Raw genomic sequence first — 57,671 nt, forward strand, 5'->3', positions numbered from 1 at the left:
TAAATTTACATTTTCTACTTTACTGGTATTCATTATAACCCCAGCAACTCCACCTGCATAAATTATTTTATCATCATTTTTTGCAATAATGCTTCCTTGATTATAATCCACATTAAGATTTTTTAATGTAGCATTATCTATAACTCCAAAAATTCCTACATAACTATTATTAGTTGTATCTATATTAATATTTTTTAAAGTATAGCCTTGTCCATCAAAGGTCTTGGTAAAACCATTATAAGCATCATAGCCAACTATCATAGAAGTACAACCTAAACCATCTATACAATAATTAGCATAGTTTTTATTGTTATTACCACCAAAATCTATATCTTTAGTAAGTCTATATTCACTAGCACTAGTTCTAAATCCTGCTTTGTTTTCATTCCACCCTTTAGCAAAATGCCACCAATCTACATCAGAACCTATACCTACATATGCATCTTTTTTAAAGTTATTATTTCCACTAATCTTTGAAAACACACTAAAAGAATATGGATTATAATAATATCCATTAGCATTTAAATATGCATTACCTTTTGTTTTTGCATCAACATTTAGACCTTGTAAAGTATTGCCATCTATACTAGCTACATCTACATAAACTTCATTACCTTCTAGTTTTATATTTTTAGCCATAACTTTATTTATGTTGTTATAGTTTTCAGAGCCTAATACTACCTTGTTACCTTGTAGGGTAATATTATCTGCTTTAATATTACCCATATTAACCACATTACCTAATTTATTAGGTTTAAATACAGGTGAAAAGCTTAAACCATCATTGAAATTATTCATATTAGCAAAGTTTTGCATAGCTGCACTATCCATAGATGAAGTAGAAGCCACAAAGCGATTAGCATTGATAGTTCCTGTTTTAGTAATGATTACTCCATTAGGATTGATTAAAAATACATTATTACCATTAGCATTTAATAAACCAGCTATAGTAGATTTACTTGTTCCATGAGCAATGTTTAGATAGTTTTTATTAGATCCATTAAAATTTACACTCTCACCTTGATTAATACTAAATCCACCACCCCATTGAATGACAGAACTAACTTTATGACCATTAATATTCATAGTATTACCATTAATGTTTATAGTTCCTGTTGTTCCATGAGTAAATTTACCTCCACTAGGTAAAGCCATAAGTGGAGAAAAAAGTAAAGATACTGTTATACCTGAAAGTATAATATGATGAGTTAGTTTTGTTGTTTTCATATTTGCTCCTTTTGTAGTTTTAATTTAAATTTACTATGATGCTTTTAGCATCATCACTAATACTTAAAGTATAAGTAGCTCTTTGAACCTTTTCTTTAATGTTTTTATCTAAGGCTTTTTGATTTTTATGTATTTGATTTAATAGTTTTTGTAAATCTTTTTTATCTAAGTGTTTATTGTTTTCATCTACAAAGCCTTTTTCACTTTGCATTAGAATAAAACTTTTATTTTTTAAAGTATTATTGGTATAAACATTAATAGAAGTTTTTTCACTTAGATAAATAGCTTCTTTAGTATTTAAATAATTTTTAGTATTATCTTTTAGTATAAAGCTATAATGATCAAAGTAATTTACTAATTTAGCATTAATATTAGTATTTAAATAAAGATGATTATTAGTTCCACTTTTATGAGTAAGTGCTTTTGAGATATAAGTATTATCATTGGTTTTTTCTCTTAAAAAGCTACCTGCTAATACATCTATATTAGTATTTTTATAAATATTAGTAGTTCCACTTAAGTATAAGCTATTATTATAACTTTTATCATCTTGATTATATATACCAGAAGCAGTTATAAAAATAGTAGAATTGTTTTTATACTCATCTATATTTAAATTAGTTATATGAGTATAATTATCATGAGTATTTTTAGCAATACCAGCACTAATTAATATATCTCCTTCTCTTGTATCAGAAGCTGTTCCTAGTGCAATATTTGTAAAAATGATTTTATTATTAGCACTTTCGTTATAAGCTCTAATAATATATACATTATCATGAGCTGCACTAGAATAATCTTTTATATTAAAAATATTTTCATTAGCATTTTCATTAGCTCTTAAAATGATTTTAGAGCCTTTATCTATACTTGAAGCATTAGATAAAGATTGGACTAAATTATAATGTATAGTATTTTTTTCTAAATTATCAGCTTCTATAATAGTAGTTAGATTTCTACCTGATTTTACATTATCTAAAGTTATACTATTAGCATTAGCACTATTTGCATAATAGTCTTTATTGTCTAAAGTAGTTTTAGCTACTCCATATAAATATAAAGGCATAGAGATATTAGAAGAGCTTAGAGTAATTTTATTATTATTTGCTTTACCACTAGCTGTAGTAGCTGCTGTGATTTGAATTTTATCTTGGTAGTTTTCTACTACACTTTCTTGAGTTAAATCTCCTTTTATATTAATACTATTTCTATTAGCACCTTTAGTAGCTACTCCACCATAAAAATTAAATTCATTCTTACCTGTAAAATTAGCATTAATTTCAAAAGGTTTTTTAAGATGAACATTAATGCTATTATCATTAGCATAACCATTTTTAGTAATACCTGCATAAAAGTCTAAGAGTGCTTTTACTTCTACATTGGTATTAAGAGCAAGTAAGGTTTGTAAGTCTTTAATCTCTATAGTATTTTTATTAGAGCTACCTTGAACTATCTTACCACCATAAACTTCTCCATTTAATACAGCATTATAAGCTAATGGAGTATTTTTAGTATCTACTCTTAAATCTAGTTTTAAATCATTAATGAATACATTATTATTACTTACTTCATAGTTTTGGTTATTATTTACATCTACAAAGGCTCCTGCTAAATGAGTAGCAGCTGATGTTGAATAAGATCCACTTGGTCCATGGATAATTAAAGTAGCTCCATCTAATACAACTTTATTATTTTTAGCATTCCCATTATAAGTCATAGCACCTACTATATGAGTCATTCTCTCATCAAATACATTATCACCTAAGATGTTTTGCTTATAGGGGGTAGCATGAAAGTCTAGTTTTGCTCCTTTATTGAGTATAACACTATTATAATTTACATTAGCATCAATACCAAAAGCACCTACTACATAAGGAGCACCATTTAAAGGAAGAGTATAGGTGTTTTCAACACCCATATTAACATAGGTATCTTTGGAGTAAATTAAAGTATTATTATTAGCTTCACCCTTTCTAGCTATAGCTGGAGTGATTAAGAAATTATATTTATTATCATATCCACTAGCTTTAGGATTCATTATATCTTTATTGCTAGGTTTTAAATAATATACTGAAGAAAGCTCTCCTGTTTTTAACATTAAAGTATTATTATTAGCTTTAGCATTAAATACATAAGCAGAAACTAAAAAAGGTATATAGCTTACTTGACTAATAATATCATTAATAGAATATGCTCCATGAAAGCCATTAACTACAAATATATCTTCTTTAATACTTGGAGTAAGGATTTCTTGTTTTAATATCATATCACTTATATTATTGTTTTTTGCAGATTTAGGATTATCATAAATTAAAGTAATATTAGAAAGGTTTTTATTAGTAGCCATTTGACCATAATAATTTATACCATTTAAAAATTTATAAGTATTATTAGTATAATCATATACACTTTCATTATTAAAACTATGTTTTTTAATTACATAAGCATTTAAAGTTTTATCATAATTTGCTTGGGTAGCTGCATATAAAGAATTGATTGAAAGAATGGTTAATAAAGAAAGTTTTAAAAGATTGGATTTTTTATAATGTAAAGAAGTTAGGCTAAAACGAAAACTATCGTCCCCCCCCCCCATAGAGTATTTTTTAGATAAATTTGTATTCATTGAAAAAGTCCTTTCAAAAAATATTTATTGTTGTGTGTTTATGTTTGTAATTATATAAAATTATTAATAGTATTAATAATAATAACTAATTAATAGTTTATATTAGGAAATGTTAATATTATGTTTATAAATTTAAGCTTAAATATAAATAATAATAAAATATTATAATAATCAAAAAATATTATAAAAGAGAACAATATATTATAATATAGACTTTCAAGATAGTTATTTGAATGTTTTATATGAAAATATTTTTACAAATTTATTTAAAGACTATCTGTGATAAATCTACTTTAAAAATAACTTTAAATTCTAGGTATTGAAGTGGTGCGGATGAAAGGACTTGAACCTTCACGCATTGCTGCACCAGATCCTAAGTCTGGCGTGTCTGCCAATTTCACCACATCCGCTAAAAGTGGTACGCTCAAGAGGATTCGAACCTCTGACCTACGGCTTAGAAGGCCGTTGCTCTATCCAGCTGAGCTATGAGCGCATAATATATAGCATATCAGGCAAATGGTGCGCCCGATAGGAATCGAACCCATAACCTACAGATCCGAAGTCTGTCGCTCTATCCAGTTGAGCTACGAGCGCTGATGGGGTGAGTGATGGGAATCGAACCCACGACCCTCAGGACCACAATCTGATGCTCTAACCGACTGAGCTACACTCACCATTTATAAAAAATGGTCGGGGTGAAAGGATTCGAACCTTCGGCCCCTTGGTCCCAAACCAAGTGCGCTAACCAGACTGCGCTACACCCCGATATACAAAACAAAGCGTTATTCTACATAAAAAAAAACTAAAAGTCAAGAAAAAGTAAAACATTTGGTGCAAAAGCACACCAAATGTTTTATGAATTAAATTTTTCTTTTTTTTGCGAAATAATATTTAAAATTTCTACAACTAAAGAAAAAGCCATTGCCACATAAATATATGCTTTATCTATATGTATATCAATGCTTTCACACACTAAAACAACACCTATCATCACTAAAAATGCTAAAGCTAGAATTTTAATACTTGGATATTTTTCTACAAAATCTGCAATTGGTTTAGAAGCAAACAGCATTACCAACACCGCAACAATAACTGCAATAATCATAATTTCTATATCTTGAGCTATCCCAACAGCTGTTATAACACTATCTAATGAAAATACTATATCTATAACAGCTATTTCAGCCACCACTATCCAAAGTTTATTGCTTATTTTTATACTATTTTGGCTTTCTTCTTTGTGATTTATACTTTCTTTGATTTCTTTAATAGATTTAACGATTAAAAATAATCCTCCCAATAAAAGCACCAAATCTCTTCCAGAAATTTCATTACCTAAAATACTAAATAAAGGCGTAACAAGCTTCATAACCCAAAAGAGTGAAAGTAATAATAAAATCCTAGTAATCATTGCAAAAGCAAGGCCTAAAATTCTACCTTTATCTCTATGTTCAGGAGGCAACTTACTAACTAAAATAGCTAAAAAGATTATATTATCAATCCCTAAAACAATTTCTAAAGCTGTTAAAGTAAATAATACTACCCAAGCATCAACACTAAAAACCCATTCAAACATTCAGCTCCCTTAAAAATAAAAAGTGTAATTATAATGATGAAAAATTAATCATTCTCAAAAATTTTAACAATAGTTGCTGGTAAAATCTCATGCTCTATTTTATGAATCTTAGTTTCAAATTCTTCAAAACTTAACTTTTCTTTTTCGAAAGCTTTTTGAGCTATGATTTTACCACCATCTAACTCTTCATTTACCCAATGCACACTCACTCCAGCCACTTTCATATCACTTTCATAACTTTCTTTGATAGCATGAGCACCTTTAAATAAAGGTAATAAAGAAGGATGTAAATTAATAGCTTTTATATTTTGTGTAAAAATAGGACTTAAAATTCTCATAAATCCTGCTAAAATAGTTAAATCTACTTGATTTTCTTTAATCAAACTCACAAGCTCTGCATCAAATTCTTCTCTTGAAGTAAATTTTTCATGCTCTATGATTTTGGTATCAAGGCCATATTTTAAAGCTCTTTGTATGCCATAAGCTTCTTTTTTATTGCATATGCATAAAACCACTTCAAAGGTATTTTTACCAAAAGTCTTTTTATGTAATTTTTCTAAAATATTTTCCAAATTACTTCCATTGCCACTAAATAAAACTGCTAATTTTATAAACATTTTAAACCCTTTATCAGTTTTAAAGCATCAAAACTATTTTTATTTTTTTTATAATTTTTAGCCGTTAAAGCATGAGCTAATACTGCATTTTTTGCAGCTTCTAAGGCGTTAAATCTCGCTCCAAGTAAAGCTACTATCATACCGCTTAATACATCACCGCTTCCACCTTTTGCTAAGGCTTCGTTGCCACAATTTACCACGAAAAGCTTTTCATTTTGCGTGATGATTGGATTAGCTCCTTTTAACACTAAAACACATTTAAATTTAGAACTAAACTTTCTTGCATAAAAAAAGCGTTTATTTTGAATTTCTTCTACGCTTATATCCTCATCAAAACAAAACTTTAAAAGCATAGAAAATTCTTTAGGATGAGGAGTTAAAACAACATCTTCTCTATCAAGATATGAAAGTAAATTTTCACTTTGAAAGCAATTTGCATCTAAGACTAAAGGAATATTTTTCAATCTTTCATCTTTTAAAATACTTAAATCATCAAGCCCCATACCTATAGCAGCTGCATTTATTTTACCTTCAATATCGTCTTTTAGCATAATCAAAGGCGAAAAACTTTCTTTAGCCACTAAAGATACAAGCCCTGCTCCAAACTCTAAAGCACCAAGTCCAGCTAGGGTTCCTGCACTTTTACTAGCAAAGATATAAACATGGCCAAAATCGCCTTTATTTGAGTTAGCCTTTTTTGTAATGAGTTTTAAATCTTTTTTTTCTAATAAAAAAGATTGTGAATTTTTAGTTTTTAGTTTTAAACCTAAATTTGCGTATTTTATTTTTCCTACAAACTCTTTTGAAAAATCTTCTAGTAAAATTTCTTTTAAAACACCCATACAAAGTGTATAATCGGCTTTAAAACATACTTTTTGTCCAAGCCCACTAGGTATATCACAAGCTATTTTTAAGGCTTTGCTTTTGGCAATTTTTTTAAAAATTCTTTGTAAATTTTCATCTAAGGTTTTATTTAAACCGCTACCAAAAACACAATCAACAATAATATCAAAGTCTTTAAATCTAGGTTCTTTTTTAAAAAAGTTAAAATCCATATTTTTTAAAATTTGCTCTTGCTTGATAAACATTGTGCTTTTTTTATATGGCACAATACAAGCGTATGCTTTTTTAAGGTGTCTAAGAGCTACCAAACCATCAGCACCATTTCCACCACCACCAAGCAAAAATAAAATCTTAGTATTTTTAAATTTTTTACTTTTTTTCTTAATGAAATTTGCAAGTTCTATCCCTGCATTTTCCATCATCAAAAACTCATCTAAACCTTTTTCGATTAATTGTTTTTCATGGCAAGAGTTATCTTTAAATATTGCTTTCATCATTCATCTCACATTTTATAAGCTTTTGAGTTTTAGCACCAAGTTCTTTAAGCTTTATTACCCTTGAAGCAATATTTCCACTTCCATGGGTAAGTTTTTTTTGCATGTCTTCTATGTTTGAATTCAAACCATTTAGATTTTTTTTAATTTTCTCAAAATCTTCTAAAACTCCTGCAAATTTATCATGAAATTTACCAAGTTCATCAAAAGCTTTTAGTATGTTTTCATTGCTTTGAATATTTTTCCATGAAATATTTATAGTATTTAATGCCATAAAAAGAGTATTTGGTGTGGTTAAATAAACCTTTTTTTTATAAGCATATTGATAAATTTCAAGATCTACATTTAAAATTAAATCTAAAATATTTTGATAAGGTATGAAAAGCAAAACAAATTCGTAAGTATGTTTATCATACTGCATATAAGGTTTTTTAGCTAGTTCATCTATTCTTGATTTTAGATTATAGGCTAAATCAAGACAAGTATTTTTGCTAATATCTTCAAAAGCAAAATCACTTGGCAGAGAAAATTTCGCATCTATAATTATACTTTTTTGCTTATCTAAAAATACTACAGCATCAGGAATATAAGTTCTACCCTCATCTTGAAATCTATCTTGTAATTTATACTGACTACCTTCTACTAAACCGCTATTTTCCAAAACAGATTTTAATTGTAATTCTGCGAAATTACCACGAATTTTTTTATCACCCTTTAAAATTTTTGCTAGTTTATCTGCGTTTTCTGTCATATTTTGGCTAAATTTAAACATATTATCAATATGAGTTTTAAGACTAATTTCATTTGAATTTAATCTTTCATTGTATTCTTTTACGCTTTTTTTAACAGGTATAAAAATTTCTTCTAGAATTTTCTTTGTATCCTCATTAAGCATAAGTTTATTTTGATTTAAGATATTAGTATTTTGTTTTTGAAAATTTTGCTCTAATTCCTGCTTTAATTGTGCCAAATTTTGTTTGTATTTTTCTTCTAATTTAATCAAAGTCTGAGTGTATTCTTCTTTTAAATTTGCACGCTCTTTTAAGTGTATGTTTAAAAGTTCTTGCTGATTTTTTTCATATTGAGCCAAAGTAGCTTCTAAAGCTTCATTTTTTGATAAATATATTATTTTTTCTTCTAAAAGCTTATTATTTTTATCTAAAAGTGAAGCATTTTCTGATTTTAAAGATAAAAGTTGATTTTGCAAAGAAGTATTAGTTTGAGTTAAAAATTCAAATTTTACCTTTTCTTTTTGACTTTTAAATATAAACCATATAAAAGCAAAAATAACAACAACTAAAAAAGCTATTAAAAAATTTTCCATTTTCAACCTTTTGCTTTTTCAAGAAAATAAATATTTTTTTCATTTGCCTCTTTAAACTGCTTCATTTTCGGTAAGAATTCTTTTACTAAGGCTCTAAAATTTTTAAAACCAAAATTTTGAGGGATAAAATTTGCGTGTTTTCTGCTCATATTAATACGAATTTGAGCATATTCTGCTCGCCCTTTTTCTTCTATTAAAGCTTCTGTGATATTGATTAAATCTTTTATATATTCTTTGGTACTTAATATTTTTTCCTTAGAATCTTCTTGATCTAAATAAAAAAACTCACTAAAAGAATTTACATAAGATTTTACAGCTTGTTTTAAACCCATACCTATAACTTGTTTTTTACTTTCTTTAAGTCTTTGAATTAAACTAGTATAGTCACTATCGCTTGAAACAATTATAAAAATATCAATATCTTTCTCATAAAAAATACTCATAATTTCAGTGATTAAATACATATCGCTTGAATTTTTATTGGCAGTAAAATTAAATTGTTGCATAGCTATAATAGAATATTGTCCGATTTGTTCTTTCCAATTTTGTATATTTTTTTGCGTCCAATCTCCATAGATACGTTTTATAACGATTTCTCCATAGTCAGAAGCAATATCAAAAATAGACTTTGCATATTTTGATGGAATATTTTCTGCGTCAATGAAAATCGCTATGCTTTTATTTTCCATTTTCACTCCTACATGGTTTTCATTCTAAAACTTAATGCTTTTAAAATATGAGTTTTTAAAATCAACTCACTTTGTTCTAAATCCGCTATAGTTCTTGCTACTTTTATGGTTTTATTTACTCCTCTTTGGGAAAGATAATATGAATTTATAGCTTTTTGCAAGATTTCATTTGCACTAGAATCTAAAACACAAAATTGCTTCATCTGTTCATCGTTTAATTTAGCATTAAATTCTTCTTGTTTTCTTTGTTTTTGAAATAAAAAGCCTTTAAATACCATCTCACTCATTTGTTCTGAATTTAAACTTGTTTTATCTTCAGGCGAAATTTCATCCATAGCTACATAAAGATCAATTCTATCTAGAATTGGCGAGGAAATTTTATTTTTATATTTTTTTATCTCTATTTCTTGGCAACGACAAGTTTGGTTTTTAGAAAATAAATTTCCACAAGGACAGGGATTTTGCGCACAAACAAATAAAAATTTAGTTTCATAAATAACTTTAGTATTAACCCTTGAAATAAGAATTTTAAAATCTTCTAGTGGCTCTCTTAAACTTTCTATGATTTGCTTTGAAAAATGCGGAAACTCATCAAAAAACAACACTCCTCCATTTGCTAAAGCTAATTCGCCTATTTTTGCATTTTTAGCACCTCCACCAAAAATACTAGCTCTTGTACTTGTGTGATGAGGACTTCTAAAAACTCTGCTAGCACTAAAATCATCATCTAAAGAATTTAAAGACTTATAGGCATTTTGAGCTAAAATTTCTTTTAAACTTTGTGGTGGCATAATAAAAGGAAGTCTTTTAGCACACATACTTTTACCACTTCCTGGGCTACCTTCAAACAAAATATTGTGCATTCCTAAAGCTGCTATTATACAAGCATATTTAGCATTTTCTTGACCCTTAACTTCTTTAAAATCATAAGGATAAATAGTATTTTTAATATATTTTTGATGATTAATCTCTATAGCATTTTCAAATAAAGGATGGCCGTTAATGATTTTATAGTTTTCATAATTTTTTTCTTTAAAAAATTCAATAGCTTCATTTAAATTTTCTAAAGCATAAATTTCTAAATTCGGAATCATAGAAGCTTTTTGTGCTATAGCTTTTGGCACCACAACTTTCGCATTTTGAATTTTTGTGCTTAAAAAAAGTAAGATAGAAAATAAGCTGGTAGTACTTTTAATACTCCCATCTAATCCAAGCTCTCCAAATACAAAAAAATCATCTAAAGTTTCTTTTTGAAATAAAATTAAAATAGCAATAGCCAAATCAAAATGAGAACCATTTTTAGGAATATCAGAAGGGCTAAGATTGATAGTGATTTTTTGGGCTGGAAAAGTAAAATTTTGGCTTAACAAAGTCGCCTTGATTCTTTCAGTGCTTTCTTTAATGGTAGAATTTGCAAGACCTACTATACTAAATCCTGGCAAACCTCTTGTAAAAGTTGATTCTACATCAATTATATCTAGTTCTGTAGAAAAACTCGCACATTTTAGTTTTTTCATTTTTTCTTTTTATGTTTTTTCTTATAATCTTTATCAAATTTTTGACGCTTTAGAAAAGAAAGTTTTTCTATAAATAAATGTCCATCGAGATGATCTACTTCGTGTTGAATAGCGACTGCTAAAAAATCATGTGCTTGTAAAATTTGTGAGTTGCCAAATCTATCTTGATAATCAAGTTGTATATTTTTATAACGCATTACATCTTCGTAAAATCCTGGAATACTCAAACAACCTTCATTACAAGAAATTTTTTCATCATCTAAAGGTGTAATGATGGGATTAATTATTTCCAAAAGTGTTTGTTTGTCTTCTTTTTGCTCACCTTCTTCATCACCAATATCTACAAGCAAAGCCCTTATTGGCGCATCAATTTGAATAGCTGCTAAACCTATGCCTTTATTAGCTATCATTGTTTCATACATATCATCTAAAAGCGTATGCAAATCTGCATCGAAATTTTCTATTTTTTTTGATTCTAAAAATAATCTTGGATTAGGATAGGTAATTATTTCTCTTATCATTTTTCTTTTTCCACTACTATAAAAGGCTCCAAATTCTTACCAGACTCCTTTAAAGCTTCAATGCATCTTTCGGTTAATTCTTTACTCTTGCTATCTTGATTTATTGCACTTACAACAATTTCAACATCAACTTCTATTTCTTTATCAGCTAAAAAGAAATTTGAATTTTCTAAAGACTCTAAAATTTTACTACAAATTTCTTGTGCTTTTTCTAGATTAGTATGCGAAATCATCATAGCAAATACATTGTTTCCAAAATGTGCTACTATGTCACTTGATGATATATTTTTACTAAAAATTTTACAAATACTTTTCAAAAATGCATTTTTTTCTCTTTGAGTATAAGTTTGCTCTAAAATTTCTTCCTTTACTCTAAAAAATATCAAAGAAGTACGATAATTATATTTTGCATTGCTCTCAATACTTTTTTCCAAATTTTCTAAAAAATATTTTTTGTTATAAATTCCAAATTTAGAATCAAAATCACTTTGTTCTTCAATATGCTTATATGTTTGTCTTACTTCATTAAAACTTTCTTTAATCTCATCTGAATATTTATCTAAAATATTAGAAAACCTAGAAAGATCTGCTTCTAAAGTATGAACAACATTAGATACTGCTAAATTCCCTGTACTTACTGCTAGTTCTGAATTACGTCTTCGTAGTACATCTTTTACAGTTTCAAGATGCCTATAAATCATAGCAATATATTGAAGCATTGCTGAAGTTGAATTAAAGCTTTTTTTAATCTCTTGTTCTATATTTGCACGCTTAACACCATCATCGTTTTGCTCAAATTCCATAATTTCATTAATTTTCTTTTTGAAGGCAACTGGACGCTCTTCAAGCATTTTTTGAAAGTAAACTCCATAATTTGTAGGAGTTGGAGGAACATTATCTTTTACAAGTTCGCTTAAAATAAATTTTGCAAATCTTTCAAACTCTCCTCCACTGATCTTTTGAATTTTTGGGTTCTCTTTAGCGGGGGTTGGATCATCATTCAAGCTTAAATCAGCAAACAAATCATCTTCTAGCATTGCTATATTTTTCCTTATTTAAAACTTTTTTCCAAAACCTTATCAATCAAACCATATTCTTTAGCTTCAAGTGCACTCATAAAAAAATCTCTATCCGTATCTTTTTCAATTTTGGAAAGTTTTTGCTTGGTATTTTTAGCTAAGATATTGTTTAAAATAACTTTTAATCTTAAGATTTCTTTTGCTTGAATTTCAATATCAGTCGCTTGACCTCTTGCACCACCTAATGGCTGGTGTATCATAATTCTTGAATTTGGCAAAGCAAATCTTTTTCCTGGAGTGCCACAACTAAGCAAAAATGCCCCCATTGAAGCAGCTTGACCAATACAAATAGTGCTAACATCAGCTTTAATATAATTCATTGTATCATAAATACTAAATCCGCTTGTTACAACCCCACCTGGTGAATTTATATAAAGATAAATATCTTTTTGAGAATCTTCTGCTTCTAAAAACAGAAGCTGAGCCACAATAGAAGCAGCAAGATCATCATTAATTTCACCGCTTAGCATAACAATTCTATCTTTTAATAGTCTTGAATATATATCATAACTTCTTTCGCCCCTGCTAGTTTTTTCGACTACATAAGGAATATAAGAACTCATATTTTATTTTTCACTTTCTTTTTCATTTTTCTTTTTTTCATTTTTCTTAAAAATATCAGCAAAAAGTTTTTCTTCAATCAAAGACATTTTAATTGCTGCTAATGCACCTTGCTTCTTATAGTTTTCTAAATGCTCTTGTGGATTAAAACCGTATCTATAAGCTTCAAAATAAATAGCTTGAATCAATTCTTGATCACTCACTTGAATATTTCTAAGTTTTGCTAATTCATCTATAATAAAAGTTAGTTTAACACTTTTTTGTGCATCTTCTTTAAAACTTTCTCTTTTTTCTTTATATTTTGCTTCATCTTTAAATTCTCTTAATTCTTCTTCGCTTAAATTTCTCAAGGAGCTTCTAAATTGTATATCTGTTTCTTGTTCTACTATATTTTTTGGTAAAACAAAGTCAAATTTAGCTACCAATGCTTCTGCGAATTGATTTTTAAGTTCATCATTAATTAATTTAAAGATTTTTTCATTTTTAAGTTGCTCTTTTAGTTTTGTATCTAATTTTTCAACACTTGGTTCTTTTTCTTCAGGAAGTAAACTTTTTAAAAGTTCTTTATTTAATTCTGGCATTTTAAGTTTTTGAATTTCATGAATTTTTACTTTGAATATTGCATCCTTCCCTGCTAAATGTGCAGCACCATATTCTTTTGGAAAAGTTACTTTAATGTCTTTTTCTTCTCCTGCTTTTAAACCAATCATACCTTCTTCAAATCCTGGTATAAATTGTTTTGAACCAATTTCTAAAACATAATTTTGAGCTTTGCCACCATCAAAAGCTTTGCCACCAACAAAACCTTCAAAATCAAATTTAACAAAATCTCCTTCTTTTATTGCTCTGGTTTCTTTAATTACTTCAGTAGTTGCATATCTTTTTAACAATTCTTCTTTTTTTGCATCAATTTCTTTTTGAGTTACCTTTGGTGTATTGTAGGTTGGTACTAGTTTTTCATATCCATCTAACTTTACCTCTGGTTTAAAAGACAATACCATTTGAGCTTCAATATTACCATCTTTTCTATCAAATTTTTCAAAATATGGCTCACCTACTAAATCTTTAGCTTCTTTTTTAACTTCCTTTAAAGCACCATCTACAGCATTTCTTAAAAGATCTTGCTCCGCATCTCTTGTAAGCTCTTTTTCATATCTTTTAAGTATAGCAGCAACAGGAACTTTTCCTGCCCTAAAACCATCCATCTTCATAGTTTTAGATGCTTTTTTAGCTAATTTTTCAACTTCTGCCTTAATCGCTTCATGAGCAATTTTAACAGTAGCATTTGCATTTGCAAAATCAATTAGTTTTGCTGTAACTTCCATAATATCTTCCCTTTTTAAATAAAATTTCCTAATAATATACCAAAATTTTCCTTATCACTTTATATAAAAATAAAAATATGTTAGAATTTTAATTTTTATGGAGAAAAAATGCAAGAAAAATTTGAACAATCAATAAAAAATATGTTAGAAATCATTGGTGAAAATCCTCAAAGAGAAGGACTTTTAAAAACACCTACTAGAGTTTTTAAAGCTTTTGAATTTTTTAGTAGTGGCTACAAACAAGATCCAAAACAAATACTTAGCAATGCTTTATTTGAAAGTTCAAACAACGAAATGGTTTTGGTTAGAGATATTGAATTTTACAGTCTTTGCGAACATCATCTTTTGCCATTTTTTGGAAGAGCACATGTAGCTTATATTCCTGATAAAAAAGTTGTAGGACTTAGTAAAATTCCGCGTCTTGTAGAAGTTTTTGCAAGACGTTTACAAATTCAAGAACAACTTACAGAGCAAATTGCAGAATCTCTAATGGAGCATGTAGGAGCAAAAGGAGTTGGAGTTGTGATAGAAGCAAGACATATGTGCGTTGAAATGCGTGGGGTTCAAAAAGCAAATTCTACCACTAGCACTTCAGCTTTAAGAGGAAGTTTTTTAAAAAGTGAAAAAACTAGAAAAGAATTTTTTACTCTTATAAATTCAGCTAAACAGGTTAGATTTTAATGGGTTTGGAAAAGTTAAGAAGTAAAATTTCTTCACAAAATCTTACGAGTGTCTTTGGACAAATTACAAAAATTTCAAGTACCAGTATAGAAATTTGTGGTTTAAAAACTAGCATAGGTGATATCATAAAAATAGTTTCTAGTGAAGATGAAAGCAAAGAAGCTATGGCTATGGTGGTAGAAGTTGATGAGAATTTAAGCTACCTAAGTCCATTTGGTTTTGTAGAAGGTTTTAAAATAGGTGATCGTGCATTTATAAATGATGCAGGTATGCAAATTGGCGTTAGCGATGAATTATTAGGAAGAGTTGTCGATCCTTTTATGCGACCAAAAGATGGCAAAGGTCCTATTGAGGCTAGTAAATTTATGCCTATTATGCGTGCACCTATTGATGCGATGAAAAGAGGTTTAATAGAAGAAGTCTTTCCAGTTGGAGTTAAAACTATCGATGCACTTCTAACTTGTGGTGTAGGACAAAAGCTTGGAATTTTTGCAGGAAGTGGGGTTGGTAAATCAACTCTTATGGGTATGATAGTAAAAAATTCCAAAGCTCCTATAAAAGTTATAGCTTTAATAGGCGAACGCGGTAGAGAAATTCCTGAATTTATACAAAAAAATTTAGGCGGAAAATTGGATGATACTGTTATCATTGTTGCCACAAGCGATGATAGTGCTTTGATGCGAAAATATGGTGCTTTTTGTGCAATGAGCGTAGCTGAATATTTTAAAGAACAAGGAAAAGATGTGCTTTTTATAATGGATAGTGTAACACGTTTTGCTATGGCTCAAAGAGAAATAGGACTTGCATTAGGTGAACCTCCGACCACAAAAGGTTATCCACCTAGTGTTTTAAGCCTTTTGCCTCAACTCATGGAAAGAGCAGGAAAAGAAGAAGGTAAAGGAACTATAACAGCCTTTTTTACTGTCCTTGTTGATGGAGATGATATGAGTGATCCAATAGCAGATCAAAGTAGGTCTATACTTGATGGACATATAGTTCTTAGTCGCGAATTGACTGATTTTGGAATTTATCCGCCTATTAATATACAGAATTCAGCTTCAAGAGTTATGGGAGATATTATTAGTAATGAACACAAGTTAGCAGCTAGAAATTTTAAACGTCTAAATTCTTTACTTAAAGAAAATGAAGTTTTATTACGCATTGGAGCTTACCAAAAAGGAACAGACAAAGAACTAGATCAAGCTATTGCGAAAAAAGATTTTATGCAACAGTTTTTAAGTCAAAATCCTGAAGAAAGCTTTGAATTTGAAGAAATTATAAATACTCTAAAAATGATTGATACATAACAATTGGAATACTTTTTGCTTTTTTGACCAATAATAAAGTCATGAAAAAAGGATGGGTCATGTCAAATATAGTATTTTCAGATCATCAAAAAAATTTAGGTTTAAAATATATAGATATTTGCCAAAATATTTTTGAAAGAGAACTTTTTACACAGATGTTTTTAGAATGTATATGTTTTGAACTTTTAGAGAAAAAATCAAAGCTAAAATATTTAAAAATTATAAATTCTCAGGAAGAATTTATAATTGAATTTAAGATAAACAATCAAAAAAAGTCATTTGTTATTAATAATAAAAAAAATCTCAATCAAGAATATAATATAAATAAAATAGCTCAAGATGAATATGAAAGAGAAATTGCTAGAATTTACCAAATAGAAAGGTTCTTAAAATCGCAAAATAATCTTGAAAATTTTTCTAATGAGATTTGTGCAACAATGAAAAATCTTTTTAAAAATATAAATGAGTTTAAAAATTATATTGACATGCTTGAGTCAAAAGAAAACAATTATAATTATTATATTTCAAAAATTTATAATATAGCTTAATATTTATAAAACTTTGCCGATAGTATTTTAGAATCCAAACAAAAAAGGAGTATGTTATGGGTGAAGTTACTAACAATCAAGCAAATTTAATGCTTAACATTGCAACTACTATGATGAAAAAAACCATAGAGACCAATGAAAATGCGGTAATGCAAATACTTGAAGGTGTAAATGCAAATTCTACTCCTAGTATTACTCCTATTACTAGTTCAGGATTACTTGACATTTACGCTTAATTTTTCTCTTCGATTCAAAAATTTTGGCATAGCTTTTGCTTGAGTAAAATTATGCAATATTTTTGAAGAGAAGAGTTATGTTTATAAATTCTAATATCAATCCATATCAGAATTTTGCAAATTATCCTTTTGTTAAAAATGAAAATATGGAGCAAAAAAAAGAAAATATAAGTGTTAAAAGTAATTTGTTTGAAACCAAAAATTCAAATATAGATTATAAAGTAACTTATGCAAGTGAATTTGGATTTAGAATCGACGAACAAGGTTTTTTTGAAAAAGATCTTAATAAAACCGCAAAAATTCCACTTGATTATGATATTAATATCAAAAGCATAAGAGAAATTTCGAAACAACTTATTAAACTAGATGAAAGTTTAAATTATAATAAAATAGATCTACCTAGACTTTTGAATACTTATCATAATACATTAAGAACAATTAATCCGCAATTTCAAGATAATGATAATGCATTTTTAAATAAATCTCAAATTTTAGAATTAAACCAAGGGTATAGTTATACTCATGAAGGAAAGATTTTAAAAATTTATGAAAATATAAATATTTTACAAGATGCAAAAAAACTTAATATAAATTTAAACACTCTAATGCTTGACAATAAAGTAGGAGACTTTGCATTTAATGCAAGTATAGAAAATACAGCTGATAACCCTATTTTAAGGCCTTATTTAAACAAACAAGCAGAAGTTTCAAAAAGTGGGTTGTTGCTAAATTATATTTATCATGATTTAAAAGAACAAAATAATATGAAATCTAATTTCTTTTTATCTCCCATTGAAATCAATATTGTATCTAATATTAATTTCCAAAAAATTATGAGTGGAGAAATTGACATTCAAGATTTTATCAATGAAAATAATAAAGAAAAAATGAGTTTTGATTTATATTTACATATTAATGGTGTAGATAAAAACAATACTTCAGAAGATAAGCTTTCTATATTTTTTCAACAATATGTTAATTATCAACATAATATCAATATGGATGAATTTGTTAATTCAAGCTCTATTTATGCTTTGTATAGTAAAAAAATTGCAAAAGACTTTGAAAAAATAAGGGATGATTTTAATCAAAATAATTCTAATATAGATCTTCAAAAAATTAATATTCAAAAAGAAATTTTAGATACTCAATTTTTGGAAAACCGTAAAAAGCAAGCTAGTATTAACAAAATTTTACACTCTTATTTGAATGCTATGGCTTAATGTGCTAAAATACTATATATTTTTATACAAGTAAAAAATTAAAAATTTAAAGTTAAATTTAATAATTTAGTGTATATTAACAAAAAAAGATAAAAAATATCCTAATTAAAGGAAAACAAAGTGGAAGTATATTTAGACAATAATGCGACAACTCAAATGGATCCATTAGCTTATGAGTTAATGTTGCCTTATTTTAAAGAATTTTATGGCAATCCAAATAGTTTGCATAAATGGGGAAGTAAAACTCATCCTGCTTTAAGAGAAGCTATGGATAAAATTTATACAGGTCTTGGAGCAAGTGATTTTGATGATGTAGTTATAACTTCATGTGCTACTGAAAGTGTAAATTGGGTTTTAAAAGGCGTTTATTTTGATCGTATTTTAAATAAAGAAAGAAATGAAATTATCATTTCTAGCGTTGAGCATCCAGCTGTTGGAGCTTGTGCTATGTTTTTAAAAAGTCTTGGCGTAAATGTTATAGAATTAAAAGTTAATAAAGAAGGTGTTTGCTCAGTTGATGATTTAAAAAAAGCTATATCTCCAAAAACTGCTTTAGTAAGCATAATGTGGGCAAATAATGAAACTGGTATGATTTTTCCTATAGAAGAAATGGTTCAAGTTGCTCATGAATATGGAGCATTATTTCATACTGATGCTACTCAAGCAGTAGGAAAAATAAAAGTAAATTTAACAAAAGTGGGTGTTGATTTTGCATCTTTTTCTGCTCATAAATTCCATGGACCAAAAGGCATTGGTGGGTTATTTATAAAAAAAGGATTAAAATTAACTCCATTGTTGCATGGTGGAGAACATATGGGTGGAAGAAGAAGTGGAACTTTAAATGTTCCTTATATAGTAGCAATGGGAGAAGCTTTAAAAATTGCTGATAAAATGTTAGATTTTGAATACTCTCATGTAAGAAGATTAAGAGATAAATTAGAAGATGAAATTTTAAGCATTAGTCATACTTCAGTCGTTGGAAGTAGAGAACATAGAGTTCCAAATACTATTTTAGCTAGTATAAAAGGCGTAGAAGGTGAAGCTATGCTTTGGGATTTAAATAAAAATGGTATAGCAGCAAGTACTGGATCAGCTTGTGCTAGTGAAGCACTTGAAAGCAATCCCATAATGGAAGCAATTGGTGCAGAAGATGATTTAGCACATACTGCTTTAAGACTTTCTTTATCAAGGTTTAATACAGAAGATGAAATTGATTATGCTGCAGAACAAATAAAAAAAGCTACGCAAAGACTTAGAACTATATCAAGTACTTATGCGTATAAAGGATAAATGATGGGGAAAAATAGTTTAATAGGTGGTTCTATTTGGGATGAGTATTCTCAAAAAGTTCAAGATAGAATGAATAATCCAAAATTCATGGGTGAATTAACACAAGATGATGCAAAAAAAGCTAATGCAAAATTGATTATTGCTGATTTTGGAGCTGAAAGCTGTGGTGATGCTGTTAGGCTTTATTGGCTAGTAGATGAAAAAACAGATAAAATAATAGATGCTAAATTTAAAAGTTTTGGCTGCGGTACTGCTATTGCAAGTAGTGATACTATGGTAGAGCTTTGTATAGGAAAAACGGTAGATGAAGCTGTTAAAATAACAAATTTAGATGTTGAATTTGCTATGAGAGATAATCCTCAAACTCCTGCTGTTCCACCTCAAAAAATGCATTGTTCTGTTATGGCTTATGACGTTATAAAACAAGCTGCAGCACAATATAAAGGTGTAGATGCTGATAGTTTTGAAGATCAAATTATAGTTTGTGAGTGTGCTAGAGTTAGTCTTGGAACTATAAAAGAAGTTATAAGACTAAATGATTTAAAAAGTGTAGAAGAAATAACTCAATATACAAAAGCTGGTGCTTTTTGTAAATCCTGTATAAAAGCTGGAGGCCATGAAAAAAGAGATTATTATCTTGTGGATATTTTAGCTCAAACAAGAGCGGAAATGGAAAAAGAAAGATTAAAAAATCAAAACAAAATCGATATTGCTTTTGATGATATGACTATGGTTAAACAACTAAAAGCAGTAGAAGCTGTTTTAGATAATGATGTACGTCCTATGCTACACGGTGATGGTGGAGATTTAGAAGTAATTGATATACAAAAAAGTGAAAAAAACAATATTGATGTGTATATTCGTTACCTTGGTGCTTGCAGTGGATGCTCAAGTGGAAGTGGTGCAACTTTATATGCTATAGAAAATATTTTACAAGAAGAACTTAGTCCAAATATACGCGTTATACCTGTATAAATGGTTTTTTGTATCCAAACCTTATAAAATATAGCCTTTTTATGTTAAAATATTGTTTTAAATCAAAATAAAAAAAGGCTATATATGCGTAGAATTCACGCTCTTGTTAAAAGTGAAACTTTCCCTGGTGTTTTATTAATATTTTTTACTACACTTGCACTTATTTTACAAAATAGTTCCTTAACAGACCAATACACAAATTTTTTAAATATTCCTTTTGGTTTTCAAGCAGGAAATTTAGAAATTTTCAAACCTTTACTTTTATGGATTAATGATGGGCTTATTGCAATTTTTTTCTTTGCTATAGGACTTGAATTAAAATACGAAATCACAAGAGGTCAATTAAACAGTATAAAAGCTATGTCTTTACCTGTATTTGCTGCACTTGGAGGTATGATAGTACCCGCTTTAATCTTTGTTTTTTTTAATTATAAAGATGCTTTTACCTTGCAAGGTTGGGCTATACCGACAGCCACCGATATTGCCTTTGCAGTGGGTATTTTAATGCTTTTAGGAAAAAAAGTTCCAACATCTTTGAAACTATTTTTACTCTCATTAGCTATTTTTGATGACTTAGGTGCTATTATAGTGATAGCTTTATTTTATACAAGTGAGCTTTCAGTGTTTGCTATGATTGCTGCATTAATTTGTATGTTAGCACTTTATTTATTAAATCATTTTCACATAACTAAAAAATCATTTTATATTATAATTGCAATAATATTTTGGATTAGTATGTTAAAGAGTGGAGTACATGCGACTTTAGCAGGAGTAATAACAGCTTTATTTATACCTTTAGAAACAAAAAATGGTAAATCGTTTTTAAAAGAAATTGAACATGATTTAACTCCTTGGGTAAGTTATTTTATTTTACCTATCTTTGCTTTTGCAAATGCTGGTGTGGATTTAAAGGATATGGATCCGAGTTTTATGTTTTCATCGGTAAGCATAGGAATAATTTTAGGCTTATTTTTAGGAAAACAAATTGGAGTATTTTTATTTTCTTTTATAAGTATCAAACTAGGCCTAGCAAAACTTCCTCAAAATGTTAATTTTAAACAACTCTATGGAGTTTGTATTTTAACTGGTATTGGTTTTACAATGAGTTTTTTTATAGATGGACTTGCTTATCAAAATAGTGATATTTTCGCATATTCAGATAAACTTGCCATACTAATTGCATCTTTATTAAGTGCTATAGTTGGGTATTTTTATTTGAAAATTATCTATAGTTTTACAAAATGAAATTAAAAAAAATCCAAAATTTTATATCTATTGAAATTTTAGGAGGAATACTTCTTCTAAGTGCGACTATTCTTGCTCTCGTATTAAAAAACAGCCCATATGGGGAACACTATATGGATTTTCTTAGCGTAGAAATGGGTTTTAAAATTGGTACTTGGGAACTTTTTAAACCTTCTTTGCTATGGATTAATGATGGACTTATTGCAATTTTTTTCTTTGCTATAGGACTTGAATTAAAGAAAGAATTTATTCAAGGAGAATTTAAAACTCTTAGCAACATCACTTTACCTTTAATAGCTGCTATAGGTGGTATAATTGTACCTGCTTTAATCTTTTGCTTGATTAATTTTAGTGATCCATATGTTTTAAGGGGTTGGGCTATACCAACAGCCACTGATACCGCTTTTGCTTTAGTAATACTTGCTATGTTAAAACAGCGCGTCCCAAACTCTTTAAAAATATTTCTAGTATCATTAGCAATTTTTGATGATATAGGTGCAATTTTAATCATTGCTATTTTCTACACTAGTGAGCTTTCTACCCTAGCTTTTTTTGTTGCTTTTTGTTGTATTTTTGGTTTATTTATTTTAAATAGATTAAGCAACAAAAGAAAATCATTTTATTATATTCTTGGTGTATTACTTTGGCTTAGTGTTTTAAAGAGCGGAGTGCATGCAACTTTAGCAGGTATTATAACCGCTTTATTTATACCAGTAAACACAAAAGATAATCATCCTCTACTAGAAGAAATAGAACATGGTCTTAAATTTTGGATTGCTTTTATAATATTGCCACTTTTTGCTTTTGCAAATGCTGGAGTAGATCTTTCTAGAATTCAACCTCATATGCTTTTTAGCGGAGTAAGTATAGGAATATTTTTAGGACTTTTTTTAGGAAAACAATTTGGTGTATTTACTTTTGCATATTTGGCAATAAAATTAAATCTTACATCTTTACCAAAAAATGCAAATTTTAAACAACTCTATGGGGTTTGCATTTTAACTGGTATTGGTTTTACAATGAGTTTTTTTATAGATGGACTTGCTTATGAGGTAAGTGATGTTTTTAATTTTGTAGATAATTTTGCTATTTTGTTAGCATCATTGGCATCTGGTATTTTTGGTTATCTTTATCTGCGATTTATCAAATAATTAAGCTATTTTTAAAGTAATTAAGATAGAATTTCATTTTTAAAAATATTTGGCCCATTCGTCTAGCGGTTAGGACATCGCCCTTTCACGGCGGTAACACGAGTTCGAGTCTCGTATGGGTCACCACTCTTTTAATGTGTAAATACAAAAGTATTATAAATTTAACCCCATAAAGAGACTTCATTTATGTATATAATCAATATATCAGATAAAAAAGACCTATCAATAAAATCTTCTAATGGTTTTCTGAAAAATGGGGTATAGATGAATAAATTTATTTTATAGTATAAAAAGTAGTTTTAACAACCAAACTATTCCTAGTGGTATTAGTTTTAGATAAAAACACTATTATAGCTGGAGCTGGGGTCATACAAAATAACTTTCATAACAGAAAATATTTGGAGCCAAATTTATGTGCTTTATATATTGAAGAAAATTACAGAGGAAACAAAATATCTAACCAATTATTAAAAAATTTATAAAAAATGATTTGAAAACAAAAAATATAAATAAATTTTACCTACTGACAGAGTTTGCAGGATTTTATGAAAAGCATAGTGGAATTTTTATTGAAAATATTATATATAATGAAGCTTACTCTTTAAGAGTTTATAAGATAGATTTTAACTTTCTTTATTTTCCTCATCTTTAAAAGAAAATATGGGTAAAGATAAACCATAATATATTGCCAAAAGTCTTGCTATGGTTCCTACAATCAATGAAACAAGAATTACCCACAACTCATCTACGCCCAAAATATACAATATGTAATATAAAGCTCCTGTTAATATAGCTACACCTGCATAAATTTCTTTTTGAAATACAAGTGGTATCCTAGCACATAATATATCTCTTAATATCCCGCCAAATACACCTGTAATTACAGCTGAACTCACAGCCACTATAAAACCATACCCCATTTCTATTGCAATTTGTGCTCCCAAAACACTAAAAACAACTAAACCTATAGCATCTAAAATCAGAAAAAGTTTTTCAAGTTTTATAACATATTTAGCAATTTTTGTTGTAATCATAGCTGCAACACAAATTAAAATCACATATTCAGGAGTTTTAATCCAAGTTAGTGGATGATGATCAAGCAAAATATCTCTAATTGATCCTCCACCAATCGCTGTCACTAAAGCTATAAATATCACTCCAAAAAGATCCATTTTATGGCGTCCTGCAGCAATGGCTCCTGTCATAGCATCAACAGTAATTCCGATGATATAAAGTATGGTTAAAAGCATAGCGAGTTAAACTAATCCTTGTTTTAACAAGGATTAGTTTTTGCTTACAATATTGATAATATTTTGAGCTACTTTTTTAGCAATAGGCTCAACAAATTCAGCAGGAGAAGTAAATCCTACACAAGAGCAATTAATCTCACCTAATACATATTTATCTTTGCCATTTTCATCTGTATCTAAGATAAAATCAGCAGTCCAAATCAAAGGAATATCATAATTTCCAAGTTTTGAGCGAATCTCAGGTAAAGTTGCTAAAAACCAATTTATCAATTCTTGCCAATCTTTTGGTTCATCATATCTATATTTTGCACCTGAAAAAAGTGTCGCAGAAAAAGCATCACCACCTTCTGCTGGTTTTTTATGTACTACATAAATTGGAGTATGATAAAGCATTAAAATTCTAATTTCACCTTCCTTAATACGCGGTAAAAAAGTCATATCTACAAGCATGCCATTATCGCCTATTATATATTGCTCACAAAAATCCATAAACTCACCAAGTTCTCTTTCTTCTGTATGATTATCTTTAGCTTCTGTGCATTTGATTTTTGCATTCAATGGCACATTTGTAACGTCTGCTGACAATTCATCAATCAATCTTACACGCCAAATTCCCTCACCTGTTGAGCCACGATTTTGTTTTAAAACTCTTTCTCCTTTTGCTAGAGTTTTTGGAAAACTTTCTTTAAAAGTTTTAATATCATAATATGCATAAGTATCTTCAGGCACTAAAGCAGTTTTATTGAGTTTAGTTAATGCATCTTTAGCACCATATCCTATCATTGCATCAGGATGAGGCATACCTATAACACCATTTGCACAAAGTTTTCTTAACATATCAAAATATTCATTTTCTTCTTTTAAATTTCCTGGATTAATTCTAGAAACATAGGCATCTGCATTGTTTTTTACATATTCATAAATTTCATCTTTTTTACTTATTTCGAAAAATATAACCTCAGCATTCCATCCTTGCTCTTTTAATGCATTTACCATAGGCATAGTATCTTTTCTATGTCCATCTTCACCTTTATCACTTCCACCTCTTACTTCAAAAAAAACAATATTTTTTTTCATGTACTCTTCCTTTTTTATTAATACGACAAAATAATAACTAAGTAAGTATTAAAATTTATTTATAAATTTTCATCAAATTTGATAATCTTGAACTTGCATTTAAAAGCAAACTATCAGCTATACATATAGCTACCATGGCATTTACCACCACACTACCTCTTATCCCCACACAAGGATCATGTCTTCCTTTTAATTTATAAATAATATTTTTTCCTTGTATGTTTTGGGTTTGTTGAGGCAAAAATATAGAAGGTGTTGGTTTAAAATAAGTTTTTATATCAATAAAATCTCCATTAGAAATCCCCCCTAATATTCCTCCGCTATGATTGCTTAAAAACACCCCATCTTTCAACTCATCGTTATTTTGACTTCCATACATATAACTGCTTTGGATACCACTTCCTATTTCTATTGCTTTAACTGCATTTATCCCCATAATCGCATGAGCAAGTTTAGAATCAAGCTTATCATATAAAGGATCACCCAAGCCTTTAATGGGATTTTTAACCCTCGTAAAAATTCTAGCTCCTATGCTATTTTTATTTTTTTTAGCCTTTAAAATTTCATCTTTAAAACTTTGTTCTAAATTATTATCTAAAGCGTAAATTTCACTATTTTCAGCATAATCAAAATCAAACTCATCATTACTAAGTTTACTATCAATATTTCCTACCCCAAAAACCCCGCTCATTATTTCTATACCAAACTCTTTTAAAAGCATACAAGCTACAGCTCCTGCTATTACCCTAGCAACACTTTCTCTAGCACTAGCTCTTCCGCCTCCTTTATAATCCCTAATGCCATATTTGTAATAATAAGTAAAATCAGCATGAGCTGGACGAAACACATCTTTTTCGTAATCTTTTGAGCGTGTATTTTCATTAAATACTACTATACTTATAGGAGTTCCTGTTGTATATCCCTCAAAAACCCCACTTAAAATCTGAGCTTTATCCTCTTCTTTCCTAGGGGTACTAAATTTATTTTGACCTGGTTTTCTTTTATCAAGCATATCTTGTAAAAAAACCTTATCAAATTTAATACCTGCTGGCATACCATCTATCACGCAACCTATGGCTACACCATGAGATTCCCCAAAACTTGTAAATTTAAATCTTGTTCCAAAACTATTCATAATTTTCCTAATTTTTCCAATGCAATTTTAGCACATTGTTGCTGAGCTTCTTTTTTGCTACCTGCAATTGATCTTGATATTTCTATACCTTGAATTTTTACTGCAATTTCAAATTGTTTTTTATGATCAGGTCCAAAAGCTTTTATAACAATATATTCTGGAGTTCCTGCCATATTTGCTTGGGTAATTTCTTGCAATCTCGTTTTATAGTCTTTAAATAAACTCTTCGTATCAATGTGCGGATAAACTTCTTTAAGTAAATCTAGCGCTATAATTTTAGTCTTTTCAAAACCTATTTCTAAATATAAAGCACCCATTAATGCTTCAAAAGCGTCAGACAGTATAGAAGGCTTGTTGCGACCATCGTTGTTTTCTTCTGCAATTGACATGAAAATATACATCCCAAGGTCAAGTTTTTGAGCTAAAGTTGCAAAAGATTTTTCATTTACTAATGCTGCTCTCAATTTAGAAAGATTGCCTTCTGAATCTTTTTGAAATTTAAAAAATAAAAATTCTCCAACAACTAAATCCATTACCGCATCACCTAAAAATTCTAGTCTTTCATTATTATAAGGTTTTTTATAGCTTTTATGTGTTAATGCTTCAATAAGTAACTGTTCATCTTTAAAATGATAATTTAGTTTTTTTTGGAGTTTTTTAAGCATTTTTAGACCTTTCCTCTTGTAATTTTAAAGCTGCATTTTTCGCCAAAATATCACAACGCTCGTTTAATTCATGGCCATTATGTGCTTTAATCCAAAAAGCAGTGATTGTATGTTCCTTAGCTACACTTAAGTATTCTTTCCAAAGATCAGCATTTTTTCTTCCCTTAAAATTTTTTTTTACCCAACTATCAAGCCATTCATTAATACTTTGAACCATTAAATTTGAATCTGTATATAATTTAATCTCACAAGGTTCTTTTAAAGCCTTTAAAGCTTGTATAATAGCCATTAATTCCATACGATTATTCGTTGTATTCTCACATGCCCCACTTTGTTCTTTTTGATGATTTTTATAAATCAAAATATAAGCCCATCCTCCAAAACCTGGATTATTTAAACAAGAACCATCAGTGTAAATTTCAATATTTTTCAAACTTTTACCTCATAATAAATCTCACATGTTCCAAATTCATGGCAAAATGGGCAATAATAGAAAAATAAGTGGTTTTGATTTTTACAATTATTGCATACATAAGTAAAACTAAGATTTGCATTAATTTTATTATCATTTAAAATTTTTAAAATTTTCAATTTCTGATTTTTAATCACAATAGACTTATAGCTTAAATTTTTAGCATAAAAAAATTCTTGATATTTTTCATCTTCTAAATTTAAAGGGGTTTTACATTCGTTTAATAAATCAATTACATTTTCAAATTTTGGCATTTGCGTGATTTTATCTTTATAATATAAAAAACAAAGTCTTAAAATATATTCATTATCTTTACTTAGTGCTAATATTTCTTTGATTTTTTCTTTTTCATCTTTAGGACTAGATTGAATTTTTAAAGCCTTGATTAATGCTTTTTCTGTATATATATTTTCTCCAAGTTCAAACAAGCACTCCAAAACTTCTAAAACTTTATTAAAATCCTTAAGTTTTAAGTATACAATCTTTAAAAGTTTTAAACTTTCTTTATTACGTGCTTTGATTTTTAAAGCATTTAGCAAAGCTTCTACACTACGCTCTAAAAATCCTGCTTTTAAATAAACTTGAGCTAAAGAAAAAAATATAAATTCTTTTTGGCTAGGTTCATTTGTTTTTTTTAAAGCAATAAGATAAATCCCTACAGCTTTCTCAAATTCCCCACTTTTTGTAAAAATTTGGGCTAAAAAATTTAAATTTTCTATACTTAGATTTGCATTTTTTAAAATTTGCTGATGAGTAGAATTGATTTCAAATTTTTTTACAAAACGATCAAGTTTGCTTTTTTGATCTTTATTTGCAAAAATTCTCCATACATAATGTGAACTAGCCATAATAAAAACTAAAGCCGCTAAAACAATAAGACCGAACAAAGGATCGCGATATTCTACAAAGAAAAAATCCATAATCTTACAACTTTACTTCCAAATTTATAACAATTATAGCTAATTGCTTATATAATTTTCTTTAAGGTTTAAATATGATAGAACAAACAAGTATAGAACAACTTTTGCAAAAAACAGATATAGTTGATGTTATAGCACATTATGTTGAAGTAAAAAAACAAGGTTCAGGCTACGTGTGTGTGTGTCCTTTTCATGATGATAAAAATCCTAGTATGCATATTAATTCCATTAAAGGATTTTATCATTGTTTTGCATGCAAGGCTGGAGGTAATGTTTTTAAATTTGTAATGGATTATGAGAAATTAAACTTTGTTGAAGCAGTGGAAAAAGTGGCATCTTGGAGTAATTTTTCACTTACTTATACCTCGCAAAAACAAGACAATAAAAAGTCTATTACACATATTTTACCTACCCTTAATGCTTTTTATAAACAAAATTTAGCTAAAAACAAAGAAGCTCTAGCTTATCTTTATAAAAGAGGTTTAAATGATGAGGATATTAGAACCTTTGAACTAGGCTTTGCACCAAGTTCTAATGAAACACTAAGACTTTTACAAAATGAACAAATCGTTCAAGAAGAAGCTCTAGAGGTAGGTGCAATAAAACAAAATGAAAATGGTGCTTATGCAAGTTTTATCAACCGCATTACTTTTAGCATTTATGATCATAAAAATTTACTCATAGGCTTTGGCGGTAGAACCTTAGATGAAAATAATATGGCAAAATACGTTAATTCACCTCAAAGCAAACTTTTTGATAAATCACGCGTTTTTTATGCACTCAATTTAGCTAAAGATGCTATTTATAAACAAAAAGAAATGATCATTTGCGAGGGTTATATGGACGCTATAGCCTTTCATAAAACAGGTTTTAAAAATGCTGTTGCAGTTTTAGGAACAGCTTTGGGAGAAAATCACATACCTTTGATAAAAAGATTAGAAGCAAGAGTGATTTTGTGTTTTGATAATGATAATGCAGGGGTTAATGCTGCTGTGCGTTCAGCACATTTATTAAGTTTAGCAAAAATTGATGGAAAAGTGGTTTTAATAGAAGGTGGGAAAGATCCGGCTGAACTTGTAGCAAGCCATCAAGAAAAATTACTTTTTAATATTTTAGAAAAAGGTATAGAATTTGGAGAATTTTATATAAGAAGCTTAATTACAAGTTTTGATTTAAATTCAGCACTTAGTAAGCAAAAAGCCTTAGAAGAGGTGCAAAAATATACTTTCGGCCTTGAACCCTTAATAGCAAATTCTTACACTATTTTAGTAGCAAATCTTTTGGGTGTTAATGTTGATGATATTAAACTTTCTAAAAACACAAGAAAAAACATAAATATTTCCAATCCTATAAAGCAAATTAAAATCAACAATATCAGCGAATTAGAACTTTTAAAATTTTTATATGAAAATCCAAAAGCCATAGGATTATTTAAACTTTTAAGCACAAAAGAATATTTTTTACATCAAGACACTATAAAAGCTATCTTAGAGCAAAAAAACTTTGAAGATCCTAGCATAAGAGAGCTTTATGAATTTGAAAATATCAAAAATTTAAGCAATTTAGAAGAATTTTTATATGCCATTTGTAAGATCAACCTTGCTTATTTTAATAAATTAAAAAGTTTAAATTTAAAACAAGCCTTTAAAAAGCAAATTTACAATCTACTCAATCAAAATTTAGAAAAAATCAAAAAAAGCTATCAAAATGATGAAATTTTTTTTAACCACTTAATAGAAGTTTTAAAAAATGTGCATTTTTTAGATGATGAGGAAAGTTTAGAATTATTTTTAAATAGACTACAAAAAAATATAAAAAATAAAAAAGCAATTCATTACAACTTTGAAAAAGAAGTTTTTTAAATAAAAACTTGTATAAAAATTAAAAAATATTCATTACAATATGCCAAAAATTTCGAAAGGAAAAAATGAAAGCATTAGCACTTTTTAGTGGTGGACTTGATTCTATGCTTGCTATAAAACTCATAAGCTCTCAAGGTATAGAAGTAAAAGCTTTAAATATTAATATAGGCTTTGGTAGTACAAGCGATAAAAGCGAACTCATGGCAAAACGTGCTGCTATGGCAGGAGCTAGTTTTGAAATGATAGATGTAAGAAATGCTTATTTACAAGAAGTTTTATTTAACCCTCAATATGGCTATGGAAAGCACTTTAACCCTTGTATAGATTGTCATGCTTTTATGTTTAAAACTGCTCTTTCTATGTTAAAAAACGAAAATGCAAGTTTTATCATCACAGGAGAGGTAATTGGACAACGCCCTATGAGCCAAAGAAGTGATGCTATGGATAAAGTAAAAAGACTTGCATTTGATGAAGAAGATTTGATATTACGCCCAATGTGTGCTAAAAATTTACCTTTAACTAAACCCGAACGCGAAGGCTGGGTTGATAGGGAAAAGCTAGAAAATATCAGTGGAAGAAGCAGAAAAAGACAACTCGAACTTGCTACACAATTTGGTTTTGAAGACTTTGAAAGTCCTGGTGGTGGATGTTTACTTACGCTTGAAAGCTTTTCAAATAAAATCAAGGATTTTATAAAATTTGATAAAAATATGCAAGTAAATGATGCACAACTTTTAAAATACGGTCGCCACTTAAGACTTCCAAATGGTTCTAAAATGATAATAGGTAGAAATGAATTAGAAAATCAATTTTTAAAAGAATTAAAAACTCAAAAATATGAAGAATTAAAACTATTTGATTTAATCGGGGCTTATTCTTTAGTAGATGAAAATATCAATTTTCAAGATCTTGAACTTGCTCTAAGCATAGCACTAACTTATGCTAAAACTCAAAACAATGCAAAATACAAAATAGGCTTTAAGGATAAAATTTTTCAAAGTATGGCTTTTGAAGATAAAAACAGAATTCAAAAGTATTTTATAAATTAAACTACCCAAAAAAGGGTAGTTTTTAGAATTTTTTTCTTCTCACATCTGCTACAATATCCGCTGACATTACATCAACTTCGTTTGCCACAGAATTAGTTGCATGTGCAATTTGTGAATTTTCTTTAGTTAAGCTATCTATTACTGAAACTGATTGATTAATTTGAGAAATTCCTAAAGCTTGTTCTTTAATACTCTCACCCATTTCATTAATAGATTGAACTAAGATATTAGTATTAGCTTCAATCTCACCTAATGATTTTTGAGTTCTTTCTGCAAGCTTTCTCACTTCATCAGCAACAACAGCAAAGCCACGTCCGTGCTCACCAGCACGTGCAGCTTCAATAGCAGCATTTAATGCAAGCAGATTAATTTGATCAGCTATATCTCTAATCACATCTGTCACATCTTTAATATCACTACTTTGCTTGATAACTTCTTCAGTTCTAGCTGCCACTGCATTCATAGAAGCACTCATTTCTTCAACCGCAGCTGCACTTTCTTGTAAAGAATCAGCTTGTTTTTGTGCACCTTCATTAAGTTTTAAAACACTTTCTTTTAATGAATCAGCTTTAGTTTGTAACATTTCTCCTTGATTTAGTGAAGCTTGAAGCATTTTTTTAATTTCTTCGCCCACTGCATTAAGAGATTTTTCTATTCTACCTTCTGCATTAGCAAGTTTATCTGAAAAATCAAGATTTTGGAAACTTGTAAAAACTCTTTCAATTTCATTTAAATCTTTACCGATTTTCATTTGCATATCATCAAGCATTTTATTCAATACTTCTTTTAACTCTATAAGTTTTGGATTTACCGGTTCTGTTTTGACTCTTTGAGTAAAATAACCTTTTTCTATATTAGAAGAAACTTCTAATATATTTTGTACGGTTATTTCATCTTTTTCCAAAGAGGTATGTATGTTTTGGATGTTTTCATTGACCATACTAGCCATTTTTCCAATTTCATCATTATATCTAGGAGTTAAAACTTCTACGCTTGAAACTTCATGATTTAAGTATCTAAAAAATGTCATTAAATGTTCTTGGAGCCTTGATATTCTGACTGAAACAATACTTTTCATACTATAACTTAAAACCAATACAATAACAAATATTGCCACTACTCCACTAATTAATATAATATTTCTAAGCTCAGCTATTGGAATTAAAATATTTTTTTCAGGAGCAACTGCAAGCATAGCCCATAAAATTCCTGTATTTGGCCAAACTTCAAATACTCTAATAGCACCATGATATTTAGAGCCATCATCGGATATATAGTCTATCTCTTTAACTTGTGGTTTATCTAAAAGCTCCATAATATTAGTAGCATTTTTGTTTATATCAATTAGTTTTTTAGAAACAAAATCAGCATTTGGGTGAGTTGCTATAAGTCCACCAGTAGATAATAAAATTCTTCTATCGCCATCATATACAGATCTTGATGCATCATTAAAATCATTTGCTAAATTTTGCATATCAAAAATTAAACCTAAAACACCCACGGTTTTACCCTCTTTATTTAGCAAAGGAACAGCTATGCTAGTGCCAAAAAAAGTTATTCCATTTATATTGAAAAAATCTGGGATTCCAAAGTATAATACATCACCTTTCATTATATGATTAACGGCTCTTAAAGAAGTTATATCAGGACTAGCTTGTAAAACTTTCATACCGCCAGAATTTTTCACATCCCCATCATTCATTAAAACCATGAATTCATTTTGATTAACAAAATATTTATCACTTAATCCTGAATTTCTATAAAAAGAACCATCTTTTAAATAATAATAACCATAGGCAATATTAGGACTAGCATCTATAGTCTCACCAAGTATATTTTGTATTCTTTTTTCTGATATAGGTCCTTCTTCAAGTAAAGTATTAAAAATCTTTTGGGTTCCTATAGCTGAAATAAAGAATGATTTTAAAGCTGCTTCTGCAGTATTTGTATAGCGGAAAACCGAAGTTACTAAAGTCTTATTGATTTGATTACTTAAAGTGTCAGTTGATTTTTGTATAATCAAAAAAGAAACACAGCCTAACACAACAATAACAGTAATAACAATAATAGCTATAACCTTGGTACCAAGTTTTAAATTACGAAACATCGAATTTCTCCTTATTACGATGATAATTTTCCTTTATTATAAATAATCAATTATTAAAAAAATATAAAACTTATTAATTATATATTTAATTTATTAAAAATAATAAAAAAATATTTTAATTAATCTAAAAATATTATAATTGGGGGGGGGGGATTGGATTTTTTAAGTAATGATTTTTACTATCTATATTTACAATATATTAAAAATTATAAAATCACTTATGCCATTTTCACTAATCACACTAAGAATATACTTACCTTTATTTAAATCAATAGGTAGAATGTCTTCTTTTCCTTCATGGATAAATTCTTGATTCAAATACCAAAAAATCCTTTCATTACTAGGGTTTGATATTTTTATGAGTAGTTTTTGTTTTTCTTTTAAATCTTTTGGCAAAATAATATTAAGATTATTTAATGGATATATGATTTTTATTTTTTTATTAGATGTTTTTAAATTTTGCTTTTCTTGAGCAAAAAAAGCTTGAGCATGAGATGGTAAATTTAAAATAATCTTTTTCTTTGCATGGATGAAATTTTTATCTAAAGAATCAACTTCTTTGTTTTCATACATAAAAACTTCTTTTAAAAATGGTGAAGTTCTTAAGACATTTGCATTTTGCGGGTAAAGCACCTCTTTAAAGTCAAATTTATAATTATATCTATATCCTGTTTGATTTTCTATCTTGATAGAAATTAATTCATTAGGCTTTTCAAACTCTAAATTAAGTCCATCAAGTAAAAATAAAAGTTCAAAAAATAATTCTCCTGCTATACTCACACCATATAAATTTGCATTTGCTTCACCATTAAAATTTCCAACCCATACTCCTAGGGTATATTTTGGAGAAGCACCTATAGCCCAGGCATCTTTTCTACCATAGCTAGTTCCTGTTTTCCAAGAAATGATGGTGTTAAAATCATATTGCTTCAAACCTACCCTATCTAAATCTTTCAATACTTGTAAGGTTAAAAAGCTTGCTCCATCACTAATAAGTTTTTTATCTTCTTTATTGTAAGCACTTTCTTCATATAAAAGCTCTTTAAAATTTCCATAATTTCCAAGCCCTAGATAAATTTTTACCATATCTTCCAAACTAAACTCTTTAGTACCCAAAATTAAAGAAAGTCCATATTTTTTAAAATTTTCATCTTCATATTTTAAAATATCTTTGAGTTTATAAAAAAACTTCTCATAACCATACTCTGAAAGTAAACTCACAAAGGGAATGTTGAGTGATTTTTGCAAAGATTCTCTTGCACTTATCAAACCATGGTATTTTTTATTTGCATTTTGCGGGGCAAAGTTAGAAAAAAATGTAGGCACATCAAGCATTAAAGATTCAGGTACTATAAGCCCCTCATCTATAGCAAAAGCAAAAAGCAAAGGTTTTAATACTGAACCCACACTACGCTTTGCTATTACCCCATCAACTTGACCAAAACTTGCAAAATCATAAAAATCATTAGAGCCTACATAAGCTAAAACTTTATTTGTTTTAGTATCTGCTAACAATATAGCTAAATTTTTTATGCCTTTTTGCTCTAATTTATAAGAATACTCTTTGGCTTTTTCTTCGAATTTGATTTGAATTTTTTTATCTATACTAGAAATGATTTTTTCTTTATCCACTAAAAACCTACGTGCTAAATGTGGAGCCAGGTTTTTCCTTGCTTTAAAGCTAGGAAGTTTTTCAGCTTTTGCAAGAGTTAAAATATCTTTAGAAAAATATCCCTTTTCAAAAAGTCTATCAAGTAAAGCATTGCGTTTTTTTAAAAGTTTATCTTTGTTTTTTTCAAGATTAATCAAACCTGGATTATTAGGAAGCACAGCAAGCAAAGCCGCCTCACTCCAAGTAAGATCTTTTAAATCTTTTTCAAAATAAAACAAACCCGCACTTGCAACACCTACTAAATTTCCCCCATAAGGAGCATTATTTAGGTAAAATCTTAAAATTTCATTTTTTTCGTAAGCACTTTCTAAAGCAAAGGCTTTGATGATTTCGTTAAATTTATTAAAATATGTGCGTTTGTTTTGCTCTAGAAGTTTGATTGTTTGCATAGAAATTGTACTTGCACCACTTCTTTTGCTTGAAAAAAGATTATTTTTAAAAGCTCTTATAATTGCTAAAAAATCTACCCCATAATGAGAATAAAAATTTTTATCCTCATATAAAACAACTGCTTGTTTTAGCTTTTGTGGTATGTATTCGCTCTCTAAATGCCATTGTTCATTAGCATCTAAAAATACACTAAGAATTTCTTTGTTTTTATCAAGCAAAACCTTACTATAAGCGCCTTTAAACAAGTCCTTACTATCAAAACTAAAATAAATTAAGCCTATGTAAAAACATAGGCTTAAAAAGCATATTGCAAGGCTTATTTTAATTTTCACTGCACTACTTTGACTCTTTTACTCTCACTTAAAGCTCTATAAGCATTATCATACATTGCTTCAGCATAAGCTCCACTCAAAGTATAAACACCCGGGGTAACAGCACTTAATTTCACAAAAAATTCTCTTGACTCATCAGAATATAAAGGAAAGAAATACATGATTTTATCATCTCTTATATCAACAAAATCATAATAAGAATTTTTTACAAAATCAGGGGTTTCATCCTCTAAAAGATCGTGCACAATTTCCCAGCCACTTGGTAAAATTTGAGTTAAAGCTATATTAGAAGCACCTGGATAATTATTATTTGATATTTTTAATTTCATATAAAAAATTTGAGAGCTTTTTATAGCACTTTCATCTATTTCATTTCCATTTTCATCATAAAAACTTCTTTCTATATACATACGCTGTGCAAAAGGTTCAGCAATACCTTTTTTAATACCCTCTACTCCAAAATGTACAAAGGTATCTTCTTTAGCTTCTATCAAAGCACTGCCTTGATTAAACTCAAATTTAGAAAAACTCGTATTGAGCCTTTTGTTCTCGTTGTTAATTTTTACACTTGCATTAATAGTTTTAGAACCTTCATCACTAAAACTATTTGCTAAAGCATACAAAGCATAGCCTGTACTTTGGGTGCTAAGCCAAGCATGGCTTTCTAGGGTTTTTTTAATATCATCCAATAATTCCTCATTATTTTTACCATAGATTATTTTATACGCATTTGCAATAATAGCTTCATCTCTTAGAAAAGATCCATAAGTGTGAGTATAATTAATTTTTTCATCAGGCTTTGTGCTTAAATTTTTAGCTATATTTAAAGCTACCTCATCAAAACCCGCTAATTTATAAGCTGCACTAAGTTGCCAAAGACTTACATTATTTAAGCTTTGCAAATAAGCACTATCTTCATAAATGGCATTCATTATGCTTAAATTTGCTTCTTTAGCTAAAGCTAAAAGGTATAAAGAATTTATTCTAATTTCTTTGTTTGTTTGAGCTTTTAAAACATAGCGTTTTTGGTAATCAAGCCATGCTTTAAACATTCCCTCGCTTATATAATAGCCTCTTTCTTTGGCTAAAATCATAAACATACCCGCATAATTACTTCCCCAAGCATCAGAATCCTTAAGTCCTTGCCAATAAGCAAAACCACCATTAGCAGTTTGGAAATTTGCGTACTTACTTAACAATGCATTGATATTGTTAATATTTTTTTGCTCATTTGCTCCTTGATCAAGTTTTTGTAAAAAGAGTTGCGGTAAAACTGCTGAAGTACTTTGCTCTATACATCCATAAGGATAATTTTGCAAGTATTTTAATCTATGATTTATATTTAAAATAGGCTTAGAACTCACACTTAAAAATGCTATAGGGTTGATATAATCTTGTGTGATTTTAAACTCCATAGAAGTATTTGCAGGAATTTTAAATGATTTACCCTCATAAGTAATAGTATTTAATGCTTTTATATCAATTTGTGTATTTTGAGTGTAGGTGTAATCTTTTGCACTTAAACTTAATTCTATTTGCTCTACTCCAAGCTTGTTTGAATTTACTCTTGCATTAACATAAATATCTTTTGTTTTTTCATTGTCAAAATCAATCAAAATTTCATCTTTTTCAAAATTTATGAGTGAATTTTTTGTTTTTAACTTAAGTTTTGCATTTTTTACATCATCATCTACTTTAAATACTTGCACCAAAAGTTTAAACTCATCATCAAGTCTTAAAGTTCTTGGCAAGGTTTCAAGCATCACAGCAGGTGCACTAACTTGGATATCTTTAGAAACACTACCAAAACCTGCTAAGTTATTTGCTACTACCATAACTCTAACCGAACCTAAGTATGATGGCATATTAAATTTTAATTTTGCATAACCATTTTCATCACTTTGCACTGGCTCTTGAAACAACACAACTGGTTTAAAGCGTCTTGCTTTTTCATCATTTTTGCTTTTATTTGCTCTGCTTTCTAAGAAAATATCACCACCTGTAGTCAATATCTTAGAAGCATTAGAAATATTTTTAGCAATGATTTTATCATAGGTATCATATATACTCATGTTAAAGCGCGTTTTTTGGTAAAAATACTCCCAAATATCTGGGGTTTTAAAAGCATTCACATCAAGCAAACCTTCATCTACAATAGCCAGTGTATAAGTATAGCTTTGTTTATTTTTACTTTGAATTTCTACTTCAAAATCTTGTTTTGGCATGATTTTATCCGGTACTTTTAAATCAAGCTCGATTTTACTTTGCTCATCTACCACATTTAAAGGTACTACACCAAAAAGTCTTAAGGCTCTATCGTTGGTGTATTGATTATAATCTTGGAGCAAAATCACACTCACATAAACATTTGGCATATATTCTTTAAGAATGGGAATTTCAACCTTAGTAATATCTTCATACGTATCTATCACAAAGCGTTTTAAAACCTTTGTATTATCATTTAAAGTAACGATAGCTTTTGCATCCTTAACACTTTCAAACTCTATAAAAGCTGTTTCGTTTGGCTTATATTCTTTTTTATCACTTTTTATCTTTAAAGAACTCACTATATCAGTATTATTTGGTGCACCAAAACTACTAATATAAAAAAACTCTCCTGTGCTTGTTTTGCTTTGAATATTTTCAAGCTCTATAAACATTTCACCATGATATTCTTTTGGATCAAACTCTATTGTAACCGGTTTATCTTTACTTAAAATGGTTCCTTGAGTAATAATTTGCGTGTTTTTATCTTTTTTGAGTGATTTTAAAAAATCATCATAATTATCATAATCCCACCACCAAGAATAATCATTTGCATAAATGGTATATTTGATCTCATTATTTGCTATTAAATTCTCATCTAAATCACTCACAATGGCTTCAAAATTGATAATAGAACCTGAACTTAAGTAATGATTTTTTAAACGCTTAATACCTACAAAATGCTCATGCAATATTACTTGTGAATTTACAAGTGCTTCAACCGATCTTGAGCCTTTCTCAAAAACTCTAGCTCTTATACTAGCTTCTAAATTATATGGGGTATTTTTTAAAAAATCATTTAAAACAAATTCTTGTTTTGTAAAGCCATTTTCATCCAAAATACCTTTTAAATTATCTTGATATTTTTGCACTAAAACACTAGGATTTGAAAAAATATATTCTGGATACTTTGAATTTTTATATTCTTTTTTACCCACAAATAAATCAACTTGATATTGTAAATTACTTGCTGGTGTTCCAAAAAGATATTTTGAGCTAATATTAAAATCTAACTTTTCATTTTCTTTTATGCTTTTTGGAGCTTGCATGGATACTTTTATACGATTTGGCACTATATTTTGCACTAAAATTTCTTTATCAAAAACCGCATTTGCAAATTCAACTCTAGCTAGATACACTCCGCTTAAAGCTTGTTGGCTAAGTGAAATCTTTTTGTAAAAAGTTCCATTACTTAAAGGATCAAGCCTGATTTTATCTAAAAGCTTTTTATTGCGTGGATCAAAAAAGCTTAAAAATATAGGATGATTAATAACTCCTTTATCATTTCTTGCAACCATAGTTAAATATATATCATCACCTGGTCTATAAACCCCTCTTTCTGTGTAAATAAATACTTTATTTTGCGAATTTAATTCCAAGCCATCTACATCAAAACCATCATATAATAAAGGCGAGCTTAAACGTAAGATAGAAGCTTGTTTATCTTTTGAAGCAATGATGAATAAAGCTTTTGATTCATCCATATCATCAAAAACAGCCAAACCATTATCATCGCTCATCTTAGAAGCTAAAATTTGATTACTCTTACTAATCACATCAACCTTAACTCCACCCAAAGCCTTTTGTGTAGTAAAATCTCTCACATCTACAAAAAGCTTTTTATTTAAATTTTGAGCAATTAAAGCTATATCTGAAAAAATTAAATTCTTACTTACTTTTGCCTTTTGATTGAAAAATCTATATTTTTTCCAACTCTCCACTCCCTCATCAAAAACATAATCAACATCTTCTTCTTTAAAATAAAGCTTCACTATAAATACACCACTTAAATCTTTTAAACCATCTAGTACTATTTCATTTTCTTGCCATTGATTTTTAATGTTTTTAATATCAAAGTCTTTTTTTAACACCACCTCACTAGTATAATCACTCTCTGAAAAAATATCACTATCATAATCACTTAATTTTTTTGCACCTTGAAGATTTTTATATCTTAAATATTCACTTAAGTTATTTGAAAAAACCTGATAAACCTCTAAATGAACCTTTTTAATATTCATACTCTTAAAAGCTATTTTTTTATTTGCTTTACTAGATAAAAACACTCCTTGATTTGTAAAACTTATAGCAGGTTCGTAGTCTTTAAAACTTACTTGAGTTTTATAACTTTCTTTTGTGCTAATTCCATCAGCACTTTTAATCCCTTGAGCAAGTTGAATTTCATAAGTTTTATTTGGAGAAAAATTACCCGTGAGTTTAATTTTATTTCCAAATGCCAATGCTTTAAAATCAACTTCAGGGGTAACAAAAATCAATTCTTTCAAATTTTGATTTTGTGAAATGTTTTGAGAAAAGAGTAATTCTATATTTTTATTAACTATATTTGCATTTTGAAAAACAAATTCACTTTTTGCAAGTAAAATATACTCTAAATCTATATTTTTTTCTAAACCTAAGATTTCTTTATCAAAAACTACTTTTATGTTGGTATTAGTATTCTTAATACCAAGTGCTTTAGAATACACACTTGCTATGTCACCTTGAATAATGATTTCTTCTATTTGAATTTCTTGATCTTGCGTGTTGATTTTGATAGCTTTTAATAACTCATCTTTATTAAGAGTGTAAAAACTTTGAATATTTAAAACTAATACACTTTCATCATTTGTAATGTTTTGAAAATATCCTTTAACATCTAATTTTTCAAAAGGAGTTTGTACTTTTAATTGTACTTTTTCATTAGTTAAAATATCATTTAAATCTATAAAAATATCATATTTTTGATTTGCTTTTAAAGCTGTAAAAATATTTAGTCTTGTAGGTGTTTCAAGCACATATTTTACTTTTATATTTTGATTGTTAATAACAATTTCTTTTTCTTTTACAACACCTATTTCTTGATTAATGACATTAGTGTTAAATTCTACAAAAATATTTTGTGTATTTTCATTAAAACCATAAGCTCTTATAGTAGAACTTTTATTCTCATTTTTAGAACAAGCAATCAACAAACCTGCAAGCAAAAAAGCAAAAAAACAACGTAAAAACATTCTCATATATACCTCATTTGATAATTTTAAATTATACCCAAATTCACTCTTGCTTCACTTAAAAGATTATATAATTCACATATAAAATCAAAGGAGATAAAATGAAAAAAGGAATTACTACATTATTGACTTTTTTAAGTCTTTCAAGTTTTGCTTATGCAGATGGAATTTATGGAACAATTGTTGATATAAATGATGGTGAAAAAACCATTTTAATTGATACTACTTATGGGCAAAAAATGAATATCAAAATTTTGCCAAACACAGAAATTGATATGGATGATTGTGGTATTTTTGGTATGGATAAACAAGGAACATTTAAAGATTTAAAAATAGGTACTTTCATAGAAGCTGAAATTTTCCATGGTTATACTCAAACCACTCCAAATCCACAAGTTCCAAATCAAACTCAAAATATAACTGCAAAAGAAATTAAAATAGACTGCAAAAAAAGAGCTTATTAAAATTTTAAGTGTAAAATAGCAAAAAGGAGCTATTTTACATGCGTATTTTAATGATTTTATTGTGTATTAGTACTTTTTCACTAGCCTATAAAATTCAAGGTGTATTAAAAAATGTTAATCAAAATACTATAAGCATTCAAACCAATTTTAATAACAATCTTATTATTACTATTTTACCTCAAACACAAATTGAAGTATATAATTGCGGAGTGTTTGGAAGCAGTAAAAAACAAGGTCATACAAAAGATTTAAAAAAAGGAAGTTTTGTAAAAATTGAAGGTAGTAAAAACAATAGTATTATTATTGCACAAAAAATAATAGTAGAATGCAATTAAGAAGAACTTATTAAAGTTCTTCTTTTGAGTTTTTATTGATTTTTTCTATATAAAGACTTTGTGATGGAAAAGCAAAACTAAGATTATTTCTTTCTACAATTTTCATAAGCTCAAGCAAAATGCTTTGTCTAGCTGTTCTAAAACCTACAGCATCAACTGCTTTAGTGTAAAAATACACTTCTATATCAATAGAGCTTGCTCCAAATCCACTCACAGCTACATGGGTACTATTTTTATAACCTTCTAAATCATTTACTGATACTAAATTTTGTCTATATCTAGCACGTGTTCCTCCGTGATTTAATGCACTATCATCAACTTGTGCAATCAAAGGATTAGTAGCCAATAAATATCTTATATCTTCAACACATTGCTCAAGTTGCTCAGGTTTTGCATCATAAGTTACACCAACATATAATTTTACATGACGACCAACTTTTCTTTTACTCCAATTTTTAATATTTGTTCCCATAATGGTTGAATTAGGCAAAAATACTAAAGAATTATCAAAAGTTCTGATAGTAGTTTTTCTAAGTCCAATTTCTACTATAGTCCCCTCAATTCCTGAAATTTCTACCCAATCACCTTGATTAAAACTATTATCAAAAAGCAACAATACAGAAGCAAAAAAATTTGCTATGATATCCTTAGCTGCTAAAGCTACAGCTAAGCCACCAATACCTAAAGATGCAATCAAAGCTGAAATGTCAAATCCTAAATGTGCCAAAACGAATAAAACGGTAATTACTATAATAATGACATATAAAATTTTAATAATCAAATTTACAACTTCTCTTTTTCCACTTTTTTCTGCTAATTTTGCTACAACCATCATTCCATAACTATCAAAAATATTTATCACAAGCCATGCTGTTAAAATAGTGTAAACTATAGATAAAATATTACCGATTCTTATATCTACTGGAGCTGGATAATAAATAATAGTAAAGCAAATTCCTAAAGCATATATAAATAAAAACCAACCTACTGGACCTTGAAGTTTTTCTAGAAAATGAGTTTTCACCTCTAAATTGGTCGAATTTTTTCCAAATAAACGTATTAAAATAAAATATAAAATTTTTGCAAGATAAAATTTTAAAGAATAAAATAAAATAATAACAATAACAGATATTACAACTTTACCAATATTAAAACTAGTAATAGGTATTTGCTCATTTATATAATTAATAGCATTTTGCAAACCTAGTTCATTGAATAAAAAATTTGTTTCTAATAGACTAGCGTTATTTCTCAAATATACTAAAATTTCATTATATGACTTAATAGCATTTCTTAAATTGTTTTCACTTGTTTCCAAATTTTTTAATTGTTCTATGTCATTTATTTTCTCTTTATCTAACGTAAAATTAAACACTAAGTCTTCTTTTAAAATATCAATACTTTTATCAATGACATTTTTTATTTTTTGGCTTTGAGCTCCTTGTATAAAAATTTTTTCTAATTCAAAAATACACAAGTAAAAATATTCTGCTGAAGTTAAATTCAAAAGTTTAATTTTACTATCAACATATTCGTAATATCTTTTTTTATTTTGTGCTTCCTTGACATTTTGTTGTAATTTGTGCTTAGTATTTAAAAATTCTTTTGCTTCTTTTTCATCAATTTTTTGTGACACAATCTTCAAAGGAAGTGTTGTTAAGATATTATTTTTTTGCTTTTCTATTTCTTTAATATTTTCTTGAAATTCTGTAGCATTAGCATCATTATTGTTTCTAAAACTTTCTAAAAGCAAATTAAGTTCAATATAATTTTGCACCAAAGCAAATATACTATTTTTATCCTCTAAAGTATTTTTTTCTTGAGCGTTTAAGAAACTCACAAATAGGAACAATAAAATAATTGAAAAAAAATTTTTCATGCTTTTTTTATCCTTTCTTGTATTAAAATAAAATTTTCAAAATTGAAATCATACTCATAAATTTCTCCTGTTTCTATAATATAATACCATGCATGCAACTCTATTTCTTTATTATTTAAAGCTTCCTCTATACCTGGATATGTTAATAAATTTTGCAAAGAATTAACCAAATTCATTTTTTCAGTCATCCAAGATCGCATTGCTAAATCATCATTAGCTAATTTTAAAACTTTGTATTTTATAGGCTCAAGTAGAGTAAGCCATTTTTTAACATTTGGCATATTTTTTAAATCATTCTCACTTGCATACAAAGCCGCACAACCACCACAATTGCTATGTCCACAAACTATGATATTTTTAATATGTAAAGAATTAAAAGCATATTCAATTGCTGAAGTAGTTGCCAAAAAATCATCTCCAACCCTATAAGGTGGAACAATATTGCCTATATTCCTTATAACAAAAAGTTCACCTGGACCTGTATTTGTAATCAAATTCGGAATTACTCTTGAATCAGCACAACCTATAAAAAGCGTATGAGGGTTTTGCTTATTTTTTAAACTTTCGAAAAGCTCTGCATGTTCTTTAAAATCCTCTTGCATAAATTTTAAAGCACCTTCAATCAAATCTTTCAAAAAAATCCTTTTTTTTGGTTTTTATATTTGACAAATTATACTAAATTTTGTTTTTATATAATTTTTATATAATTTTAATCATTTATTTATCTTTTTTTTGTAAATTTTAATTTTAAAAATATTGGAGGATTTAATGAGTCTTTATGATAGAGATTACTCAAATTCTAAAAGCCAAGAATTTGAAGGTTATGCTAGAAGTGATTTAAGCATTTTTATAAAACAAACTTATCAACTTTTTGCCGCATCTTTGTTAGCTGCAACAGCTGGTGCTTACATAGGAATTTTTGCCTTAGCACATTTATTTATACAATCTCAAGCAACTTTTTGGGTTTTATTTATTGTAGAAATTGGATTGTTATTTGCTTTGCAATGGAAAAAAAGAGAAGCTCCTCTTAATCTAATTTTACTCTTTGGCTTTACTTTTTGTTCAGGGCTTACTTTAACACCACTTTTATATTCTGTTTTAGCACTTCCTGCTGGAGCTAGTATTATTGCTCAGGCTTTTGCTTTAACTACGGTAGCTTTTGGTGCTTTAAGTGTATTTGCTATGAATACAAAAAAAGATTTTACCATGATGGGAAAAATGCTCTTTGTGGCTTTAATCGTTATAGTAGTAGCTTCTTTGATTAATCTATTTTTTCAAAGCTCACTTGTAAGTTTAGCTATTTCTAGTATTGGTGCGATTTTATTTTCTTTTTACATTCTTTATGATACACAAAATATCATTAGGGGAAATTACGAAACACCAATAGAAGGTGCAGTTGCACTTTATCTTGATTTTATCAATCTTTTTATCTCTCTTCTTAATATTTTAAGAAGTTTTAGCAACAGATAATTTTTGCGAGCTTTCTCGCAAAAATTATTTATCTCTTTCAAGTTTTTATCAAGCTTTTTAAGTTAAAATGTTTGTTTTATTTTCAACAAGGAAAATTCATGACTACTTTTTTAATTATTTTGCAATTTGCAATTGTTGTAATCATTTGTATTGCTGTTTTGTTACAAAAAAGTTCCAGTATAGGACTTGGAGCGTATAGTGGAAGTAACGAAAGTTTATTTGGAGCAAAAGGACCTGCAGGGTTTTTAGCTAAATTTACTTTTGTTATGGGTATTTTACTTATTGCTAATACAATCGCTCTAAGTTATATGTATAATAATGCTAATTCCAATTCACTTGCCGAAAAAGCTGAACAAATTTTACCAAAAGCACCTGAAACAAACGCAACTAACATTCCGGTAGCACCGAGTGCACCAGTAAGCGAAACCAATACTAGCAAATAAAGGAAAAACTATGCTGAATGAAATTTATGCTAAGCAAAAACAACAATCAGATAAAAGTATAGAAGCTTTAAAAAAAGATTTTACTACCATTAGGACAGGTAAAGTAAATATAAATATACTTGATCATATTCATGTAGACTATTATGGTAATACTACTCCTCTTAATCAAGTAGCAACAGTTTTAGCAACAGATGCTTCAACTATTAGCATTACTCCTTGGGAAAAATCTATGCTCAAAACAATAGAAAGTGCTATAGCTGCGGCAAATATTGGTGTAAATCCAAATAACGATGGTGAAAGCGTAAAGTTGTTTTTCCCTCCTATGACAAGAGAACAAAGAGAAGAAAATGCCAAAAATGCTAAGGCTATGGGGGAAAAAGCCAAAGTAGCTATTAGAAATATTAGAAAAGATGCCAATGATGCGGTTAAAAAACTAGAAAAAGATAAAGCAATCTCAGAAGATGAGGCTAAAAAAGCTTATGATGAAGTACAAAAACAAACCGATAACTATACAGTAAAAATAGATGAATTAGTTAAAAACAAAGAAGTGGAACTTTTAAAGGTTTGATAATGAACTTAGAGCAAATTTATAAAGATTGTGGTGCATATTTACAGGGACATTTTTTACTTAGTTCTGGTAAGCATTCTGAATTTTACCTTCAAAGTGCTAAGGTTTTAGAAAATCCAAAATTAGCAGGTAAGCTTTGTGATGAACTTGCAAAGGTTATTGCAAGTTTTGATATTAAATTTGATAGCATTTGCTCTCCTGCTTTGGGTGGAATTTTAGCAGGATATGAGCTTGCTAGAGCTTGCAATAAACGCTTTATATTTACAGAACGCGTAGAGGGAGTTATGAGTCTTAGACGCGGTTTTGAAGTTAAAAAAGGCGAAAAATTTATAGTTTGTGAAGACATTATCACAACAGGTGGTTCAGCACTTGAAAGTGCCAAAATTATTCAAAGCTTAGGTGGAGAGATAGTAGGATTTGCGGCTTTAGCTAATCGTGGTTTTTGTGCAGTTACAAATTTAAACAATCCAAGAAAGGAAAATGCTAAATTACCTGAAAATTTACCACTTTTTGCACTTGGAAATTTTGATTTTGATATTTATGAAGCAAACACATGTCCACTTTGTGAAAAAGGTACTAAAGCTATCAAACCTGGTAGTCGTGGCAACTAATGAAAGCAAAAGCAAAAATAGCAAATAGATGGTTTAGATTCAAGGCTTTTTTGATTGATATATTTTTACTTTATGTTCCAGTTTTATATTTATTTTATTTCACACTAGGATCTAAAGAGGCTTTTTTAAATAATCAGTTTGTTATTTTTTTATGTCCGCTACTTTTTGGTTTTTTCCAAGCTTTATTTTTGGCAAAAAAAGCTCAAAGTCCAGGACTTAAAGCATATGATCTATATTTAATAGATATAAACAATGGTCAAAAATTAAGTTTTTTTAGAATTTTATTACGATATATTATTTTTATTATAAGTTTTGGTTTATTAATAGGTTTTCTAGTAAGCTTTGTTAGAAAAGATACTCTAAGTTTACATGACATATTAAGCCAAAGTGCTATTGTTAAAAAGGTGGAAAAATGAACAGAAAAAGAATTTACAACCCAAAATCAAGCGAAACTTTAAATGATAGAAAAGTTTTCAATGGCAACCCTCATGGTATTTTAAATTTTACTAAAGCAAAATATACTTGGGCCTTAAAACTTTGGGATTTAATGGAGGCAAACACTTGGTTTCCAAAGGAAGTTGATACTACTAAAGATGCACTAGATTATCGCTGTAATTTAACTTTGGCTGAAAAAAGAATGTATGATTTAGTTTGGTCTCAACTTATTTCAATGGATAGTTTTCAAACAAACAATCTTGCAGATAATATCAACCCATACATCACTGCTCCAGAAATCAACGCAGTTTTAGCAAGACAGGCTTATGAAGAAGCAAATCACTCAAAATCTTATGCTGTAATGGTTGAGGCAATTTGTGAAAATACAGATTTAATCTACGAAATGGAAAAACACGATGAAACTCTAAGAGAAAAAAATGATTTTATTTCTAGTATTTATGAAGAATTAGCTGGTAATGTAGATGATAATAAGCTTTTACTTGCCATGGTAGCAAATCAAATTCTCGAAGGAGTATATTTTTACAGCGGTTTTACTGCTATTTACGCTCTTGCTCGTGCTGGAAAAATGCTAGGTTCAGCACAAATGATTCGTTTTATTCAAAGAGATGAAATCACTCATTTGCTTTTATTTCAAAATATGATTAATTCTGTATACAAAGAAAGACCTGATTTATTTAATGATGCTAATGTGAATAAGATCTATGATATGTTTAAAAAAGCTGGAGACCTTGAAATCAAATGGGGTAAATATATCACACAAAATCAAATTATGGGATTTACAGATGATATTATAGAAGAATATATTCATTATCTTGTTGATCAAAGACTTACAGCCATTAATCTTGATAAAATTTACAATGCAAAACACCCTATTAAATGGGTAGATGATTTTTCTAAATTTAATGACCAAAAAAGTAATTTTTTTGAAAGTAAAGTTACTAATTATTCCAAAGGGAGTTTAAGTTTTGATGACTTTTAAGTCTCAAAACTACTCAAATCTTTTCCAATTTAAATTATTTTATTTTTTTTTATTTAATATTTTATTTTTATTTAATTTAAAATAATAAAATACGCAAGTTTAATTTATTTCAAGGAGTAATTATGGAGTTTTTAGAACTTTTACTAATTTTTATTGCCATAGTTCTCATGATAGTAAAACCAGAAAAAGAAAAACTTGCTTTTTCTATACTTGTGATATCGTGGGTTATAATGGTATTTGACTACTTAGGTCGCAAATCAGGCGCAATCTTAGGCCTAATAAATCTTTAAGGTGGATAATATGTGTGATATTAACAAAACTAAATTTTTCTACTTTTTAATGTGTTTAGCAGGCTTTTTGGTTATTTTATTGCCTGTTGGAATTGCAAATTTAATTTTTGGCTATATGCTGGGTGATAGTCCTTGCACATCTTGTTGGGGTCAAAGAGAATCTATGATTTATATAGGTGTTGCAGCCTTATTTATAGTGCGTTATGGAATGAAAGGAAAATTTTTAGCTTTTCTTTTAATAGCAACTGCATTTGGCTTATGGCAATCGTTCAATCATATAAGTGGTCATGCACATCGTGATCTTGATCAAGGCTTTGGTTTGCCTATTTTTGGTCTACATACTTACTTTTGGGCTGAAGTAGTATTTTGGGCTGTAGTTTTATTACTTGGTGTAATTTTTGCATTTGCTCCTAAATTTGGCTCTTTTGAAAAAGAAATGGAAGGTGCTAGCTTTAGAAAATTAACAAAATTTAATTTAGCAGCTATGGTTATTGTAGCTTTTATTGTTGCCTCAAATGTTTTCCAAGCTTTTGTAAGTACCGGTCCTGTTCCATATAGCGGACAAGGCGATCCAGTTCGTTTCAGTTTAAATCCAAAATATATTATTTGGTCAGATTCTGGCTGGAGTAAAAGCTGGAAAAGCCTTTCTTTCTTAGGAAAACGTGATGTTAAAGAGCCAGATTTTGCTTTTGCTCCTGCGAGTGAAAAACTAGGTATTAAATTTGACAATAATACTAGTAATGCACCATTTGCAAATATTGATGAAAACTTAAAAATTGTTAATGAAACTAAAATTGATTTTGCAAAGCCTATCAATACGCTTGATTATATTAACGGTGAATATGTTGTAAGTTCTAAATGGGAAGTATATTTCTTAGATGACAACTTCAATAATAAAGAAGATTTTGTTTTGGATCCATATTTTTCAGCTACAATCAATCCTATAGTTGGAATTATTCCATATTTAGACAATAAATATATTTTGATGGGATCAAATAAAACTTTCTTAAGATTTGCAAAAAATCCTAATGCAGATGAAGCTTTACAATATGCTGACTTTGTAAAAGGAAATGACAAATTTGAAGGTCAAGGAAAAGATTTGGGTCGTGGTAGAGTTGATACGGTAAGAGCTAAATTTAACCATATTTTAAGTACTACAACAGATGGCAAGTATATGTATATTGCAACTGTTCCTAACAATAAAGATGCCAAAACTTTTGTTATCTCTAAAGTATCTTTAGCTGATAGAATACTTTCAGGTGAATTTACTCCAAAAGCAGAACTTAAAGAAGGCAAAACTTTAGGAGATCTTTATATAACTTCAATGACTTATAATGATGGTAAAATTTACGCATTAAGTAAAAATCATAATGTTATTGCTGTAATTAATCCAGAAACTGAGTCAATAGTTAAAACAATTTCTTACCCAGAAAATATCACTAATGCAAGAAGTATATTCTTTAAAGATGATAAAATTCAAATTCTATCTTATCAAGATGGTTCAAACATCCTTTACACACTTGAATAATTTCAATAGGATGCCTAAAAAGGCATCCTAACTATTTTAAAGCTAAATAAATAAAAATTAATGTAAAATACACCTTTTAACCAAGGAGTGATTATTGATTCATTTATTTGAGCAAAAACAATGTCAAACTATGGCTGAAGAAATTCGTAAAAATACTTTCATCAATGAAGAATTATTCGAAGCTTTTTGTTCTACTCCAAGAGAAATTTTCTCGCCTTTAAAAATGCATGCTTATAGACTTGATGCACTCCCTTTGATGGGCAATCAATGGATAAGCTCGCCACTAACTGTAGCAAAAATGACTATGGCTCTTGATTTTAAAAGTGCAGATAGTGTCTTAGAAATAGGTTGTGGAAGTGGATATCAAGCTGCAATTTTAAGTAAGCTTATAAGGAGAGTTTTTACTATAGAACGCATAGAAAAATTAGCGATTAATGCTATAGAAAAATTTAAAAAACTAAACTACACTAATATCCATGTGAAATTTGATGATGGCCAAAATGGCTGGAAAAACTATGCACCTTATGAAAGAATTTTACTTTCTGCTTATATAGAACATATTCCAAATATTTTATTTGACCAGCTAGAAAATAATGGAATTTTAGTAGCTCCTTTGCTTATAGGCAACCAACAATTTATCACTAAATTTACAAAAAAAGATGGAGAAATATCTAAAGAAGTTTTAGATGAATGTCTTTTTGTACCTATTAAAGATGGTAAAGAATGACTAAAGTTTCATTTTTAAAACAACAAAACCATATTCATCTTCATATTCACTCTCTTGTATAAATTTACATTTTTGATAAAATTTATATGCTTTATAATTATCTTTATTCACTTCGACATACTTTAAATGATAATTATTTATGGCTTCAGATATTAATGTAGTTCCTATGCCTTGATTGAAATATTTTGATTTTATAAATAGCATTTCAATTTTTTCATCCTTAAATGCCAAAAATCCAACCATCTCATCTTTATCATAACAAATCAGATAATTTAAACTGAAAAATACTTGTGAATTTAAAAGATCATTTTTAATCTTTTCTCTATCAAAACTAGATAAAAAATCGTGGGAATTTTTTACACTATCCTCCCATATATCAATCAATTTATCCTTTATATTATCTGTAATTTTTTCAAAATATTTAATTTCAGTATAATAATCCATAAATATAAGCTTTTTGTAGGTATTATTTTTTTATAATTATACTAGAAAAAGGAGAATACTCATGAAAATCAAAACATTATTTTTTACCTGTATCTTAAGTTCTATAGTTTTTGCATATGAACAAATACCTCAAAATGTTTCCCATGGAAATTTTATCGACAAAGATAAATGGAAAAATTTAGATAAAAATTGGGTATATTGTGAAAGTGGAATGAATCAAGATTTGATCAACATTGATACAAAAAATTCAACAAAAAAACCTCATACACTATATTTTAACTATATGGATGATTCATTCGGATTAATCAACGATGGATACACTATTAAAATGCATTTTGCAAGCAATGGTAGTCATATTACATATAATAACACAAATTATGATTTATCTCATTTTCATTTTCATACACCCTCTAAAATATCTATAAACAACCAATCTTACCCTTTAGAAATCCATTTTAGCCATGTTAGTCAAAAAGGTGATATAGTTGTTATTGCTTTGCTTTTACAAGAAGGAAATGAAAATCCATTTATCAAAAAAATCATCCGTGCATTTCCAAAAAAAGAAGGTGATAAACTTTATGTTCAAGGATTAAATGCAAATGAGTTATTACCAAGCAATACTGATTCTTTTTATACTTTCAAAAGTAAGCTTAACAAACCATGTAATCAAGAAATCACATGGATTATACTAAAAGAAACTACACAAGCTTCAAAAGAACAAATTCAAACTATAAGAACTTTAATGGGTAAAAATGATAAATTAAAAACAAAAAAAATTTATAAAATTGAGGAAAACAACTGAGCTTTTTATGCTTAGTTGTTTATAAATGCTTGGATTTTTTCTAAATTAGCTCTGAAAATTTTGAAATTTAACTCACTTGAAATTTTTAAGTCAGCAAAAAAAGGGTTTTTTAAACTTGCTATAAATAAAAAATCATCTTTTTTTAGTACTCTTTGCGTAGTAAAATCTTTTTCTTTTATTTTTTGAAAAATATTCTCACAAGAAATAATATCTTGTTTTAATTTTTTACTATAAAGCAAAATACCACAAAAGAAATTTCCTATTTCATCTTTGAATTTAATATCATAAAGGATAAAATCATTAAAAATAAAAGAATTTTGAGAATAATAGTTTTTGGGGGTGAAATCGAAATGAATTTTTTCAAAATCACTTTGATTAAAACCTTGTTTATTAAAAATTGCATCATTTTGTTTTAGAAATTCTTCACACATTTTAAAAACAAGCTCATTGCGTCCCCACATAAGCCTTCTGCCTAAAATTCTAAAAAACAAAACACCAGCCAAAACACTACCAAATAAGGCTATGATAATATCTTTACTAAATTGAAAAATCAAAAAAAATACCACCAAAGCCTCTACAACAGCTAAAATTTGTAAAGCTTTGAGTCTTTTATTTAAAGCTTGGCGTATAGCTTCAAAATCCATTAAGACTTAGCCTTTTCCATTCTTTTTCTTTGAGTAGGATCTAAATATCTTTTTCTAACTCTAATGTTTTGTGGAGTAACTTCTACAAGTTCATCTTCTTCTATCCACTCCAAAGCTCTTTCAAGGCTTAATTTTCTTGGTGGAACAAGTTTTATAGCATCATCACTACCGCTTGCTCTAACATTGGTTAAATTTTTTCCCTTAATAGGATTTACATCTAAATCATTAGGACGAGAATGCTCGCCTATTATCATACCTATATATACTTTAGTTTGAGGATCGATAAACAAAACTCCTCTATCTTGTAAGTTAAATAAAGAATATCCCAAAGCAACACCATTTTCCATAGATACTAACGCACCATTATTCCTTTTTTCAACAGCTCCACTAAATGGACGAAACTCTAAAAAACTATGATTCATCACGCCCTCACCTTTTGTATCTGTTAAAAACTGAGATCTAAAACCTATAAGCCCACGTGCTGGAATTTCAAATTCAAGTCTTGTTTGACCATCTCCGGTTGGAGTCATGGTTTTCATTTCGGCTTTTCTTTTTCCTAGTTTTTCTATCACAACTCCAGTAAAATCATCAGGCACATCAATTACCAAATGTTCAAATGGTTCGGTTTTAACTCCATCTTCTATCTTAACAATAACCTCAGGTCTTCCCATACAAAATTCAAAGCCTTCTCTACGCATATTTTCAGCTAAGATAGTAATTTGCAACTCGCCTCTTCCACTTACTTTAAATTTACCCTCACCTGTGCTTTCATATTTCATAGCAATATTTGTTTTCATCTCAGCTTCTAAACGTTCTGCTATTTTATTTGAAGTTACATGTTTTCCTTCAGTTCCTGCTAGTGGACCATCATTTACAGAAAATACTATGCTTAAAGTTGGCTCTTCTATATGCAAAGGATCAAGTGGCAAAGGATTGTTTGGATCTACAACACTATCTCCTACATCTAAAGCTTCAAAACCTGCTATTGCTATAATATCTCCGGTTGCTGCTTCTTCAATATCTGTTTTTTCTAACCCCATAAATCCAATCAATTTAGAAATTCTTCCATTAATTTTAGTTCCGTCTGCTTTAGCAAGCATAACATTTTGATTTTTCTTTACTTTTCCATTAAAAATTCTTGCAATTCCTATTTTACCAACGAAATTATCATAACCTAGAGTAAAAACTTGAAGTTGTAAAGGATTTTCATCACTGCCACTTGGTGCAGGTACGCGTTCAAGTATAGTCTTAAACAAAGGCTCCATATTATTACTTTCCTCATCAAGTGCAAGCTTTGCATAGCCATTTTTAGCAGCTGCATACACCACCGCAAAATCAAGTTGTTCATCACTTGCTTCTAAAGCCACAAAAAGATCAAAAATTTCATTGATTACACGTTCAGGATCAGCAGCTGGTTTGTCTATTTTATTAATAACAACAATAGGTTTAAGCCCTAAAGACAGAGCTTTTTTTACCACAAATTTAGTTTGAGGCATAACTCCTTCTTGTGCATCAACTAAAAGTAAAACCCCATCTACCATTTTTAAAACACGCTCAACTTCTCCACCAAAGTCAGCATGACCTGGAGTATCTATAATATTTATTTTTGTGCCTTTATAGCTGATTGCAGTATTTTTTGAAAGGATGGTAATACCTCTTTCTTTTTCTATATCATTGCTATCCATTACGCGTTCTGCTATTTGCTCACGCTCACTAAAGGTTCCTGATTGTTTTAAAAGCTCGTCTACCATGGTTGTTTTTCCATGATCAACATGAGCTATAACAGCTATATTTCTAATATTATCCAAGTTTTTCTCCAAAATCTTAAATTTAAAATCTGATATTATATAAAAAAATTACTTAAAAATTAAGATTGAAAATTTGGAATACTTGTTGCTTTTATCTTGATTAACAATTATTTTTAAGGAGAAAAATATGTCAAACTTAAATACACAAGTATTGAATACCAATTTGGAAAAACAAGGAACTTCAGTTTTAAATAATAGGTATTTTATGGAACTTTTAAATTATTTAGAAGTAGCAATTTCAAAAGAAAGAAAAGAGCTAAACTATGCAAAACTTTCAAGTAAAATGAGCGAAGTTTTAGATGATACACATAATGATAATGCTGTTTTAAATGCAAAAAATATAAAGGAATTATTAGTAATTTTTAAGAATTTCAATATTTCTCATGAAAATTTAAAATTTGATTGTGCATTGCAATTGAAAAATTTATTTCCAAATTTGGCAAAAAATAATTTTTTAGTAGGTTAAACTAATGTCTAATATTCAAACTAGTGATGCTTTAAATTTATTAAGTATCACTCCACAAAATGAAAATCTTAACAAAGAAAGCACTAACTCGCAAGATGATGGGGAAGAGTTTTTAAATTCTTTATTGCAAGCTATCAATGAAAAAGATGGAAGCTTACCAAAAGATTTTAAAGCTCCACAAAAAGATGACAAAGTAAATGATAAAAATTTAAAAGAAAATATCAATGATAAAATATCATTAGACGAAAAAGATGCTATGAAACCTTTTGAAGGTGCAAATTTTATGCAAATACTTTCTTTGTTAGAAGTTTTACAAAGCGATAGTAAAGATATAAAATTAAACAAACTTGTAAAAGATAATACTACTATATTAGCTCTTGAAAAAAACTTACATAAATTAAAAAATATAAAAAATATTAATGAACTTTTAAATATCGCCAAGGATCTTGGTTTAAACATTAAAAATATTAAATTCGAACAAATTAAAGACTTGAAAGAATCTTTTCCAAATCTTGACAAAAAAGGTTTTTTTGAAACGCCAAAAAAAAGTAATACTAATGTATTTCAAGACTTAGTTAATCAAAAAATTTCTAAATTTTTACAAGAAGATTCCAGTGCAAAAAACATTCCAGTTAAAAATAAAGAAAGTCAAAATACATCTTTACTTTCGTCTGCATTAAAAAATTTAGAACTCCCAAGTAAAAACATAGAAAAAATAGATTTAAAAGATAAACCAGTAGAAAAAATTCAACCTCAACAATTTCACAATGATAAAGAAATTAAAAGCGAAATAATAAATAATAAAAATGTTTCAAGCTTACAAAATCAACAAAATACAAAAGTGAATAAAGAAAAGCTAAATGATAATACAGAAATTATCAATCTAACACAGCATAGTAACTTAAAAAAAGAAGTTAAAAACATAGAAAAAATAAATTTAAAAGATAAACCAGTAGAAAAAATTCAACCTCAACAATTTCACAATGATAAAGAAATTAAAAGCGAAATAATAAATAATAAAAATGTTTCAAGCTTACAAAATCAACAAAATACAAAAGTGAATAAAGAAAAGCTAAATGATAATACAGAAATTATCAATCTAACACAGCATAGTAACTTAAAAAAAGAAGTTAAAAACATAGAAAAAATAAATTTAAAAGATAAACCAGTAGAAAAAATTCAACCTCAACAATTTCACAATGATAAAGAAATTAAAAGCGAAATAATAAATAATAAAAATGTTTCAAGCTTACAAAATCAACAAAATACAAAAGTGAATAAAGAAAAGCTAAATGATAATACAGAAATTATCAATCTAACACAGCATAGTAACTTAAAAAAAGAAGTTAAAAACATAGAAAAAATAGATTTAAAAGATAAACCAGTAGAAAAAATTCAACCTCAACAATTTCACAATGATAAAGAAATTAAAAGCGAAATAATAAATAATAAAAATGTTTCAAGCTTACAAAATCAACAAAATACAAAAGTTGATTTTGAGAATTTGTTAAATACACAAGATAAAAATATAAAAATTGAGAAAAATACACAAAATACCAATATATATGAAGATATTTTTAAAACAACCAAGGAAATATTAAAAGATGAAAAAGATAATGGAGAAAATTTAAATTCATATATTAGAGAAATGAATAAAGTTTCAAATAACTTTGTAAAAAACCAAAATATTCCTTTAAAAGAAACATTTAACGATTTTGCACAAGAATTTAAAGAAAAAATTGAAAGTTATAAAGCTCCTATTACGCGTTTTAATATAACTTTAAATCCTCATAATCTTGGAGAAGTAGAGGTAACACTAATACAAAGAGGATCAAATTTAAACATCAGTTTTAACTCTAATCAAAACACATTAAATCTTTTTATACAACATCAAGCTGAGTTTAAAAATGCTCTTGTAAATATGGGTTTTACAAATTTAGAAATGAATTTTAACAACCAAGAAAGAAAAGAGCAAAATAATCATCAAAAACAAAAAAATAATACAAAAGAAAATAAGGTGAATTTTGAAAAAGAAATTCAAGAAAAGCCAAACTTAGAAATGGTTTTAGCAAAGTATTTCTAAGTGGAATATTTTTTGCTTTAAATTTTAAAAATACATAAGAAAGGATTTTTATGGCAAACATTAATACACAAATGATTCAAAGTCCATTGGGAATTAGCACAAAAGATATAAAAAATGATTCTCATATAGAGCAAGGTAATGATGGATTGGTTACAAATCCTAAAGCAGAGCTTGATAAAGATGCGTTTTTAAAACTTCTTTTGATAGAACTTCAACATCAAGATCCAACAGATCCTATGGATACAGAAAAAATGCTTACTCAAACAGCACAACTTTCAGCACTTGAAATGCAAGATAATACAAATAAAACTATGACTCAACTAGTTAATGCAATGACAAAATTGCAAAATTCTATTGCAGCAAGTACTGGTATGAGTGCATTAGCAGCAGTTGGAAAACTCGCAACTGTTAAAGA

Annotated in this window: 51 protein-coding genes, 6 tRNA genes and 2 pseudogenes (2 of these 59 cut by a window edge); 27 read left to right on the forward strand and 32 right to left on the reverse strand. The window is 28.3% G+C overall.

Translation table 11 applies throughout. The features are described 5' to 3' along the window. The 17 genes from CAQ16704_RS08045 to tig form a co-directional block, all read right to left on the reverse strand. Positions 1 to 1,227, reverse strand: the beginning of a protein-coding gene (locus CAQ16704_RS08045; protein ID WP_052245034.1) for a two-partner secretion domain-containing protein. Its footprint begins 2,091 nt before the window's first position; the window shows 1,227 of its 3,318 coding nt (coding positions 1-1,227); the start codon lies at positions 1,225 to 1,227; its stop codon lies beyond the left edge, outside the window. Between the two features lie 19 nt (positions 1,228 to 1,246). Next, positions 1,247 to 3,850, reverse strand: coding sequence for a hypothetical protein (locus CAQ16704_RS07325; protein WP_052245035.1), 2,604 nt, complete (start codon positions 3,848 to 3,850; stop codon positions 1,247 to 1,249). Positions 3,851 to 4,175: 325 nt separating this feature from the next. Continuing rightward, positions 4,176 to 4,260 (reverse strand) — tRNA-Leu (locus tag CAQ16704_RS07330). Between the two features lie 6 nt (positions 4,261 to 4,266). Next, positions 4,267 to 4,343 (reverse strand) — tRNA-Arg (locus tag CAQ16704_RS07335). 24 nt (positions 4,344 to 4,367) lie between these two features. Beyond that, positions 4,368 to 4,444 (reverse strand) — tRNA-Arg (locus CAQ16704_RS07340). A gap of 3 nt (positions 4,445 to 4,447) precedes the next feature. After that, positions 4,448 to 4,524, reverse strand: a tRNA-His gene (locus CAQ16704_RS07345). Positions 4,525 to 4,537: 13 nt separating this feature from the next. Then, positions 4,538 to 4,615, reverse strand: a tRNA-Pro gene (locus CAQ16704_RS07350). Positions 4,616 to 4,703: 88 nt separating this feature from the next. After that, on the reverse strand, positions 4,704 to 5,426 hold the full coding sequence (locus CAQ16704_RS07355) for a TerC family protein (RefSeq protein WP_039667564.1): 723 nt from the start codon (positions 5,424 to 5,426) through the stop codon (positions 4,704 to 4,706). A gap of 44 nt (positions 5,427 to 5,470) precedes the next feature. Next, entirely contained in the window at positions 5,471 to 6,043 is a 573-nt protein-coding gene (gene purN, locus CAQ16704_RS07360) for a phosphoribosylglycinamide formyltransferase (RefSeq protein WP_039667565.1), read from the reverse strand. Then, positions 6,034 to 7,380 (reverse strand): bifunctional ADP-dependent NAD(P)H-hydrate dehydratase/NAD(P)H-hydrate epimerase, encoded by a 1,347-nt coding sequence (locus tag CAQ16704_RS07365; RefSeq protein WP_039667774.1) that lies wholly within the window; start codon positions 7,378 to 7,380, stop codon positions 6,034 to 6,036. The genes purN and CAQ16704_RS07365 overlap by 10 nt, the downstream gene beginning before the upstream one ends. Next, entirely contained in the window at positions 7,364 to 8,704 is a 1,341-nt protein-coding gene (gene rmuC / locus CAQ16704_RS07370; protein ID WP_039667566.1) for a DNA recombination protein RmuC, read from the reverse strand. Before rmuC ends, CAQ16704_RS07365 begins: the two co-directional genes overlap by 17 nt. A 2-nt stretch (positions 8,705 to 8,706) precedes the next feature. Next, complete coding sequence (locus tag CAQ16704_RS07375) at positions 8,707 to 9,393, reverse strand: NYN domain-containing protein (protein WP_039667567.1); 687 nt, start codon at positions 9,391 to 9,393, stop codon at positions 8,707 to 8,709. A gap of 8 nt (positions 9,394 to 9,401) precedes the next feature. After that, on the reverse strand, positions 9,402 to 10,910 hold the full coding sequence (locus CAQ16704_RS07380) for a YifB family Mg chelatase-like AAA ATPase (protein ID WP_039667568.1): 1,509 nt from the start codon (positions 10,908 to 10,910) through the stop codon (positions 9,402 to 9,404). Further along, positions 10,907 to 11,431 (reverse strand): peptide deformylase, encoded by a 525-nt coding sequence (gene def, locus CAQ16704_RS07385; RefSeq protein ID WP_039667569.1) that lies wholly within the window; start codon positions 11,429 to 11,431, stop codon positions 10,907 to 10,909. Before def ends, CAQ16704_RS07380 begins: the two co-directional genes overlap by 4 nt. Further along, positions 11,428 to 12,468, reverse strand: coding sequence for a GGDEF domain-containing protein (locus CAQ16704_RS07390; protein WP_039667570.1), 1,041 nt, complete (start codon positions 12,466 to 12,468; stop codon positions 11,428 to 11,430). The genes def and CAQ16704_RS07390 overlap by 4 nt, the downstream gene beginning before the upstream one ends. Before the next feature lie 14 nt (positions 12,469 to 12,482). Continuing rightward, on the reverse strand, positions 12,483 to 13,073 hold the full coding sequence (gene clpP / locus CAQ16704_RS07395) for an ATP-dependent Clp endopeptidase proteolytic subunit ClpP (protein WP_039667571.1): 591 nt from the start codon (positions 13,071 to 13,073) through the stop codon (positions 12,483 to 12,485). A gap of 3 nt (positions 13,074 to 13,076) precedes the next feature. Next, entirely contained in the window at positions 13,077 to 14,396 is a 1,320-nt protein-coding gene (gene tig / locus CAQ16704_RS07400) for a trigger factor (RefSeq protein WP_039667572.1), read from the reverse strand. A 108-nt stretch (positions 14,397 to 14,504) separates the two neighbouring features. On the opposite strand from tig, the gene folE reads away from it, so the two are divergent. The 10 genes from folE to CAQ16704_RS07450 all read left to right on the forward strand — a co-directional run bounded on the left by folE (position 14,505) and on the right by CAQ16704_RS07450 (position 23,178). Next, positions 14,505 to 15,077, forward strand: coding sequence for a GTP cyclohydrolase I FolE (gene folE, locus CAQ16704_RS07405; RefSeq protein ID WP_039667573.1), 573 nt, complete (start codon positions 14,505 to 14,507; stop codon positions 15,075 to 15,077). Next, positions 15,077 to 16,384 carry a flagellar protein export ATPase FliI gene (fliI, locus tag CAQ16704_RS07410; RefSeq protein WP_039667574.1) on the forward strand — a complete coding sequence of 436 codons (1,308 nt, stop codon included), beginning with the start codon at positions 15,077 to 15,079 and terminating at the stop codon, positions 16,382 to 16,384. The genes folE and fliI overlap by 1 nt, the downstream gene beginning before the upstream one ends. A gap of 59 nt (positions 16,385 to 16,443) precedes the next feature. Then, complete coding sequence (locus CAQ16704_RS07415) at positions 16,444 to 16,932, forward strand: hypothetical protein (RefSeq protein ID WP_039667575.1); 489 nt, start codon at positions 16,444 to 16,446, stop codon at positions 16,930 to 16,932. 56 nt (positions 16,933 to 16,988) lie between these two features. Continuing rightward, complete coding sequence (locus tag CAQ16704_RS07420; RefSeq protein WP_039667576.1) at positions 16,989 to 17,168, forward strand: putative motility protein; 180 nt, start codon at positions 16,989 to 16,991, stop codon at positions 17,166 to 17,168. A gap of 77 nt (positions 17,169 to 17,245) precedes the next feature. Next, complete coding sequence (locus CAQ16704_RS07425; RefSeq protein WP_039667577.1) at positions 17,246 to 18,391, forward strand: hypothetical protein; 1,146 nt, start codon at positions 17,246 to 17,248, stop codon at positions 18,389 to 18,391. 120 nt (positions 18,392 to 18,511) lie between these two features. Further along, positions 18,512 to 19,681 (forward strand): NifS family cysteine desulfurase, encoded by a 1,170-nt coding sequence (locus CAQ16704_RS07430; protein WP_039667578.1) that lies wholly within the window; start codon positions 18,512 to 18,514, stop codon positions 19,679 to 19,681. Between the two features lie 3 nt (positions 19,682 to 19,684). Beyond that, positions 19,685 to 20,656: a Fe-S cluster assembly scaffold protein IscU gene (locus tag CAQ16704_RS07435; RefSeq protein ID WP_039667579.1), complete on the forward strand. Its 972-nt coding sequence runs from the start codon at positions 19,685 to 19,687 to the stop codon at positions 20,654 to 20,656. Between the two features lie 84 nt (positions 20,657 to 20,740). Continuing rightward, the gene (gene nhaA, locus CAQ16704_RS07440) at positions 20,741 to 21,901 is read left to right on the forward strand and encodes a Na+/H+ antiporter NhaA (RefSeq protein ID WP_039667580.1); all 1,161 of its coding nucleotides are present in this window, start codon (positions 20,741 to 20,743) and stop codon (positions 21,899 to 21,901) included. Further along, positions 21,898 to 23,052, forward strand: coding sequence for a Na+/H+ antiporter NhaA (nhaA, locus tag CAQ16704_RS07445; protein WP_039667581.1), 1,155 nt, complete (start codon positions 21,898 to 21,900; stop codon positions 23,050 to 23,052). Before nhaA (CAQ16704_RS07440) ends, nhaA (CAQ16704_RS07445) begins: the two co-directional genes overlap by 4 nt. Positions 23,053 to 23,103: 51 nt before the next feature. Continuing rightward, positions 23,104 to 23,178: transfer RNA gene (locus tag CAQ16704_RS07450), tRNA-Glu, on the forward strand. Between the two features lie 497 nt (positions 23,179 to 23,675). Here CAQ16704_RS07450 and CAQ16704_RS07455 read toward each other — a convergent pair. The 6 genes from CAQ16704_RS07455 to CAQ16704_RS07480 are packed head-to-tail and all read right to left on the reverse strand — an operon-like array spanning position 23,676 to position 28,571. Then, positions 23,676 to 24,302, reverse strand: coding sequence for a trimeric intracellular cation channel family protein (locus CAQ16704_RS07455; protein ID WP_039667582.1), 627 nt, complete (start codon positions 24,300 to 24,302; stop codon positions 23,676 to 23,678). A 33-nt stretch (positions 24,303 to 24,335) separates the two neighbouring features. Then, positions 24,336 to 25,379 (reverse strand): Cj0069 family protein, encoded by a 1,044-nt coding sequence (locus CAQ16704_RS07460; protein WP_039667583.1) that lies wholly within the window; start codon positions 25,377 to 25,379, stop codon positions 24,336 to 24,338. Between the two features lie 55 nt (positions 25,380 to 25,434). Next, positions 25,435 to 26,514, reverse strand: a complete 1,080-nt coding sequence (gene aroC, locus CAQ16704_RS07465; protein WP_039667584.1) for a chorismate synthase — start codon at positions 26,512 to 26,514, stop codon at positions 25,435 to 25,437. Next, on the reverse strand, positions 26,511 to 27,179 hold the full coding sequence (rnc, locus tag CAQ16704_RS07470; protein WP_039667585.1) for a ribonuclease III: 669 nt from the start codon (positions 27,177 to 27,179) through the stop codon (positions 26,511 to 26,513). The genes aroC and rnc overlap by 4 nt, the downstream gene beginning before the upstream one ends. Continuing rightward, positions 27,172 to 27,612, reverse strand: coding sequence for a ribonuclease HI (gene rnhA / locus CAQ16704_RS07475; protein ID WP_039667586.1), 441 nt, complete (start codon positions 27,610 to 27,612; stop codon positions 27,172 to 27,174). The genes rnc and rnhA overlap by 8 nt, the downstream gene beginning before the upstream one ends. Beyond that, positions 27,609 to 28,571: a tetratricopeptide repeat protein gene (locus CAQ16704_RS07480; protein WP_039667587.1), complete on the reverse strand. Its 963-nt coding sequence runs from the start codon at positions 28,569 to 28,571 to the stop codon at positions 27,609 to 27,611. The genes rnhA and CAQ16704_RS07480 overlap by 4 nt, the downstream gene beginning before the upstream one ends. Before the next feature lie 74 nt (positions 28,572 to 28,645). Here CAQ16704_RS07480 and dnaG point away from each other — a divergent pair, with 74 nt between their 5' ends. After that, on the forward strand, positions 28,646 to 30,433 hold the full coding sequence (dnaG, locus tag CAQ16704_RS07485) for a DNA primase (RefSeq protein ID WP_039667588.1): 1,788 nt from the start codon (positions 28,646 to 28,648) through the stop codon (positions 30,431 to 30,433). Between the two features lie 65 nt (positions 30,434 to 30,498). After that, the gene (locus tag CAQ16704_RS07490) at positions 30,499 to 31,482 is read left to right on the forward strand and encodes an argininosuccinate synthase (RefSeq protein WP_039667589.1); all 984 of its coding nucleotides are present in this window, start codon (positions 30,499 to 30,501) and stop codon (positions 31,480 to 31,482) included. Positions 31,483 to 31,504: 22 nt separating this feature from the next. On the opposite strand, the pseudogene CAQ16704_RS08645 reads toward CAQ16704_RS07490, so the two are convergent. The 4 genes and pseudogenes from CAQ16704_RS08645 to CAQ16704_RS07505 form a co-directional block, all read right to left on the reverse strand. Further along, positions 31,505 to 31,885, reverse strand: a pseudogene (locus tag CAQ16704_RS08645) (methyl-accepting chemotaxis protein); the annotation flags it as partial. Between the two features lie 1,068 nt (positions 31,886 to 32,953). Then, a pseudogene (locus CAQ16704_RS08650) lies at positions 32,954 to 33,589 on the reverse strand (PDC sensor domain-containing protein); the annotation flags it as partial. 189 nt (positions 33,590 to 33,778) lie between these two features. After that, complete coding sequence (gene pbpC / locus CAQ16704_RS07500) at positions 33,779 to 35,983, reverse strand: penicillin-binding protein 1C (RefSeq protein WP_039667591.1); 2,205 nt, start codon at positions 35,981 to 35,983, stop codon at positions 33,779 to 33,781. Further along, the gene (locus CAQ16704_RS07505) at positions 35,980 to 41,265 is read right to left on the reverse strand and encodes an alpha-2-macroglobulin domain-containing protein (RefSeq protein ID WP_052245036.1); all 5,286 of its coding nucleotides are present in this window, start codon (positions 41,263 to 41,265) and stop codon (positions 35,980 to 35,982) included. The genes pbpC and CAQ16704_RS07505 overlap by 4 nt, the downstream gene beginning before the upstream one ends. A 95-nt stretch (positions 41,266 to 41,360) precedes the next feature. Here CAQ16704_RS07505 and CAQ16704_RS07510 point away from each other — a divergent pair, with 95 nt between their 5' ends. After that, positions 41,361 to 41,723 carry a hypothetical protein gene (locus CAQ16704_RS07510; RefSeq protein WP_039667592.1) on the forward strand — a complete coding sequence of 121 codons (363 nt, stop codon included), beginning with the start codon at positions 41,361 to 41,363 and terminating at the stop codon, positions 41,721 to 41,723. Positions 41,724 to 41,761: 38 nt separating this feature from the next. Next, a complete protein-coding gene (locus CAQ16704_RS07515) occupies positions 41,762 to 42,058 on the forward strand; it encodes a hypothetical protein (RefSeq protein ID WP_052245037.1) in 297 nt (98 codons plus the stop codon). Between the two features lie 10 nt (positions 42,059 to 42,068). Here CAQ16704_RS07515 and CAQ16704_RS07520 read toward each other — a convergent pair whose 3' ends face one another. Both CAQ16704_RS07520 and CAQ16704_RS07525 read right to left on the reverse strand, forming a co-directional pair. Then, positions 42,069 to 43,937: a mechanosensitive ion channel family protein gene (locus tag CAQ16704_RS07520; protein WP_039667593.1), complete on the reverse strand. Its 1,869-nt coding sequence runs from the start codon at positions 43,935 to 43,937 to the stop codon at positions 42,069 to 42,071. After that, the gene (locus CAQ16704_RS07525) at positions 43,934 to 44,572 is read right to left on the reverse strand and encodes a carbonic anhydrase beta (protein WP_039667594.1); all 639 of its coding nucleotides are present in this window, start codon (positions 44,570 to 44,572) and stop codon (positions 43,934 to 43,936) included. Before CAQ16704_RS07525 ends, CAQ16704_RS07520 begins: the two co-directional genes overlap by 4 nt. A 133-nt stretch (positions 44,573 to 44,705) precedes the next feature. On the opposite strand from CAQ16704_RS07525, the gene CAQ16704_RS07530 reads away from it, so the two are divergent. From CAQ16704_RS07530 to CAQ16704_RS07570, 9 genes are all read left to right on the forward strand, one after another. Beyond that, entirely contained in the window at positions 44,706 to 45,407 is a 702-nt protein-coding gene (locus CAQ16704_RS07530; RefSeq protein ID WP_039667595.1) for a Bax inhibitor-1/YccA family protein, read from the forward strand. A gap of 98 nt (positions 45,408 to 45,505) precedes the next feature. After that, positions 45,506 to 45,850 carry a preprotein translocase subunit SecG gene (gene secG, locus CAQ16704_RS07535; protein WP_039667596.1) on the forward strand — a complete coding sequence of 115 codons (345 nt, stop codon included), beginning with the start codon at positions 45,506 to 45,508 and terminating at the stop codon, positions 45,848 to 45,850. Positions 45,851 to 45,860: 10 nt separating this feature from the next. After that, the gene (frr, locus tag CAQ16704_RS07540; RefSeq protein WP_039667597.1) at positions 45,861 to 46,418 is read left to right on the forward strand and encodes a ribosome recycling factor; all 558 of its coding nucleotides are present in this window, start codon (positions 45,861 to 45,863) and stop codon (positions 46,416 to 46,418) included. A 2-nt stretch (positions 46,419 to 46,420) separates the two neighbouring features. After that, positions 46,421 to 47,029 (forward strand): orotate phosphoribosyltransferase, encoded by a 609-nt coding sequence (pyrE, locus tag CAQ16704_RS07545; protein WP_039667598.1) that lies wholly within the window; start codon positions 46,421 to 46,423, stop codon positions 47,027 to 47,029. Continuing rightward, on the forward strand, positions 47,029 to 47,445 hold the full coding sequence (locus tag CAQ16704_RS07550) for an RDD family protein (RefSeq protein WP_039667599.1): 417 nt from the start codon (positions 47,029 to 47,031) through the stop codon (positions 47,443 to 47,445). Before pyrE ends, CAQ16704_RS07550 begins: the two co-directional genes overlap by 1 nt. Then, positions 47,442 to 48,464, forward strand: a complete 1,023-nt coding sequence (locus CAQ16704_RS07555; RefSeq protein WP_039667600.1) for an aerobic ribonucleoside-diphosphate reductase Ia, B2 protein subunit NrdB — start codon at positions 47,442 to 47,444, stop codon at positions 48,462 to 48,464. Before CAQ16704_RS07550 ends, CAQ16704_RS07555 begins: the two co-directional genes overlap by 4 nt. Before the next feature lie 122 nt (positions 48,465 to 48,586). After that, the gene (dba, locus tag CAQ16704_RS07560; RefSeq protein WP_039667601.1) at positions 48,587 to 48,754 is read left to right on the forward strand and encodes a disulfide bond formation protein Dba; all 168 of its coding nucleotides are present in this window, start codon (positions 48,587 to 48,589) and stop codon (positions 48,752 to 48,754) included. A 10-nt stretch (positions 48,755 to 48,764) separates the two neighbouring features. Then, complete coding sequence (dsbI, locus tag CAQ16704_RS07565) at positions 48,765 to 50,282, forward strand: disulfide bond formation protein DsbI (RefSeq protein ID WP_039667602.1); 1,518 nt, start codon at positions 48,765 to 48,767, stop codon at positions 50,280 to 50,282. Positions 50,283 to 50,379: 97 nt separating this feature from the next. Then, on the forward strand, positions 50,380 to 51,009 hold the full coding sequence (locus CAQ16704_RS07570; protein ID WP_039667777.1) for a protein-L-isoaspartate(D-aspartate) O-methyltransferase: 630 nt from the start codon (positions 50,380 to 50,382) through the stop codon (positions 51,007 to 51,009). Here CAQ16704_RS07570 and CAQ16704_RS07575 read toward each other — a convergent pair whose 3' ends face one another. Then, positions 51,010 to 51,453, reverse strand: coding sequence for a GNAT family N-acetyltransferase (locus CAQ16704_RS07575; RefSeq protein WP_052245038.1), 444 nt, complete (start codon positions 51,451 to 51,453; stop codon positions 51,010 to 51,012). It abuts the gene before it with no gap. Positions 51,454 to 51,514: 61 nt separating this feature from the next. Between CAQ16704_RS07575 and CAQ16704_RS07580 the strand changes: the two genes are divergently transcribed. Next, the gene (locus CAQ16704_RS07580; RefSeq protein ID WP_039667603.1) at positions 51,515 to 52,255 is read left to right on the forward strand and encodes a carbonic anhydrase alpha; all 741 of its coding nucleotides are present in this window, start codon (positions 51,515 to 51,517) and stop codon (positions 52,253 to 52,255) included. Positions 52,256 to 52,266: 11 nt separating this feature from the next. Here the strand turns inward: CAQ16704_RS07580 and CAQ16704_RS07585 are convergent, their stop codons facing one another. Together CAQ16704_RS07585 and typA are read right to left on the reverse strand one after the other, a co-directional pair. Next, on the reverse strand, positions 52,267 to 52,899 hold the full coding sequence (locus tag CAQ16704_RS07585; RefSeq protein ID WP_039667604.1) for a hypothetical protein: 633 nt from the start codon (positions 52,897 to 52,899) through the stop codon (positions 52,267 to 52,269). Beyond that, positions 52,899 to 54,707, reverse strand: coding sequence for a translational GTPase TypA (gene typA / locus CAQ16704_RS07590; RefSeq protein WP_039667605.1), 1,809 nt, complete (start codon positions 54,705 to 54,707; stop codon positions 52,899 to 52,901). The genes CAQ16704_RS07585 and typA overlap by 1 nt, the downstream gene beginning before the upstream one ends. Before the next feature lie 127 nt (positions 54,708 to 54,834). Between typA and CAQ16704_RS07595 the strand changes: the two genes are divergently transcribed. The 3 genes in view from CAQ16704_RS07595 to CAQ16704_RS08275 are tightly spaced (at most 50 nt apart) and all read left to right on the forward strand, a layout consistent with a single transcriptional unit that may run on beyond the window. Next, on the forward strand, positions 54,835 to 55,173 hold the full coding sequence (locus tag CAQ16704_RS07595; RefSeq protein WP_039667606.1) for a hypothetical protein: 339 nt from the start codon (positions 54,835 to 54,837) through the stop codon (positions 55,171 to 55,173). Positions 55,174 to 55,177: 4 nt separating this feature from the next. Further along, the gene (gene fliK, locus CAQ16704_RS07600) at positions 55,178 to 57,256 is read left to right on the forward strand and encodes a flagellar hook-length control protein FliK (protein WP_039667607.1); all 2,079 of its coding nucleotides are present in this window, start codon (positions 55,178 to 55,180) and stop codon (positions 57,254 to 57,256) included. A gap of 50 nt (positions 57,257 to 57,306) precedes the next feature. Continuing rightward, positions 57,307 to 57,671 carry the beginning of a flagellar hook assembly protein FlgD gene (locus tag CAQ16704_RS08275; RefSeq protein ID WP_052245039.1) on the forward strand. It continues 631 nt past the right edge of the window, so only the first 365 of its 996 coding nucleotides appear in the window; its start codon is at positions 57,307 to 57,309; the stop codon falls past the right edge of the window.

The organism is Campylobacter sp. RM16704 (assembly GCF_000816245.1).
Classification (GTDB): Bacteria; Campylobacterota; Campylobacteria; order Campylobacterales; family Campylobacteraceae; genus Campylobacter_D.

Coding starts and splice junctions, on each gene's coding strand:
- CAQ16704_RS07325 (WP_052245035.1), bottom strand. CDS start 3,850: ATGAATACAAATTTATCTAAAAAATACTCTATGGGGGGGGGGGACGAT.
- CAQ16704_RS07355 (WP_039667564.1), bottom strand. CDS start 5,426: ATGTTTGAATGGGTTTTTAGTGTTGATGCTTGGGTAGTATTATTTACT.
- purN (WP_039667565.1), bottom strand. CDS start 6,043: ATGTTTATAAAATTAGCAGTTTTATTTAGTGGCAATGGAAGTAATTTG.
- CAQ16704_RS07365 (WP_039667774.1), bottom strand. CDS start 7,380: ATGAAAGCAATATTTAAAGATAACTCTTGCCATGAAAAACAATTAATC.
- rmuC (WP_039667566.1), bottom strand. CDS start 8,704: ATGGAAAATTTTTTAATAGCTTTTTTAGTTGTTGTTATTTTTGCTTTT.
- CAQ16704_RS07375 (WP_039667567.1), bottom strand. CDS start 9,393: ATGGAAAATAAAAGCATAGCGATTTTCATTGACGCAGAAAATATTCCA.
- CAQ16704_RS07380 (WP_039667568.1), bottom strand. CDS start 10,910: ATGAAAAAACTAAAATGTGCGAGTTTTTCTACAGAACTAGATATAATT.
- def (WP_039667569.1), bottom strand. CDS start 11,431: ATGATAAGAGAAATAATTACCTATCCTAATCCAAGATTATTTTTAGAA.
- CAQ16704_RS07390 (WP_039667570.1), bottom strand. CDS start 12,468: ATGCTAGAAGATGATTTGTTTGCTGATTTAAGCTTGAATGATGATCCA.
- clpP (WP_039667571.1), bottom strand. CDS start 13,073: ATGAGTTCTTATATTCCTTATGTAGTCGAAAAAACTAGCAGGGGCGAA.
- tig (WP_039667572.1), bottom strand. CDS start 14,396: ATGGAAGTTACAGCAAAACTAATTGATTTTGCAAATGCAAATGCTACT.
- folE (WP_039667573.1), top strand. CDS start 14,505: ATGCAAGAAAAATTTGAACAATCAATAAAAAATATGTTAGAAATCATT.
- fliI (WP_039667574.1), top strand. CDS start 15,077: ATGGGTTTGGAAAAGTTAAGAAGTAAAATTTCTTCACAAAATCTTACG.
- CAQ16704_RS07415 (WP_039667575.1), top strand. CDS start 16,444: ATGTCAAATATAGTATTTTCAGATCATCAAAAAAATTTAGGTTTAAAA.
- CAQ16704_RS07420 (WP_039667576.1), top strand. CDS start 16,989: ATGGGTGAAGTTACTAACAATCAAGCAAATTTAATGCTTAACATTGCA.
- CAQ16704_RS07425 (WP_039667577.1), top strand. CDS start 17,246: ATGTTTATAAATTCTAATATCAATCCATATCAGAATTTTGCAAATTAT.
- CAQ16704_RS07435 (WP_039667579.1), top strand. CDS start 19,685: ATGGGGAAAAATAGTTTAATAGGTGGTTCTATTTGGGATGAGTATTCT.
- nhaA (WP_039667580.1), top strand. CDS start 20,741: ATGCGTAGAATTCACGCTCTTGTTAAAAGTGAAACTTTCCCTGGTGTT.
- nhaA (WP_039667581.1), top strand. CDS start 21,898: ATGAAATTAAAAAAAATCCAAAATTTTATATCTATTGAAATTTTAGGA.
- CAQ16704_RS07455 (WP_039667582.1), bottom strand. CDS start 24,302: ATGCTTTTAACCATACTTTATATCATCGGAATTACTGTTGATGCTATG.
- CAQ16704_RS07460 (WP_039667583.1), bottom strand. CDS start 25,379: ATGAAAAAAAATATTGTTTTTTTTGAAGTAAGAGGTGGAAGTGATAAA.
- aroC (WP_039667584.1), bottom strand. CDS start 26,514: ATGAATAGTTTTGGAACAAGATTTAAATTTACAAGTTTTGGGGAATCT.
- rnc (WP_039667585.1), bottom strand. CDS start 27,179: ATGCTTAAAAAACTCCAAAAAAAACTAAATTATCATTTTAAAGATGAA.
- CAQ16704_RS07480 (WP_039667587.1), bottom strand. CDS start 28,571: ATGGATTTTTTCTTTGTAGAATATCGCGATCCTTTGTTCGGTCTTATT.
- dnaG (WP_039667588.1), top strand. CDS start 28,646: ATGATAGAACAAACAAGTATAGAACAACTTTTGCAAAAAACAGATATA.
- CAQ16704_RS07490 (WP_039667589.1), top strand. CDS start 30,499: ATGAAAGCATTAGCACTTTTTAGTGGTGGACTTGATTCTATGCTTGCT.
- CAQ16704_RS07505 (WP_052245036.1), bottom strand. CDS start 41,265: ATGAGAATGTTTTTACGTTGTTTTTTTGCTTTTTTGCTTGCAGGTTTG.
- CAQ16704_RS07510 (WP_039667592.1), top strand. CDS start 41,361: ATGAAAAAAGGAATTACTACATTATTGACTTTTTTAAGTCTTTCAAGT.
- CAQ16704_RS07515 (WP_052245037.1), top strand. CDS start 41,762: ATGCGTATTTTAATGATTTTATTGTGTATTAGTACTTTTTCACTAGCC.
- CAQ16704_RS07520 (WP_039667593.1), bottom strand. CDS start 43,937: ATGAAAAATTTTTTTTCAATTATTTTATTGTTCCTATTTGTGAGTTTC.
- CAQ16704_RS07530 (WP_039667595.1), top strand. CDS start 44,706: ATGAGTCTTTATGATAGAGATTACTCAAATTCTAAAAGCCAAGAATTT.
- secG (WP_039667596.1), top strand. CDS start 45,506: ATGACTACTTTTTTAATTATTTTGCAATTTGCAATTGTTGTAATCATT.
- frr (WP_039667597.1), top strand. CDS start 45,861: ATGCTGAATGAAATTTATGCTAAGCAAAAACAACAATCAGATAAAAGT.
- pyrE (WP_039667598.1), top strand. CDS start 46,421: ATGAACTTAGAGCAAATTTATAAAGATTGTGGTGCATATTTACAGGGA.
- CAQ16704_RS07550 (WP_039667599.1), top strand. CDS start 47,029: ATGAAAGCAAAAGCAAAAATAGCAAATAGATGGTTTAGATTCAAGGCT.
- CAQ16704_RS07555 (WP_039667600.1), top strand. CDS start 47,442: ATGAACAGAAAAAGAATTTACAACCCAAAATCAAGCGAAACTTTAAAT.
- dba (WP_039667601.1), top strand. CDS start 48,587: ATGGAGTTTTTAGAACTTTTACTAATTTTTATTGCCATAGTTCTCATG.
- dsbI (WP_039667602.1), top strand. CDS start 48,765: ATGTGTGATATTAACAAAACTAAATTTTTCTACTTTTTAATGTGTTTA.
- CAQ16704_RS07575 (WP_052245038.1), bottom strand. CDS start 51,453: ATGGATTATTATACTGAAATTAAATATTTTGAAAAAATTACAGATAAT.
- CAQ16704_RS07580 (WP_039667603.1), top strand. CDS start 51,515: ATGAAAATCAAAACATTATTTTTTACCTGTATCTTAAGTTCTATAGTT.
- CAQ16704_RS07585 (WP_039667604.1), bottom strand. CDS start 52,899: ATGGATTTTGAAGCTATACGCCAAGCTTTAAATAAAAGACTCAAAGCT.
- CAQ16704_RS07595 (WP_039667606.1), top strand. CDS start 54,835: ATGTCAAACTTAAATACACAAGTATTGAATACCAATTTGGAAAAACAA.
- fliK (WP_039667607.1), top strand. CDS start 55,178: ATGTCTAATATTCAAACTAGTGATGCTTTAAATTTATTAAGTATCACT.